Here is a 56,394-nt window from a genome sequence, read left to right as displayed (position 1 = left end):
AGGGCGGCCCGTCGACGAAGAAGTAGTCCTCGCCGTCGGCCCGGTGGGCCTTCGTCTGCTCGTAGGCGTCGACATCGTCCCAGTACTCGAAGACGCCGTCCTCGACGGCGTCGGGGTCGTACTGGTCGTCGACAGCGGCGAAACGTTCCATACCCGTTCCATCCGCCGCCGGCAATAAAGGACAATCGATTGTGTGCCTATCGTTCAGACGGAACAGCCGGCAACGCCGTGGCGGTGGTCAGCGCTCGCGCTGGAGCAACAACCCCGCGGTCTGTCCGCTGTTTTCCGTGATCGGTGCGACGACTTCCCAGCCGTCCGCGCCGAGGTCGTTCAGTTCGTCGGTGGGAACGCTGCTGCTACCGAACATGCCGGTGTCGACATCGAGCGTCTTGTATTCGTAGGAGGGTATACACGCGCTGTGGTGGCGACCAGCGGCAAACGTCTTGTGGTGTACGGCGGGACGCTGACCGCCACGGCTTTGCCGCTCACAGCCGTGCCCCCGCGTGTGCCCGAGTTCCCCGACGCCGAGCAGCGCAACGCCCTCACCGCGGATTGTCGACGTTGTTCCGATCTCGCCGACAGCCGGACCTGCATCTCGTGGGGCAACGGCCCGCTGGATGCCGACCTCGTGGTGGTCGGCGAAGCGCCAGCCGAGGGCGACCCCGAGGCCAAGCAGTGGCGGGGCGGCAATCTGACCGGCATGGCCTACACCTCGCAACGTTCCGGCCGGAAAATCAGGCAGGTGCTCGCCGACGCCGGGTTCGGCCACGAGGACTGCTACTACACCAACGCCGTGAAGTGCCACCCGCCGGGGAACCGCGACCCGACCGACGCCGAACTGGCGAACTGTCGACCGTACCTCGTCGAAGAGGTCAAAACAGTGGAGCCGACGGTGGTGCTGACTACCGGCAAGCACGCAACGAAGACGGTGCTGGCGCTGGACGATACCGGCCTCGACGGCTTCCTCGACAACGTACTCGAACCACGGTGGAGCGAGGCCCTGAACCTGCCCGTGATTCCGTTGCTTCACCCGTCGTATCAGGAGGTCTGGCTCTCCCGGTTAGGGTACGCCTACGACGAGTACGTGGCGGCCATCGCCGAGACGGTGGCCAGCGTCGGCGACACCTAGAACCTTCTTGTGACCGCCGGACCCACACCCGGCTATGAGCGAGGACTGCATCTTCTGTCAGATCGTCGCGGGTGATATCCCCAGTCGAACCGTCTACGAGGACGACACCGTGCTGGCGTTTCTGGACGCCAACCCCCTCTCGCCGGGCCACACGCTCGTCATCCCGAAGACCCACCACGAGCGACTGAACGACACGCCCGCCGACGTGGCCGGTGAGGTGCTGTCGACGCTGCACGAACTCGTCCCGGCCGTCGAGGCGGCCGTCGACGCCCCCGCCAGCACGGTGGCGTTCAACAACGGTGAAGAAGCCGGGCAGGAAGTCCCGCACGTCCACGGTCACATCATCCCGCGGTTCGAGGACGACGGCGGCCGTCCGATCCACGCGCTCGTCACCGACAGCCCTGACCTGAGCGACGGCGAACTGGACGCCATCGAAGCGGATATTGCGGCCGGGCTGGAGTAAAATTCCGTATCTTTTTACCGAAAGATACCCGAATAGCGACTGTATGGGGGTTTCGACGCTCGCGTTCGTGGGGTGTACCGGTGGGGCCGGAACGACCAGGCTGACAGTCGAGACGGCGACGACGCTGGCCCGGAGTGGGCGGTCCGTCGCCGTCGTCGACGCAGCCTTTGGCACGCAGGGGCTGGCGACCTACGTCGGGGGGCAACTCGACACCGACGTGACCGCGGTGGCCGTCGGTGACGCGCCGGTCGACGATGCGCTGTTCGAGTGGGACATCGACGCCGAGGGACGGGTGGCACTCTGTCCGGCCCACGCCCCCTTCGAGCGTCTGGCCCGTGCGAAGACAGCCGACAGCGCACAGACGCTGGAACGGGCCATCGAGGAGGTGGCCGGACGGTTCGACCACGTCCTGCTCGACGTGCCGCCGGTCGCGGCGAACCAGGCCGTCGCCGCCGCCACGACCGCACAGCGGCGAGCACTCGTGATTCCGGCCAGCCAGCGCGGCAGCGACCTGCTCCCGAGACAGCAGGGGCGGCTGCGGGACATCGGCGCGCCGGCCTCGGCCGTCGTCGCTGCGCGTGTCCACGGCGAGGACGGCCAGTCTATCGAAGATGCCGCGCACACGGTTCCCCACATCGGAGCGGGCGCGCCCAGGCCGCTCGCGACGGACCCCGACACCGATGTCGCACCGACGGTCGCCGCGATGGCCGAGGACCTGCTCGGCGTCGACCTGGGCCTGACCTTCGAGGACGACGGCCTGTTCTCCCGCTAAGGAAGCGGCACGACGACGACAGGACTGTCGACGCGGGTCAGCAGTTCCCGGGCCATCGACCCGACGCCGTCGCTGTCGTCGGTCCCGCGGTGTGGCCCGATGATGAGTTCGTCCGGGTCGTGTTCGTCGACGGCGGCCAGTATCGCTTCGACGGGGTCGCCGTCTTTCGTTTCCGTTGCGGGCATGAACCCGGCGAGGCGCGAGCGGGCGACGTTGACGGCATCGCCCGCGTCGCGCGACGGGGCATCGGGGTCGCGGACGGCGACCACGACGATATCGTCGTCACCCGCCGGGTCAAGTCGGTTCTGGAGGTAGTCAGCGCCGGCCGCGGTGACGTGGACGGAACTGGTGGCGAGCAGAAACGTCGTCATGGGCGACTGTGTGGGGTCGCCCGGCTTCGGGTTTTCGCTCGATTACGGAGCACCACAGCGAACGGACAGCTATACAGATAGCAACGGAATCGCGGGTGTCGCATATACCTAGCGGCTGACTACTCACATATGGGGCACCTTGCACAGCCATGTCTCTATCTGAAACTCCGGACTCGACACGGTTCGTCTGTCCGTTCTGCGAACGGACGTTCGACCAGCCCCGCTCAGTGTGTGACAACTGCGAGAGCACAGTCGTCGTGCCGCTGGAGAGCCAGTCAGTGTACGACAGCATCCTTCCGATGAGTGGGCGTTAGACCGGTGGGACGTGACCCACCGGCCGCCTGTCACGGGCACCGACGGGCTTACATACAGCCCAACCTGTACCCGAGAGCGTGCGCGTCGAGAACAGTTTCATCGGTACCGACGGCGTCGGGGAGAAGACCGAGCGGTCCATCTGGGAACAGGGAGTCACCCACTGGGACGAGTTCGAACCGTCCGTCGTCGGCGGACAGCGCGGCGACCGCATCCAGCAGTTCATCCACGAGGGGCGCGAGCGGGTCGCCGAGACGGACGTGTCCTACTTCGACCATGCGTTCCCGAACAGCGAGCGCTGGCGATTGTACGAGACCTTCCGCGAGCGGGCCTGCTTTTTCGACATCGAGACGACGGGGCTTGACCAGGACCGCAACCAGGTGACGACGGTGAGCCTTCATCAGGACGGGGAGACACAGACGCTCGTCGCCGGCGACGACCTGACCGCCGAGAACCTCCGGGCCGCCTTCGACGGCGCGGACCTGCTGGTGACGTTCAACGGCAAGCGCTTCGACGTACCCTTCCTCGAAGCGAACTTCGACATCGACCTCGACCGCCCGCACCTCGACCTGATGTACACCTGCAAGAAGATCGGCCTCTCCGGGGGCCTCAAACAGGTCGAGCAGGATATCGGCATCGAGCGGGACCGGCCGGACATCTCGGGTCGGGACGCGGTACGGCTCTGGCGGGAACACGAGCAGGGACGTGACGGTGCACTCGAAACGCTGGTGTCGTACAACCGCGAGGACACGGTGAACCTCAAGATTTTGGCCGATACCGCGACAGAGCGGCTCGATGATCGGGTTTTCGTCGGCTGATAGCTCGAACGACAACCGCCATCACACCCCCTTTGTTTCGAGTGGAGTGCGGAAGTGTGACAGACTCTCGTGGAGACTCAACAAGAACGGGAGTGTCGGGCTATCGACTCCAGAAGGGCGTGTGTCCGTGACCGAGAACGATGGACGCGACGTGCCAGACAACAAGTTCGACAAACAGCGCCGTATCCTGTCCCGTTCCGAACCCGTAAAGCGACGGAATATACAAGAGCGGCAGTAACACAGCCCCCCAAAACGCGAACGGTCGAACACCGGCGAGTGTCACGGTCCAGAGCCCGCGGGCTGCGAACGCGACAATGTCAAGATATTGTCTGGTGTTCGTCGGTCGCAGCCTGTCGGCGTCGCCCCGGTGGGGTAGCGGGGGGCTATCGCCGCTCGATGACCCCACCGTCTCTCACCCTGTCTGGTCTCGGTATCATTGCTCGAAACAACAGTATACCGCACCTAATCGGTAGTTGCTACACATATAGGCGGTCGCGCCGCCGGCTCTATGTGTATTCACCCCTCCGATATCAGTCATGTCTGTCCGTGGGGTATCACACCGGATTCACGGCGTCCGAACAGTCCGGACACTCGGCGAGCATCCGCGGCCAGTCGCCGTCCCTGTCGTACGCGACGACGAGATTCGCCGCCGGAATCGTCACGTCACAGGTCGGACACTTCCCGAGCGGTGGGTCGGCCGTTTCTATGTCACTGTCCCACATACACTGAGCTACGCAGTCAATGCATATTGTTACCAAGCTCCTACGAGGAGTGCGGGTGGCCTTACGTGTCGTCGTCGCCGTCCCTCGGTGGCCCGAACCCGCCACAGCCGGTGAGTACCAGCAGCGCCGCGACGACCAGAGACTCGACGCAGCGACTCCGTTCCATCCCATCAGCCTACGCAGTCAAGTCATTTGGTAGCACTTATTGACTACGTGCCACCGGAAGAAGTGGGACAGCGAGACGGCCCCGATCAGTAGTTCGCCGCCTCTGACAGCTGCGACGAGTTCGTCGGCCGCAGCAGGTGGACCCGCCCGGCAAGGAACCCCAGCAAAAGGCCGGTGAAGTGTGCGATGAGTGCAACGCCGGGGTTCGCGGTCACGAGCGTGATCGCGGCGGCGACGAGGCCGGCCAGCGCCAACTGGACGCGCGGAGCGAGTTCGAACCCGCCGATGACGGTGTCGGTCAGACGGTTGGCGGCGAGCAGATAGCCAAAGAGGGCGAACACCGCACCGCTGGCCCCGAGGACGGAGACGTGACTGACCATCCCGGGGACGAGCGGCCCGACAAGACTGGTTATCGAGACCTGCGAGACGCCGGCGAGTGCGCCGGTCGAGACGAAGAAGGCGTGGAACCGGAGCGGCGTCGTCCGGCGTTCGAGAACGACGCCAGCGAGGGCTAACCCGGCGGCGTTTGCGAGGAGATGTGACAGGCCAGCGTGCGCGTACACGCTGGTGACGAGCGTCCACGGGCGGGCGAGCAGCGGGGGCGAGAGGGCAAACAGGCTCCCCGGAGCGGTCACCACGCCAGCGGCCTGCTGGGCGAGGAACACGCCGACGATGACGGCCAGCGTGGCAACGGTGGGGCTGTTACGCAGCGGCTTCATTGGGCCGTTATTGTCGCCCGCGATACAAGAAACGCTCGGCTGCCCACGTCGTTTCAGAACGCATACGTGGCGTCGTTACGTCCACTCGTGTATGTCCGAACTGAGCGAGACGCTCGCCGCGGCGTTCGCCGACGAGACCGACGACGATATCGCACAGACAGCCGCCGAAAACATCGCCGCCTTCGCCGAGGAGTACGACGAGGACCTGACGAGCGACCGCGTCACCGACCTGCTCGCCGACGCGCCCTACGACGGGTTCGACCGCCGGTTCAACTGGGTCGTCGGCGAACTCGCCGCCGAAAACGAGGACTGCACCGACTCCCGGGAGTTCCGAATCGACGGGTTCGGCGATCTCGCGGCCGACCCCGACATCGGGACCTGAGCGGGCGGATGGCAGGCGGCACCTACACACTGGTGCTGGAACGAGACGACAGCGGGCCGATTGCGGTCGGCGCGCTGGGCGAAATCGAGTTCCCGGCGGGCTGGTACGCCTACACCGGGAGCGCGCTGGGCAGCGGCGGCTTCGGCCGCATCGACCGCCACCGCGCTGTCGCCGCCGGCGACAACGACACCCGGCACTGGCACATCGACTACCTGCTGGGCGACGCGGCGACGACCGTCGACCGGGTCGTCACGACCGAGGCCGACATCGAATGTGCCGTCGCCCAGCGGCTCGACGGGCCGACGGGAGCGGGATTCGACCGCGTCGATTCCTTCGGTTGCTCTGACTGTGACTGTCGCTCGCACCTGATACACCACGGGCAGCGGACCCGCTTGGTTGGGGCGGTGACCGACGCACACGAGGCCGAAGCGGAAGATTCCGCCGCCGCGACCGAGTAGTCAGGAGATGTGAATCGCGGGCTTGTTCGGCCGGGCTTTGGCCGCGAGGTCGTCGTCCGGTGTGGCCCGCCGGACGACCACGTCGCAGTCGAACTCGTCTTCGAACAGCCACGCGGCCTGCTGGAGCGTATCGAGTTCGCGCTCCCCGTCGATTATCGGTTCCAGGCCCGCCCCGCGGTCGGCCAGTCGGTCGGCGAACTCGGCGGCCGCGTCACCATGCTGTTTGATGTCCTCGTCAGCCATGATTTCGCCGACAATGGCGTCGTCGGGGTCAGACTCGCGGGCGATGTCGTAGGCCCGGTACTTCCAGTCGGCGGCGACGACGAGTTCGATCTCGTTCGGGGCCTCGATGTCGACGACCTCCGTGATTTCGCGCACGTCGTCAAGCGTCCGGCGGACGACCTGGCGCTCGATACGGTAGTCGTCCACCTCCCGAAGCGGTTCGGGCCAGCGGCTCTCGGCGACGAGGCCGTCCTCGTCGAGTAGCTGCCACATCTCCTCGGCGAGGAACGGCGCGATAGGCGCGACCAGCGCGGCGAGCACCCGCAGGCCGCGGCCGTAGGCGAACTGGTAGGGGTCGTCGTAGCTGGCGTAGCGCCCCAACAGGCGGGCAAAGCGCTGGAGTTCGCTGACGACGCGGTGGAAACGGAACCGGTCGTACTCCGCGGTGACCGCGGCGATAGTTCGGTCGATTTCCCGCTCCAGATAGGCGTCGTGGTCGGCGCTTTCGCTCCGGCCCTCGATATCGGATGCGTACTCGGCGACCAGCCGGTACAGCGTCTGCTGGAAGTCATACGCCGTCGAGACATCCTTGACAGTCCACTCGAAGTCCTGGGAGGGATGGGCCGCCGAGAGGACGAACAGCCGCGTCGTCTCGGCCCCGTACTCGTGGGGCGCGATGTCGTTGCCCTTCGACTTGGACATCTTCTCGCCGCTGTGGAGCACTGTCCCCTGATTGATGAGCCGCTCGACCGGTTCCTCGCGGTCCAGCAGGCCGATATCCGACAGAGCACGAGTAAAGAAGCGAATATAGAGCAGATGGAGCACCGCGTGTTCCTCGCCGCCGACGTACACGTCGACCGGGAGCCACTCGTCGGTGGTTGCCTGGTCGAAGGGGGCGTCCTCGAAGTGTGGCGACAGATAGCGCAGGAAGTACCACGATGAGTCGACAAACGTGTCCATCGTGTCCGTCTCCCGCACCGCGTCGGCCCCACAGTCCGGACACGTCGTCTGTTTCCAGTCCTCGGCCGCATCGAGGGGATTCCCAGTTGTCTGGACGTAGTCGGGCAGTTCCACCGGTAGGTCTTCGTCGGGAACCGGGACGTGGCCGCAGTCGTCGCAGTGGACGATAGGAATCGGCGTCCCCCAGTAGCGCTGCCGGGAGATGAGCCAGTCTCGGAGGCGGTAGGTCACCGCGGACTCCGCGGCCTCGTGCTCTCGCAGGCGCTCGCGGGCGGCGGAACTGGCGAGGCCGTCGTACTCGCCGCTGTCCGTGAGCATCCCGTCGTCGGAGTAGGGCGCGTGTGGCAGGTCCGTCCCGCTGCCGTCGACCGGTTCGACGGCCTGCTCGACGGGCAGGTCCTGTGCCGCGGCGAAGGCGTGGTCCCGCTCGTTGTGGGCCGGCACGCCCATGACCGCACCCGTCCCCACGTCATCTAACACGTACGCGGCGACGTACACCGGTAGCGCCTCACCGGTGTAGGGATGGGTCGCGGTCAGGTCCGTCTCGACGCCGCTCATCCCGGCGTCATCCGTGCTCGCCACTGACTCCACGTATTCGGCGACGGTGTCGTCTTCGTCGGCCAGCGCTCGCGCGAGGTCGTGGCCCGGCGACAGCGCCAGATACGTCGCGCCGTACACCGTGTCGAGGCGGGTGGTGAAGGCATCAACCGACGGCTGCTCGTCGTGGTCAACCTCGAAGGTGACGCGCGCGCCCTCCTGCCGGCCGATCCAGTTGCGCTGGCTGTCCCGCACACCGTCGGGCCACCCCTCCAGGTCGTCCAGCCCGTGGTACAGTTCCTCAGCGTAGTCGGTAATGGCGAAAAACCACTGGTCGAGGTCCCGTTGCTCGACGCCGGTCCCACAGCGCCAGCAGACACCGCCGCCGTGGGTGTGGCTGTGGTTGGCGTCTGTGGTCGTCTCGCCCTCGTCCGCTTTCGGCGGCGTCTCGACCTGCGCGTCAGCCAGCACCGTCTCACAATCCGGACACCAGTTCACCGTCGCCGCGCCGTAGTCGACTAGTCCCTCGTCGTAGAACTGGGTGAACAGCCACTGGTTCCACTGGTAGTACTCGGGGTCGCAAGTGGTGATTTCCCGGGACCAGTCGTAGCCAAAGCCCATCTCCCGGAGGTCGTCTCGCATCTGGTCGATACACGTTCGCGTCCAGGACTCGGGGTCGGTGTCCCGCTCGTAGGCCGCGTTCTCCGCCGGGAGGCCGAAGGCGTCCCAGCCCATCGGGTGGAGCACGTCGTCGCCAGCCATCCGCCGGTACCGGGCGTACGCGTCGGTGATGGCGTAGTTCCGGATGTGTCCCATGTGCAACGAGCCGGAGGTGTAGGGGAACATCCCCAGCACGTACGTCGGGTCGTCGGCGTCGGTCGGGCACTCGAAGACGCCCTCCCGCTCCCAGACCTGCTGCCAGTACTCCTGGACCCGTGCGTGGTCGTATCGACGCGACATTTGCTACCTCGACGTGTGCCTGCCGCGCACATGAGTGTTCGGCTAGGAACGGTGTTTGGTCGTACTGCTTTCGTGGACAGCCAGAAAGCCCCCGCACTCTCAACTCCCGCGGCTCGCTGTGCGCTTCACTCACTCCGTTCGCTCCAGTGCTTGCGTCGCCGGGGTTCGTTGAGAGTGCGGCCCCTTTCAGTCCCGCCCAACATGGATTGGCCAACCGGCTATGGGCGGGGCTTTCTGGCAGTTCGTGATATCGATAGAGACGTATGCACCTCGACCGCCAACAATTTCTAGCTCATTCCTCACCCGATTCGTAGTGGTCGCCAGCAGCTTCGGGCAGGCGGGTCTTGCCCACCAGCGCGAGGACGACGATGACGGCGATGAACGGGATCGTCTGGACCAGCGAGTTCGGAATCGCTAGGATATCGCCCGACTGGAACCGGATCTGGATGGCTTCGAGCCCGGCAAACAGCGTGGTCGACAGCAAGGCACCGACGGGGTTGTAGTTACCAAAGAGGTAGGCGACGATAGCGATGAACCCCTTGCCGTTGACCATCGTCGGGCCGTTGCCGGAGAACTGACCGATGTTGATGGCCAGCGCGGCCCCGCCCATTCCCGAGAGGACGCCAGAGAGGAGCACGGCGACATAACGGACGCGGGACACGTCGACACCGGCGGTGTCCAGTGCCTTCGGGTTCTCGCCGGCGGCCCGGACCCAGCGGCCGAAGGTCGTGCGGTTCAGCACGTACCACGACGCCGCCACAGCGGCGAACATGATGTACACCGCGGGCGAGGCGTCGAACAGTGCGCCGAAGAAGGGGATGTCGGCCAGTGCCGGGACCGTTATCGTGTCGAAGGTGCCGACGCTGCTGGTGTTGGGACCGCCGTAGAACACCTGCGAGGCGAAGGGCGCGAGGCCGAGCGCGATGAGCCAGACGGCCAGGCCGGCGATAATCTGGTCAGCGCGGAACTCGATGCAGACGATGGCGAACACCCCCGCGAGCAGCGTCGACGCGACGATGCCGACGAGGAAGCCGAGCCACAGCGAACCGGTCACGTCGGCACCGAAGATGGCCGCAAAGGCCGAGATGATGAGCAGGCCTTCGAGCCCGATGTTGATGACGCCGCTCTTCTCGGCGAAGATACCCCCCAGCGCGGCCAGCACAATCGGGACCGAGAGCCGCAGCGTCGAGGACAGTGTCGACTTCGAGGCCAGCACCCAGAATATCTGTCCGGGCGTCGACGCCGGCGCAAAGAGGCCGAATCCGGCGAGCACGACCAGTGTGAGGAACGCGACGGCGGCGATGAACAGTCGGCCCGACGCCGATTGGAGGCGGTCGATGGCGCTGTCGTTAGTCATCGGCACCACCTCCCGCGGTCACGGTGGCCTGTCTGTCGCCCTGCCGCGTTGCGAGCCGGCGGCCGATGATGCGGAAGAACTCCGGCATCGCGACGAACAGGATGATGAGTCCCCGCAGGACGCCCACGAGCTGTGGCGGCACGTCCGTCGCGAAGGCCACCACGTTCGAGCCGGACTTGAGGACGCCAAAGAGGAGCGCGGCGAAGACGGCCCCGATAGGGTTGTTGCCGGCGAGGATGGAGACGGTGATCCCGTCGAAGCCGTAGCTCGGGATGCCGGTCTGGAACTTTCCGAGCGTCATCATCACGAACACGGCCCCGCCGACGCCGGCGAGTGCGCCCGACAGCGTCAGCGAGGTCAGGATGGTACGGGCGGAGTCGACGCCGCCGTACTCCGCGGCGGCGGGCTGGATGCCGGCGGTCCGCAGGTCGTAGCCGAAGGCGGTGTGTTCGAGCAGGTAGTAGACGCCGCCGACGAACGCGAGGGCAAGCAGGAGCGCGAGCAAAGAGAAGTCCGTCCGCGGGTCGAACAGAATCGACGGGAACTGCCCCTCGATTGGCAGCGTCCGGGTCTGTGTCGCCTGGCTCGTCGGGTCGGCGAAGTGGTTCCGGACGAGATACAGCGTCACCCGGACGGCGACGAAGTTGAGCATGATCGTGGTAATGACCTCGTTGGCGTCGGCATAGGCTTTCAACGCGCCGGGAATCGCGCCGTAGAAGCCACCTCCGACCGCGCCGGCGAGCAGCCCAATCGGAATCAGCAGGAGCAGCGCGAGCGTGCCCGAGACCAGCGAACCGGCCCACAGCACCGTCAGTGCGGCCGCCAGCGCGCCGACGATGAGCTGGCCCTGCGTCCCGATGTTGAAGATGCCCGCACGGAACGCTAAGGCCACCGAGAGCCCGGTGAACACCAGTATCGTCGTCTCCCGGAGCGTCGCCGCGAACTGCGCGTTCAGCGGCGACCAACCGCCGGCGAAGGGGTCCCCCAGCGCGCCGAGGAACAGCCGATTGAACACGTAGAACGGGTCGTAACACAGCGTCGTGGAGCCAAAGGTAAGCACCGGGGACCGACAGGTCGCCATCAGCCCCGCGACGGTGACGAGAACCGTCCCGACGACGATAGAGAGCAACAGCGCCGAGAGAGCAATGAGAATCCGCTCGCCGACCGAGGTCTGGCCCAGTCTGATGAGTCGCTGTCGGTACTGTGACCACCGGTCGTCCGGGTCCGGTGTGGGCGGGTCGTCGCTGTTTTGCGACGGGTTGTCGTCGCCGTTCTGCGACGGGTCGTCGTTACTCATTGCTGACCCTCCCCGTCGGCCGCGATAGTGGGCACCGCGTCGGGTTGCTGGCCGGCCATCAACAGGCCGAGCTGCTCCTCGGTCACGCGCTCGGGGTCGACGATGTCGATTATCTCGCCCTCGTAGATGACGGCGAGGCGGTCCGAGAGCGACTGGACCTCATCGAGGTTCGAGGAGATGAGCAACACGGCCCGGCCCGCCTCACGGAGCGCGTTAATCCGGTCGTGGATGAACTCCATCGACCCCACGTCGACGCCGCGGGTGGGGTGGGAGGCGACGACGAGGCGCGGGTCCCGCGCGAACTCCCGGCCGACGACGAACTTCTGTTGATTCCCCCCGGACAGCGATTTCGCGTGGGCATCGGCGTTCGGAGGCCGAACGTCGTACTCCTCGATTATCTCCTCCGCGTGGTCGCGCGTGTAGTCCCAGTCGATCCGGCCATTCGAGGTGTAGTCGGCCGCGTGCTGGCTCCCGAGCAGGCCGTTCTCGACGAGGTCGAAGTCCATCACCAGCCCTCGCTCCTGGCGGTCCTCGGGGATGTAGGCCATTCCGGCCTCGATGCGTTCCCGGCGGCTGTCGGTGGTCCGGTCGACGCCGTCGTACGTGATGGTTCCCTCGTCGGGCAACTGGAGTCCGGTGATCGCCTCGACCAGCTCCGACTGCCCATTGCCGTCAACGCCAGCGATCCCGAGCACTTCCCCGGCCCGGACTTCCAGGGAGATACCATCGACTGCACGAACGCCCCGGTCGTCCTCCACAACGAGGTCCTCGACATCGAGGACGGGTCGGCCCGGCTCGGCGGGCTCGCGGTCGAGATCCAGCAGGACTTCGCGGCCGACCATCATCTCGGCCAGTTCCTCGCGGGTGATGTCGTCGGCCGGGACCGTCCCGACGTTTTTGCCCTCACGGAGGACGGTGATCTCGTCGGCCGCTTCCATCGCCTCGCCGAGTTTGTGCGTGATGAAGATAATCGTCTTCCCCTGGTCGGTCAGCTCTTCGAGGACGCGAAAGAGGTCCTGGACCTCCTGTGGGGTCAGCACTGCCGTCGGTTCGTCCAGAATCAGCACGTCTGCGCCACGGTAGAGGGCTTTGAGGATCTCGACGCGCTGCTGGACGCCGACGCCGACATCTTCAATGCGGGCGTCGGGGTCAACGTCGAACCCGTACCGTTCGGACAGTTCACGGACTTGCTGTCGAGACTGCTCGCGGTCGACAGTGAGTCCGAGCCACTTTCGGGGCTCGTTGCCGAGCGTGATGTTCTCGGTGACGGTCATCGGATCGACCAGCATGAAGTGCTGGTGGATCATGCCGACGCCCTCGTCGATGGCGTCGCGCGGCGAGTGGAACTGCTTTTCATCGCCGTGGACGGTGACCGTCCCCTCAGTGGGCTGATAGAGCCCGTAGAGGACGTTCATCAGGGTGGTCTTTCCCGCACCGTTCTCGCCGAGCAGTGCGTGGACCGTCCCTTTCTCGACCGCCAGGTCGACATCGTCGTTCGCGACGACCCCCGGGAACCGCTTCGTGATACCATCGAGGTGGACGGCCTGTTCCATACTCAGAGCGGTTACCCGCCCGTAGTTTTAACTTCACGGTTCCACAGGTCTGGCAAAAATATGCGACGGGTCCGCGCGGTGGACGCACCGGCTCAGACGTTGCCGGGGTCGGTCGGCACGCTGATATCGCCGTCGATGATGCTCTGGCGGACTTCAGACACCTCGTCTTTGACCGCCTGTGGGATTTCAGAGCCGAGCTGCTGGCCGTACACCGCTTCGACGCCGTTCTGTTCGAGGCCGAGTGTGTTCACAGTGCCGCCCTCGAAGTTGTCGTTGATGACTGACTCAATCGAGGTGTAGACGGCGTTGTCGACGCGCTTGACCATGCTCGCGAGGATAATATCGCTGAAGTTCTCCTTCGTGACCGACTGGTCGCGGTCGACGCCGATGGCGAAGCGACCCGCCTCCTGGGCCGCCCGGAACACGCCGGTCCCGGTGTTGCCGGCCGCGTGGTAGACGATGTCCGCGCCAGAGTTGTACATTGAGAGCGCCGCCTCCTGGCCGCCGGAGGGGTCGTTGAAATCGCCCACGTACGCCGTCTGGATGTCGATGTCCTCGTTCGCGTGCTTGACACCGGCCTTGTAGCCGGCTTCGAAGCGACCGATGAGGTCGCCCTCGACGCCACCGACGAAGCCGACGTTCGTGGAGTCGCTCTGCGTAGATCCGGCACCGGCCGAGAAGTCCTGGCTGGACAGTCGAGCGGCCATCAGACCGACCAGGAACGAGCCCTGATGCTCGCCGAAGACGTACGAGCCGACGTTGTCCGCGTCGACAGTGGAATCGACGATCATGAAGTTCTGTTCGGGGTACTGGCTGGCGTTCTCCGTGAGGGCGTCTGCCTGCAGGAAGCCGATACAACAGACCAAGTCGTAGTTCGGGTTCGAGGACTGGGCGTACTGCTGTTGCAGGCTTGCGAAGTCCTGGACCGCCTCGGGCTGGGACTCGTCGTATGCGATGTTTAGCTCCTCTTCCGCCCGGATAACGCCGGTCTGGGCCTGGTCGTTGAACGACCCGTCGCCAAGTCCGCCCGTCGCGTACACCATGCCGATACGGGCGGCCGGGCCGCTGTCGCCATCGCCACCGTCACTCCCATTGCCATCGGTGTCTCCGCCGTCACCGCTGCTGCCGTCACCGCCACCGAGGCACCCGGCTACCCCGATTGCGGTTGCGGTACCGACACTACTGAGGAACGTGCGTCTCCGTTGTGACATGTCCCACCAGCGGTGTGGATAGGCGTTAAAGACTTCGGTGTCGCAAATCAGCCACACCGGTGACAAAGAGTGGCAAGAGAGGGGCACACAGTCCGACACCGACGCCGCGGGCATTTTATATACTGGGTGTGAACAGTCACCAATGGCAGCCCGGTCGCGTTCACACAGTAGCAACTGGCAGGCCCCGGAGGGATTCAGCACGCGGTGACTACCGTCGTCTTCTGGGCGCTGGTCGCCCTCGCAACTATCACGAGCCTGGTGACGGCCTGGACGCTCGGGGCGAACAGCAACTCGCCACCCTTCGCCCCGGCCATCGGCGCGAACGCCATCTCGACGATGCGCGCCGCCTTCCTGATCGGGATTCTCGCCGCGCTCGGCGCACTGACCCAGGGCGGGAGTATCTCCGAAACGGTCGGTGCTGGCCTTATCGATGGCGTCCAAATCACATCGCTTGCGGCTATCGCCGGCCTGCTGACCGCGACTGGGTTCATGGCGTTTGGTATCTACTCGGGCTACCCCGTTCCGGCGGCGTTTGCGACGACGGGCGCGATGGTCGGCGTCGGCCTCTCGCTGGGCGGCCAGCCCGTCTTCGACACCTATCGCCGCATCGCCGTCTTCTGGCTGCTGGTCCCCCCTGTCTCCGGCGGCCTGGCCTACCTCACCGCGACGGTCCTCCGCCGGGACGACATCCCCGAAACCGTCGGCGTGCCGCTGCTCGCCGGCGTCGTCGGTGGCATCGTCGCCAACGTCCAACTCGGCGTCATCCCGTCACCGCCCGGCACGGACCAGGGCTCGCTGGCCGGCTTCGCCGCGATGACTGCGGGCACGGACATCGCCGCCGTCGCCGCGACGCTGCTGGTCGCCGCCGGGAGCTTCTACTACATCCGCCGCAAGACCCAGGCCTCCGTCGACAAGGGCATCAAGACATTCCTCGTCGTGCTGGGCAGCGTCGTCGCCTTCTCCAGTGGCGGGAGTCAGGTCGGTCTGGCGACCGGCCCGCTGGAGAACCTCTACCGCGTCGAACTCGGCCTGCCCGGCATCGTGTTGCTGGCACTCGGTGCGGTGGGTATCCTCGGCGGTGCGTGGATGGGCGCACCCCGCCTGCTGCAGGCGACCTCCCGCGAGTACGCGCAACTGGGCGTCCGCCGGTCCATCGCGGCGCTGGTCCCCGGCTTCATCATCGCCCAGGCCGCCATCGCGCTTGGCATCCCCATCTCGTTCAACAACATCATCATCTCCGGGGTGATCGGCGGCGGCCTGGCCGGTGGCTCCGCCGGCGTCTCCCGCCGAAAAATCGGTGTTACCGTCGGTTTCTGGCTCATCACGCTCGCGGGCAGTATCGGTATCGGCTTCGGCGTCTACCGCGTGCTCGCGGCAGTACTCGGCGGCCAGGCCTGACCTGCTACCGGACGACCGTCACCGTCACCGGCGCTTCGCTGACGACCGCCGTCGCAACGGTCCCCAGCAACCGCCGGGCGATCTCGTTTTTCCGCCCGCCGTGACCGCCCATCACCACCTGATCCACGTCGTTCTCCTCGACGTAGTCCAGAATTGTCTCGGCCGGATCGCCGGTCTTGACGGTTGTTTCGACCTCACGGCCGACCTCGTCGGCCTGCCATGCTGCCCGGTCGACGAGATTCGTGGCTCGCTCGTCGGCCGCCGCCCTCCGGTCCGCGCCCGCTTCGAGTAAGCCGCCCTCACTCATCCCAGTATCGAGCGGCGCGACGACGTTCAGTACCGTAATCCGGCAGTCGAACGTCTCCAGCGCGAAGGTCAGTGCCTCGTCGGCCAGCGGCGACCCATCCAGCGGGACGAGCACGTGCCCGGTTGCCATACCAGATCTCTGGGCCGGGGCTACAAGTATGGGAGGGGCGGTGTCGGTGACTTCCGTGGCTCCGAATCAAAAGAGGTGGTTGCTTCGCACGACTAGAGAGAGAGTACGACGCTGTCGCTCGCAGTTAGTTTACGACAGAGTAGTCCATCCTGGATTCGAACCAGGGTCGAAGCCCCCAGAAGGCTTCAGGATTGGCCTCTACCCCAATGGACTGATATATTCGCCACCGTTCGCATGTGGTGACGCGTACTTTTCTATAATTCTGCAGCCGTATTTCAGTGTTGCGGAGTCAGGTGGCTGTGTCACTCGCCGGCATCCGGCGCGTCGGTCGCGGGGAGGCTAACTGTCTCCGGCACCTGATAATGTTCCTTTCGGTGGCAGTTGGCACAGAGGATGTCACACTTCGACATCTCTTCGGTGAGTTTAGGCTTCGAATAGCCGTAGGTAATCATTTGAGAGATGGTCATTTCCTTTTCTTCGTCGTCTCGATGGTGGAAATCCAGACAGGCAGGGTCGGTCTCATCACAGCGTTGACAACCGTTGCTGTCGCGCTTCTGTTCGTAGACCCAGCCGCGATGTCTCGCCCGTCGGTCGAGGGTCCGTTGTCCGTTCTCTTCGACGTTTTTGTAGTGCCAGCGCTGATCCTGTGAGAGGTCGGACCAGGAACATCCCTCAGGGAGCGAAACATCCACAGGCCTCTCAGCGACACGAGAACCACGGGAATGGTTCGTCTCCAGTCCAGCCGCGCTCTTCGCGGTGTTCCAACTACCCATTATACGCTGAATCGTGCCCGAGGCGGGCGTGAGTCCGAGGTCCTCGTACTGGGCTTTGGTCGGTGATTCACCGAGCGTTTCTGCTGCGGCACGAAGCGCTTCGAGACAGTCAACTTCACTCGTCATGGGACCGAATTGCGTTTCGTTCGTATTTCAAATCACGTCAGACAGCTCACAAATTCTTCTCGTAGAACACCAGCGTCATGTCCGCTGGCTCGATGTACTCCTCGCCGACACATTCGTAGCCGTGCTGTTCGTAGAACGCCATCGCGGCCGTCTGTGCCGTGCCGGTGTCGAGTTCGGCGCGGTCGAAGCCGCGTTTCCGGGCACGGGCCTCCAGTTCGTTCAGGACGCGCGTGCCATAGCCCCGGCGCTGGTGGGCCGGGTCGACGCGCATGCGACGGACGACAATGGCGTCGGAGTCGTCCTCGTGGGGCTGGAACGCACCCATGGCAACGAGCGCGCCGTCGCAGTGGCCGACGAGGAACTCGCCGCCGGCGTCGAGATACTCGCGCTGGATGGTCCGGAGGTCGGCGTCGCGGTGGGCGAAGGCTTCATCGTAGCCGCCGGCGTCGCGGAGGGCGCGTTCGTGGAGGTCCCAGACGGCATCGGCGTCGGCCGGGCAGTAGCGCCGGAGGGTCAGGTCGGCCATAGCGAGCCGTTCGACAGGGCGTCACTTCAACTATACTCCGACAGCGGGGCAGGAAAACATCGACAGCGCTTTTTCGCGGTGCCGTGCACACTCGCGTATGTACGTCGGACGATTCGTCGTCGTCAGTCCCGAGGTCGGCGCGTACCGCGTCTCCTCGCGCTCGTTCCCCAACCGCCAGGCAGTACAGCGCGACGGCACGGTGACCGTCGAGCCGACGCCGGACGCCCCGGAGACGGACAACCCATACATCTCCTACAACGGCGTGCGCGTCACCGAGCGCGGCGCGGTCGTCGGCAACGGCTCCCACGTCGACCCCATCGCCGAAAAGCTCGAACTCGGCTATCCGGCACGGGACGCGCTCGCGGAGCCGCTCCTGTCGCTGGATTTCGAGAAGGACGACTACGACACGCCGCGGGTTGCCGGCATCGTCGGCGTCGACGCGGCGGACCCGACGACGAACGCCGATGGGCCGGGTGCAGTCATCGGCACCGTCCGCCGGGACGCGCTGCTTGTCAAAGAGGTCACCGAGCCGACGCTGGTGGCGACCTACGAGGAGAACAGTCCGACGGCGTTCGATCTGACTGCGACCGAGGCCAGCGAGGTAGCCCGCGAGGTGTACGACCACGAGTACGAACACGCCGTCTGTTCGGCCGGCGTCGCGGGGTCGGCTGGCGAGTTCGACGTGGCAGTGTACAACGGGGAGTGAGCGGATGGCCGCGAACGTACAGCGGACACAAATACTGAGCCAGTACCGACACTCAAGGCCCCACAGGGGGTAGACAATAGCAATGAAACTCGGCATCCTCTCCGATATCCACGGCAACCGGGTGGCATTAGCGGCGGTGCTAGCGGACATGCCGCCCGTCGACGGGCTGGCCTGTGCGGGCGATGTGGTCGGGTACAACCCCTGGCACGCCGACTGTGTCGACGCGATGCGTGGACACATCGAGGCGCTCCCGGATGACGTTCCCTGGCCGACCGAAGAAGTCCCGACGGTGATGGGCAACCACGACCGGGCCGTCGCAAGCGAGACGCCGTTCGCGTTCAACGGAATGGCCCAAGCCGGCGTCGAACACGCCACCGAGCAGCTGTCCGACGAGCAGATCGAGTGGCTGGCAGCGCTGCCCGACGAGCGCCGCGTCTGTGACGGCCGGGTGAAGCTCGTCCACGGCCACCCGGACGATCCGGACCACTACACGTTCCCCGAGGAGTTCGGCCCGGACCTGCTTGGCGACGAGGACGTGCTGGTGATGGGCCACACCCACCAGCAGCACCACGAGGTGTACGACGCCGGGATCGTAATGAACCCCGGAAGCGTGGGCCAGCCCCGGGACAGGAACCACCGGGCGGCCTACGCGGTACTCGACCTCGACGACCTGAGCGTGGAGGAACACCGGGTGGCCTACGACACGAGCGCGGTCATCGACGCGGTGGAGGACGCCGGCCTCCCGCGGGAGATCGGCTTCCGGCTGACGCAGGGCCGCTAGCACAAGAATCCGCGCGTTGCCCGGCTGGCAGCCTGCAGATACTGCAGCGGGACGAGAGAATTTATGTCCGTGACCGCTACGGTGTGGTGTGGAGTCCCCATTCGATGTCCTCGGAATTTCGCCCGACGCCGACGACGGGGAGATCGTCGACGCGTACCGCGAGCGGGTGAAGGAGGCCCACCCCGACCAGGGCGGGTCGACGGCCGAGTTCCAAGCGGTGAAAACGGCCTACGAGCGACTGCAGAACGGCTATGAACCCGGGGACCCGCTACCCGAGGAGTCGCCTGCGGCCGACCCCGAACCCGAGGAGGCCCCGCCGGAACCGGACGACCCGCTGGTCGAATTTCTCAACTTCGAAGTACTGGAGGACCACGGCTGGTCGCTCGACGACGAAGACCTGTTCGAGAAAGCCGCCGACGCGAACCTTCGGTCGCCCGACTTCGGACAGTTCTACGTCGACCCGAACGACACGCTGCTTGAGGCGGCCGAAAAGAACGGCTTCGCGTGGCCTTTCGCCTGCCGGGGCGGCGCGTGTACGAACTGCGCGGTCGCAGTCGTCGAGGGCGAGATGCCGTCGCCGGCGAGTCACATCCTCCCGCCCGACCTCACCGAGAAGGGGATCCGACTGTCGTGTATCGCCGCCCCGATTTCTGACGACGCGAAGATCGTCTACAACCTGAAACACCTCCCCGAGGTCAGCGAGCTGCTGTTGCCCGCGAGCCGGTTCGAGCAGGCCTCCTCGACCGATTAAAAACTTAGAACACGTCCTGGACGAGTGAGAGGGCCTGTTCGCGGTCCTCCCAGGGGACGAACACGGAGACCGATGTCGCGGACGTGATCACGTCGTAGAGGTGGATGTGGGCGTCGGCCAGCGGTTCGACGACCTGGTGGGCCAGCGCCGACTGGCTCGGGTCGCCGCCGGTGACGCGGATGACGGCGATCTCGTCTTCGACGGTGACCGACGAGAGCGTCTCGTCGTCGACGATGCGGGCGTGCAGCAGTGCCTCGGCCTCTTCGGCGTCGTTCTCGTCGACGTAGAACGTCAGCGAGTCCATCCCCGAGGAGTTGGCCTCGATGTTGATGTCCTCGTCCGCGATGGCGCTTGCGAGGTCCGCGAGGATACCCGGGCTGTTCCGGATGGCGCGGCCGGCGACGGTCACGCAGGCGATGGGCTGTTCCTGCAGGTCGATGAGGTTCTGGAACTCGCCCTCGATGGACGTGCCGCCCGAGAGCAGGTCGCCGTGCTGGTAGTGGACGACGCGAACCCCGAGGTCTTCGGTCTTGTACGACAGTGCCGACGGCGCGACCACTTCGGCCCCGCGGAACGACAGCGAGCGGAGTTCGTCGACGGAGATTTTGCCGACGTTCCGAGCGCCTTCGACGACGCGCGGGTCCCCGGTCATGACACCTTCAACGTCAGTGACGATGACGACCTCGTCGGCGTCCATGTAATCGCCCATCATCACAGCGCTCGTGTCGGAGCCGCCGCGGCCGAGGGTCGTCACGTTGCCTTGGTGATCCTCTGCCAGGAACCCGGTGATGACCGGCACCACGTCCTTGAGCTGGCCGGCCAGCGCGTGGGCACGCTTCTGGGTCTCCTCGACATCGACCTCGCCGTACTCGTCGGTGATGATCGGCCAGTCCTCGCTCCCGGGTTCAAGGAAGACGGCCTCGATACCGCGGGCGGCGAGTGCGCCCTTGAGCATCCGGACGGAGGTCCGTTCGCCCATCGAGACGATTTCCGCGCGGTCCGCGGAGTCTGCGTCGTAGTTGATCTCGTCGAGCAGTTCGTCGGTCGTGTTGCCCATCGCCGAGGCGACGACCGCGACCTCGTGGCCCTGCTGGACGGCCGCGGCAATCGAGTCCGCGGCCCGGTTGATGCGGTCGCCGCTGCCGAGGCTCGTCCCGCCGAACTTGGCGACTACGCGCATGCTACCACCGCGTCTGTGTGTGTGTAACTCATTGGCCTCGGGTTGTCCGTCGCTCGGGATAACTGTGTTCATCTGTTTCCGCACCGCGCTGTCGACGGTATCCGAGAAATTCCGTCGTGTGAAGCGCTGCTGGAGTCGAAGCGGTCACAACTCAGAGTGTCCAACTGCCGCCGACACACCGTTTATCTGCGTGGGGGTCCCACACATAGGCATGGATATCCGCGACGCTGTCGAGGACGACGCCGAGCGACTGGCCGCCCTCGCCGACGGGCCGCCGGACGTGATGCGGAACCTCGTCCACGACCGTACCGTCCGCGTGGCCGAGGGGGACGACGACATTGTGGGGTTCGTGAGCTTCGACGCCGAGCGTGGGACCGTCCACGTGACCCAACTGGCCGGGACCGGCGACGCCTGCGAGGAACTGCTTGCCGACCCCATCGAGTTCGCCCGCCGCGAGCACATGTCGGTCGAGCTACTGCTGCCGGAAGACGAATCAGAAGTCCGGGCCGCTGTCGAGGCGGTCGGGTTCACCTCCAGCGGGAACGGCCCCCGGTTCGACGGGCAGGAGACGACGCGGTACCGGTTAGAGCCGGAGCGAGCGGAGCACTGACTGGCGTCACGGGATCGAGAGCCGCCACCCGAGCATCGCACACAGTCCGAACCCGAAGGCGTTGAGCGAGCCGTGGAGCGCGACCATCGCCGAGATCGTCAGCCCCAGCGAGCGACCGGTGAACGTCGACAGCCCGTAGCCCAGCGCGAGCGCCATTGAGACCGGGAGTGCCACGGCCGCGATTCCGAGCGAGAGCCCCTGTAGCCGGGGACAGGTGGGGAGGACACGGTACAGGACGACGACACCGAAGGCCGCGACGGCGACGGTGAAGAGACTCACTGCGACGACCTCGACGAGCGGCGAGAAGGCGATACCGACCGCGATGAGCGCCGGCCCGACGAGGATGACACCGACGACGGCACGGAATCCCCGGGAGTGGACACCGAGATGGCGGCCGGTCAGTCCCGCAGCGACCGGGAGGACGAACCCGGCGTAGTGGAAATGGACCGCCGTCAACCGGATGATGACGCGGTCGAACCAGAACGTCAGGTCGAAGTGGGCCAGCAGGAGCGCGACCGCGCCGACCGAGACGTAGGCGAAACCGGCATCGATGGCCGTCTCCGAGAGCGTCAGGCCATCTCGCGTGCGGGTCCGTGCGAACGCGGCGAGTCCGAGGAGGCCGGTGACGGCCAGCCACGGCACGGCGAACCCGGCAGCCAGCGGTGAGGGAGACGGGGCGACCAGCGATACCGCGAGCAGGAGCGCACCGATCGGCTGGAGCCAGATGGCTGTGGTCGTGAGCCGCCTGGCAGGCCCCTGAAACGCCCCGGCCACCGCCGTTCGGAGCGCGAGCGGGACCAGCACGAGCGGCGCGAGTGCAAGCGCCCGTTCGATGGCGGCCAGTTCGCCAGCGACCGCCAGCGCCAGCCAGACCACCGCACCCAGCGCCGCGCTCAAGTCCGCCACGGCGACGCCCCCGATGGTCGGCTGGGCGACGCTACTGGGTGCTGACTTCCGAGACCCACCGACACGGTCGCTCATCGCGGCGGGAGCGCGTCGAGCCCGCGGACGATTCGCAGGTCGTCGGGGGTCCCGTCGCCGTCGGTCTGCTCCTGCGTGAACGTCCCGCGATAGCCGAGCATGTGTCCCACGAGGTCGTTCTTGACGGTGGCAGTGACGTGGTACCGCTCGTCGGTCTCGTCGTAACGGTCCCGGACCTCCACGTCGGCAGCCAGCGGCCCCGGCAGCGGGACGTAGCGGTTTCCGAGGCGAGCCCACTGCCGGCCGCCAGCGACCACGAGCCCCCCGTCCTCGACCCGCGGGTGGAGTTCGCTGGCGACCCGGCCGTGGGTGCCCAGGAAATCCAGCAGCCGCTCGGTCTCGGCGTCCCAGACGGTCAGCGAGTCGAACAGGCGGGTGGTGTCGCCGAAGTCGAACGCGCGGCGGGTCGTCATGGCCTCGTGGCCCCCCTCCGTCGTGTAGGCCACCGTCGTCACGGAGAAGGGCACGCTTTCGCCGGACTCGGGAAACAGCATGTGCTGGGTCGTCATCGCGTACAGCGCCGGCAGGACCAGCGTCCCGCGGGTGATGTCCATCTCGCCCCGGCCGACACAGACCGTCCCGTCGTCCGCCCCGAGGCTGTACCGGTCGCGGACCTTCGGATGGAGGTCGGCGGCGGCTTCGCCCAGCGCCCGCTCGTAGACGCCCGTCACAGCGCCACCCGAGCAGGTGACATCCCCAGTACAAGCGGCGTCTCGACGGCAGTGGTCCGGTACGGCGCTCCCGTCGCACCCCGGGTGCGTTCGTCCATTGGCTCGCTATTCCCGGGGCAGATGGATATCTCTACTGGGTAGGAAACGGAAACTACCGAACAGAGCGCCGGGGGAGTGAATTGTCGACCAGATTCGCCAGCACAGCCACGGAGCGGTTTGCGGCCGCGCTCGCTGCCCTTACTCCTTCGAGCGGAGTTTCCGATACAGATACGCCAGGCCGAGACCGCCGGCGACCAGCCCCGGGAGCAGTGGCGAGTCGGCGGCCTTCGACGCCTGTCGCCGAACCGTCTCGGTGACCGACGACCGTTCTTCGATGAGTTCCAGCACGGCCTCGGTGCTGTTTTCGACCGGTTCCGGCTCGTTGCCGGCCTCGGCGGCCGCCTCGGGATCTTTGAGCAGGTGGCCCGTCGTCAGGCAGACGACCGACTCGTCGGTGTCGATGACGCCCTCGTTACGGAGTTTTCGGAGGCCGGCGACGGAGGCCGCGGAGGCCGGTTCGACGCCGACGCCTTCTCCGGCGATGTCGCGCTGCGCTTCGGTGATTTCCTCGTCGGAGACGGCGACGGCGGTGCCGCCCGTGGCGCGGATGCCTGGCAGCGCCTTCGGTGCGTTGACCGGATTGCCGATGCGGATGGCGGTCGCGCGGGTCTCGACATCTTCCCAGCGGCGGGTATCCTCGTCCCCGTTCTCGATAGCCTCGACCATCGGCGCAGCGCCTTCAGCCTGCACACCGGTGAGTTTGGGCACCTGGTCTTCGGTGATAGCGCCGGCCTTGACGAGTTCGCGGAAGCACTTGTACAGCGCGGCGGTGTTGCCGGCATTGCCGACCGGGAGGACGATGCGGTCCGGGTACTCGCCGTGGTCGGCGTAGAACTCCTCCATGATCTCCAGCCCGATGGTCTTCTGACCCTCCAGGCGGAAGGGGTTCAGCGAGTTCAGCAGGTAGGCCTCGCCGCGGGCCGCCAGGTCCTGCACGATGTCGAGACACTCGTCGAAGTTGCCGTCGACTTCGAGGATTCGCGCACGGTGGAGACTTGCCTGGGCGATCTTGCCGGCGGCGACCTTGCCGGCGGGGAGGAGTACGAGGGTCTCCATGCCGCCGCGAGCGCCGTAGGCCGCCAGTGCGGCAGAGGTGTTGCCCGTCGAGGCACAGGCCAGTCGGTCGACGCCGACCTCCTGGGCGACTCGGACACCGACGGTCATGCCGCGGTCCTTGAACGAACCGGTGGGGTTCATCCCCTCGTGTTTCACGCGGAGCGCGTCGACGCCGATGTCCTCTTTCAGACGGGGCATCTCGTGTAGCGGCGTGTCGCCCTCGGGGAGCGTGACGCCCTCCTCGAAGGGCAGGGCGGCGTTGTACCGCCAGACGCCCGAGCCCTCGAACTCGTCGAAGGTCGGCAGGTCATCGTAGCGGACCTCTAGCAGGCCGTCGCAGTCGTCGCACGTGTAGCGGATCGCGTCGAAGGGAGCGAACGTCTCACCACACTCGATACAGGCCAGCCAAACGCCGTCGTCGGCAGCGGGCGGCACGTCGTCGGTGAGTTCCAAGTCAGCCATTGTCGGGACCACGCCCCCACCGGGCAAAAGTCGGACGGTTGCCGGACGCAACGTCCGCGCTCACGACGGGCGTGCCGTCACTCGTCGGGGCTGGCGTCGAACTCGTCGATACGGTGGTGGACTGCGGCGGTCCACTCGTCCAGCGTCTCGTGCATCAGTTCGCGGGCCTCCGACAGCGGTGTCGCGGTGTACTGGTAGACGTGGCCGCCGCCGTCAAGCAGGCACCGTTTTCGCGTCGCCAGCCCCTTCTCGCGGAGCGTCGACAGCGACCGATTGACGTTCGAACGGTCCCGCCCGAGTTCGTCGGCGAGTTCCTCGACGGTGCTTGCAGGCGTCTCCAGCAGCGCCTGGTACGTCCGTACCTCGTGTGCCTGCACGCCGAAGACGCAGGCCATCACGTCCGAGAGAGCAGGTTCGTCGTCGACCATCAGTTCGTGGAACTGGTCCGGAGACGGGTTGACAGACATATCCATTCGTACCGCTCCGACCCGGATAAACGGGGTCGTTACCTCAACCTCACCGCGACGGGGCCGTGTCTGTGTGCTCTCTGACATCTCTGTCGGTACTCGGCAGTCCGGGAGACTACCTTGCGAACAGTTGACAAATATACCGAAAAGGGCACTGTTTCAACTGGAACTACCGAGTATCAGGGCCACAACGGCAGCCGGTACTGTGTTAAAAACCCTCAAACGTATCGAAAAGGGTGCTGTTTCGGGTGGAGAACGGTCGATCAGGGGACGCAAGCGGCTATGACCGGACTATCACTGCCAGTGAAATGTCGTTAGTGTTTATAGATCAAAAGCATTAATACTCATCCCATTATGTCATATGAAAAAGAAGTGAGCGCATTTCACCTCGTAGTGTTTGATCTACGGCGGAGATGCTAATACTTCCCACTCCCCAGAAAACCAATGAACTACAGGAGTTTTGCCCACCTTAGTGCCGATACGCAGGAATGGATCGTTGACCTTCCAGATGACCTGGACCTGATCGTCGGAATACCGAGAAGTGGGATGCTAGTGTCGAATCTGTTATCACTGTATCTCAATCTTCCGATGACTGATATCGACGGCCTCCGGGAGGGCAGACTTCTCCAGACCGGGAAGCGGTACAACGGTGAGTTCGATATCTCGAAGTTCTCGAAGATACTCGTCGTCGACGATACCGTCTACACCGGCGGCTCGATGACTGATGCGCAATCGACGATCGACGACCTGAACCTGTCCGCTGACGTGTACTACGGGGCTGTGTACGTCGATGAGGGGTCCGAGCGGTTCGTCGATACGTACGCCCAGACCCTGGCGTTCCCACGGGTGTTCGAGTGGAACATGATGCACCACGACTTCCTCACGCAGTCCTGCGTCGACCTGGACGGCATTCTCTGTCGTGACCCCACGCCCGAGGAGAACGACGACGGGGAACGGTACCGGGAGTTCATTCGAACTGTCGACCCGATCTGTGTCCCCTCGGTGAAGATCGGACAAATCGTCACCTGCCGACTGGAGAAGTACCGCAGCGAGACCGCCGCCTGGCTCGACGAACACGGGATCGAGTACGACGAACTGGTGATGATGCAGTACCCGGACAAGGAAGCACGAATGGCCGCGGGCAGACACGGCGAGTACAAGGCCGAGGTGTACCAGTCCTCGGATGCGAAGCTGTTCATCGAGAGTTCCCACTCACAGTCCCGAACGATAGCCATGCAGACGAGCAAGCCCGTCTACAGCAAGGAGCAAAACCGAATGCTCCAGCAAGGGTATCTGAACCGCGTCGCCAGAAACGGACGAATGTCCATTGAGGCCGTCAAATCAAATCCGCTCAGATACGTCGACCAGTTCCGGTCCGACCCCGTGGACTTCGTCAAGCGGGCCTCGTCAGTTTTTCTCTAGACTACCTTTTTCAGCGTCGGGTCGCTCGCACTCGTTATGACTGCTCAGACAGCCACACCAGCAATCCTTTCTGGGCGTGCAGCCGGTTCTCCGCCTGGTCCCAGACGACGGCGTTATCCGACTCGATAGCGTCGTCGGTGACCTCCTCGCCGCGGTGAGCGGGCAGGCAGTGCATGAACGGTCTATCTTCGAGCAGGTCCGTCGTGATCTGGAACCCCTCGAAGTCCGCCAGTTTCTGCTCGCGCTTGTCCTCCTGGCCCATGCTGACCCACACGTCGGAGTACACCACGTCGGCGTCAGTCACGGCGGCCTCAGGGTCGTGGGTGGTCTCGGGCGCGTTGCCGAAGGCGGCGGCGCGGTCGGCCACGTCCTCGGAGATGCCGTACCCCTCCGGCGTGGCGACAGTGAGGTCAAGGCCAACCATCGCCGCGCCGATGACGAACGACTGGCAGACGTTGTTGCCGTCGCCGACCCACGCCACGGACACGTCCTCGAAGTCGCCGAACTGCTCGCGGATGGTCAGCAGGTCGGCCAGCGTCTGGCAGGGATGGGCGTCGTCGGTCAGGCCGTTGATGACCGGGACTTCGGCGTACTCGGCCAGTTCCTCGGCGTCCGCGTGGTCGAACACGCGCGCCATGATGAAATCGACGTAGCGCCCGAGTGCGCGGGCGGTGTCCTTGACCGGTTCGCCGTGGCCCAGGTGGATGTCGTCGGGGCCGAGGAAGACGGCGTGACCGCCCAGTTGCGTCATTCCCGTCTCGAAGGAGACCCGGGTTCGCGTCGACGGCTTCTCGAAGATCATCCCCAGTGTCTGCTGGTCCAGCAGGTCGCTCGGACTCCCCTCGCCGTGGTCGGCTTTGATGGTCGCAGCGCGGTCGAGGACAGTCGTCAGTTCGTCGGTCGTGAGGTCGTCGACATCGAGTATGTCCATGTCAGTCCTCCAGCAGGCGCTCGGTGGCGGTTTCAAGCACTGCGACGGCGCGGTCGTATTCGTCGAGCGGGAGGTGCTCGTTCGGTGCGTGGTCGAGGTCGGAGTCGCCGGGACCGTAGGTCACCATCGGACAGTCCCACGCTTTCGCGTAGACGTTCATGTCGCTGGTGCCGGTCTTGCGAAGCAGCGTGGGATCGCCGCCCGCCTGCCGAATCGCGGCCCGGAACGCCCGGGCAGCGCTGGTCCGAGGACTCTGCATCACCGGTTCGACCTTGTCGTCCCAGTTGACGGTTCCGTTCTCCAGGAACCCGTCAGCGATTTCCCTAATCTCGTCAGTGCTGTACTCCGGTGGGACCCGCAGTTGGACGTTCATCGTCGCCTCGACCGAGAGGCCGTCGGTCGACGTGCCGCCCTTGAAGTCGACGGGCTTGCAGGTGACGCGTTCGAAGACAGGATGCCACTCGTCCGTGGCGAACTCGTCGTCGACCGCCGTCCACCAGTCGATAGCGTCCTGAATCGCGTTGTTCTCCGGGCGCGAGGAGTGCCCGGACTCGCTGGTCGCGACGTAGGTACCCGCGAGTAGACCGCGGTAGCCCAGCGTGATACCCTCCCAGCCGGAGGGCTCGCCGTTGATGACGGCGTCGGGTGCGGTGTCGCGGTCCTCGACCAAATAGCGGGCACCCTTCGAGTCGACTTCCTCGCCGACGACGCCGACGAACGAGGCCCCAGTGCGGACCGCGGCGACGGCCATCGCACACAGCGGCCCCTTCGCGTCGACGCTGCCGCGGCCCCACAGCACGTCGCCCTCGTCTGTCTCCTCGACACGGACCGGGATGTCCCCCGGAACGGTGTCGATGTGGGAGGTGAGCAAGACACCGTCGTCCGCGGGCGCGCGGACGTTACCCACCTCGTCGAGCCACGCCTCGCGGTCGTGGGCCTCGAAGAACTCGACCAGCCGCTCGGCCGCCTCGCCCTCGTTGCGCGAGACCGACGGGATGCGGACGACCGCTTCCAGCAGGTCCCGTGCCTCGGTGTCGGCTTCCCGGCTCGCGGCTTCGCTCATTCCACCACCTCCGCCAGCGCATCGACGACGGCGTCGGCGTGGCCCTCGTCGATGGTCAGCGGCGGGAGCAGACGGACGACGGTTCGGCCGGCCGGCAGCGCGAGTATCTGGTGATTCAACGCGAGTTCCTTCAGCGCCGCGTTCGCGCCGCGGCCGACCTCGACGCCGATCATCAGGCCCTCGCCGCGGATGTCCCGCACGTCGTCGCCAATGGCCGCTTCCAGTTCGGTCTGGAGGTAGTCGCCCATCGCGGCGGCGTTTTCGGGAACGTCGTCCTCGACGACGGTCGAGACAGTCGCGCCGGCGGCCGCTGAGATGACCGGCCCGCCGGAGAACGTCGAGGCGTGGGAGCCGTAGTTCTCGGCGATCCAGTCGCGACACAGCGTCGCGCCGACGGGGAGGCCGTTGCCCAGCCCCTTCGCCGCGGTTATCATGTCGGGCGCGACATCGGCCCGCTGGGAGTTCCACAGTGCACCGGTCCGACCCATCCCGGTCTGGACCTCGTCGAATATGAGCGCTGCGCCAGTGTCCTCGGTAATTTCCCGTGCGGCTTCGAGGTAGCCGTCCGAAGCCGGGTTGATGCCGCCCTCGCCCTGGACCGGCTCGACGATGAACGCGGCGGTGTCCTCGTCGACAGCCTCCTCGAGCGCCTCGCTGTCGTCGTAGGGGACGAACTCCACGTCGCCGATGAGCGGCTCGTAGGGCTTCTTGTACTTGTTCTTCCAGGTCGTCGCCAGCGCGCCCATCGTCCGGCCGTGGAAGCCCTGCATCGTCGCGACGATTTTCGAGTTCCCCGTGGCCGAGCGGGCGAACTTCAGCGCCGCCTCGTTGGCCTCGGTTCCGGAGTTACAGAGCCAGGTCTTGTCGATTGGGTCCGGGGCAGTGTCAGCGAGCAGTTCGTACAGGGCCGTCCGCTCGGCGTTGGGGTACGACGCCTGGACGTACGTGATTTTCGCTAACTGGTCGCTGACGGCGCTCTGGACCGCCGGGTGGCCGTGTCCCAGCGGGACACAGGCGTAGGACGCGCCCATATCTAAGTACTCTGTGCCGCCGTCGTCGTAGACGTAGGCACCGTCGCCACGTTCGATCTGGATGGGTTTCTCGTTGAAGACGAATCCGCTCATTGTTCCTCCGTCGCTGTCTGGTCTGTGTCCTGTTCGAGTGCGCTCGCGTACACGTGGGTCCCGCCCCCCTCAAGCGCCGACAGAATCGGCGACTCGGCGTTGGCGTCGGCCACCACGACCTCGGGTGCGCCGCCGTCGAGCGCCTCCTCGGCGGCCATGATTTTCCGGCCCATGAATCCCTCGGCGGCGTCTTCGAGCGCGTCCCAGTCGGCCGCCGTCTCAACCGATTCGATGAGCGTCGACGGGTCGTCAGGGTCCGCGTAGACGCCCTCGACATCGGTCAAGAGTACTAGCTGCGCGTCGAGTTCGCCGGCGATGGCCGCCGCCGAACGGTCGGCGTCGGTGTTGACCGGGATGATTTCGCCGTCATCGTCCCCTGCCATCGGCGGCGCGGCGACGGGTGTATAGCCATCGTCGAGCAGCGATTCGAGCAGGTCGCCGTTGACCTGCTTGATAGTGCCCGAATGGTCGCCACGGCGAATTTTCTTCTTCCCGTCCTCGACGACCCGCACTGCGGACTTGCGTGGTCCGTAGAGCAGTTTGCCGTCGACGCCGTTGAGCCCGACCGCATCGACGCCCTCGCTCTGGAGGCCGGCGACGAGCTGGGTGTTGAGGTGGCCGAAGGCCATCTCGAACACCTCCATCGTGGTCTCGTCCGTGAACCGGCCGACGACGCCCGATGGTGTCTCGACGTATTCGGGCTCGACGCCGAGCCGTTCGAGCGTCTCGTCGACTTTGGTGGAGCCGCCGTGAACCACGACGACCTGTTCACCGTCGGCCACGAGCGATGCCACGTCCGCAAGCGCCCCCGCGGGGTCGACCGCGCGAGCGCCACCGACTTTGATAACTACTGTCATGAAAAAGCCTCTCCAGAGGTTACGGTGCGCCGACGGGGTGGAGCCCCTGGAACTCCAGGCCCGCCGTCTCTTCGATGCCCAGTGCGACGTTGGCCGCGTGGACCGCCTGGCCCGCCGACCCCTTCATCATGTTGTCGATGGCCGAGAACACGACCAGGCGCTTGTTGCCGGGGTCGAGTTCGAAGCCGACCTCGGCGCGGTTCGTCCCCGCGACCGACTTGGGTTCGGGGTAGCGGTAGACGCCACCGCCGCCGGCGACGAGTTCGACGAACGGTTCGTCCTCGTACTCGCCGCGGTACGCGCCCCAGAGGTCGCCCTTCGAGACCGGCCCCTCCGGGAAGACGTGACAGGTCGCGCTCGCGCCGCGGATCATGTCCACCGCGTGGACGGTGAAGGACACGTCGATGCCGAGGAACTGCTGAATCTCGGCTTCGTGGCGGTGGCCCGTCGGCGCGTACGGGCGGACGACGCCCGAGCGCTCGGGATGGCTCGATGCCTCGCCGCCGCCGGCCCCGCCCTCGCTGGAGCCGACCTTCACGTCGACGACGACCTGCTCGTCGCCGCTCAGGATATCGGCCTCGAACAGCGGGAGCAGGCCAAGGATGGTCGCCGTGGCGTTACAGCCGCCCGACGCGATGAGGTCCGCGCCCGCGAGGTTCTCGCGGTTCAGTTCCGGCAGCGCGTACTCGCTTTGTTCGAGCAATTCGGGCCGCGAGTGGCCGTCGTACCACTCGTCGTACTGGGCCTCCGAATCGAGCCGAAAGTCCGCCGAGAGGTCGACGACCGTGCCGGCAGCCTCCTGAAACGCGTCGATCTGTTCCATCGAGACGCCGTGGGGCGTCGCGGCGAACAGCACGTCCACCGATTCCAGCTCTTCGGGCGAGGAAAAGCGCAGGTCCGAGTGCCGGAGATTCGGGTGCGAGTGCCCGATGGTCTTGTTCTCCTTCGAGCGGCTGGTGGCCTGGGTCAGTTCGAACTCGGGGTGGCCGTCGAGGATGCGAAGCAGTTCACCGCCGGTGAAGCCGGAGCCGCCGACGACGCTTGCCGTGTAGGTCATGCTGTCACCTCGGCGTCGGCTTCCGTCGCCGCCTTCTGTTCGAGCCAGTCGACGACCTTCGCGGGCACGTCGACATCGGTGACCTCGTTCAACGCCTTGAACTCGACGGTGTGGTTGACCTCGTGGACGGTGTAGTCATCGAACTCACCGCTTTCCTCGTCGATACCGACCTCCATTAAGTCGATACCGAGCAGTCCGCCGCCGACCGCGTCGGAGGCCTTCTCGACCAGTTCCAGCGCGCGGTCGTCCAGTTCGAACTCGTCGGTTTCGGCACCCTTGGCAGCGTTCGTGAGCCAGTGGTCCGAGGAGCGGACCATCGCCGCAATCGGCTCGCCGTCGACGGCCAGCACGCGCATGTCGCGGCCGGGCTTGTCGACGAACTCCTGAACGTAGAAGATCTTGTGCTCGTAGTGGCCGAGGGTCTCCTTGTGTTCGAGGATGGCCTCGGCGGCCGAGCGGGAGTCGATCTTCGCCATCAGGCGACCCCATGAGCCGACGACCGGCTTGAGGACACAGGGGTAGCCGAACTTCTCGATGGATTCGAGCGCCGCGTCTTTCGTGAACGCCACGTCGGTGTTCGGTGTCGGCACGCCTGCGGCCTCAAGCGCGAGGCTGTTGTTGACTTTGTCCGCGCAGGTGTCGGCGACCTCGGGTCCGTTGACCACAGGGACGCCGTAGGCCTTCGCGAACTTCGTCGCGTACACGCTTCGGCTGGTCGCCAGACAGCGGTCGACGACGATGTCCAAGTCCTCGAAGGCCTCCGGGGCCTCGTGGATGTTGAACTGCTGCTTGCGAACGTCTATCTTCTCGATCTCGTGGTCGCGCTCGCGCAGTTCCGACAGCAGGAGCTTCTCGTCCCGGCGGATGCGCGAGTAGAGGAGTCCGACTTTCATACTGAGTCCTCCGTGCGTTCGCGGCTCGCGGCGTCACACGCCACGGGCATCACGTACGGCGCAGGGCGCCGCGCCACCGCGAACACCTCACTCACCCCAGTCCTCTTCGAGCTCGGGTGCGCTGTCGAGCTCGACGGGGTCGGCGCCGACGACTTCCAGTTCGGCACCGCAGGTGGTACAGTCAACGATCTCTCCGACTTCCAGGTTGTCGTGCAGGGACACGTCCGCCCCGCACTCGATGCATTCTGCCATTGTAGTTCATCTTGTGATGGGGATCCACTTAAACCCTTCGAACATATAAGAATAAATTCATTACACAAACAGCACTCTAATGGTGTAAAAGGCCCGAATCCGCGACGTTTCTGAATCGTATATCAGAATTATGGTATAATTGTCCCACGAGGGGACGGTGGTCGGTCAGACATATCGGTCCACCTCCGTCCGGCGGCGGTCAGCCGCCTGTGAAACCGCTTGCCGGCGGTCGTCCAGTGCCCCGCTATCGGCCACGAGCACGTCCTCAGCTGTCGCCACCTGCTCGGCGACGGCGTCGGGGGCCGGGCCACCGCGAGAGTCCCGCATTGCGACACTTTCGGTCGGGTCGAGTGCGGCCTCCAGAGCCTCGCGGTCGACGTACGCTGACAGCGGCTTGCCCAGCACGTCCTCGGCGACGGCCGACAGCGTCTCGTAGTCGGGTGCGTCTTCCTCGGGACCCAGGCCCGCGGCGGCCTCCGCCACGACCTCGTGGGCCGTCCGGAACGGCACGCCGGCCATCGCCAGCAGGTCGGCCACGCCGGTCGCCGTTGCGAAGCCGTCAGTAGCTGCGGCTTCGAGCGTCTCGGCGGGCCAGTCGGCGGTCGCAACCGCACCGGCGGCCACGGCCACGCTCTCGGTGATGCTGTCGATGGCGTCCCAGGCGTGCCGTCCCGCGCGCTGGAGGTCGCGGTTGTACGCCCGGGGCTGGCCCTTGAGGTTGGTCAGCAGGCCGTTCAGCCCGCCGACAGCGTCGCCCGTGCGCCCGCGGACCAGTTCCAGCGTGTCGGGATTCTTCTTCTGGGGCATGATCGACGATGTCGAGGCGTAGTCGTCGTCGAGGTCGACGTGACCCTTGCTCGCCATCACGACCACGTCCTCGGCCAGCCCCGACAGGGTCGTCGCCAGCGTGGCAACGGCGCTGGTCGTCTCAGCGAGAAAATCCCGCGTGGCCGAGGCGTCCATCGAGTTCTCGGCGACGCCCGCAAATCCAAGCAGTTCGGCCGTACGCTCGCGGTCCACGTCAAAGGGCGTGCCCGCAAACGCGGCCGACCCCAGGGGGTTCTGATTGACGCGCTCGTAGGCATCAAGCAGGCGTGCCGTGTCGCGCTGGAGCGCCTGCTCGTAGGACAGCACCCAGTGGGCGACCGTCGTCGGCTGGGCGGGCTGGAGATGCGTGTAGCCGGGCATCACTGTCTCGCGTTCGGCGCGAGCCACCTCGATGAGTTGCTCGCGGGCACCGACGACGGTTTCGACGAGGTCCAGAATATCCGCGCGCAGGCGGTAGCGGATGCAGGCCGCCACTTCGTCATTACGCGAGCGGGCGGTGTGCATCTTCCCGCCGTCAGGCCCGACGCGCTCGATGACGGCACTCTCGATGGCTTCGTGTACGTCTTCACCGTCGGGCAGCGCCCCGTGGCCCGCGTCCTCCACGTCCGCCAGTGCGGCCAGCACCTCACCGGCCGTTTCGCGGTCGATTATCTCCTGTTCGGCCAGCATCACGACGTGGGCGCGGTCGACGGCCAGGTCGGCCGCGAAGATGCGCTCGTCGTCGGACAGCGAGGAGAGGAACGACCGGGCCGGCCCGCCCGCAAAGCGGTCACGGCGGACAACGGTCTCGTCGCCGCGGTCGGCGTCACCCGCTGTGGCCGCGTGGTCCGCGTCCGCCGTCTCGTGGTCCTCGCCGTCGCTCATTTGCTTACTCCTCCGTGGCCTCGCTCGCGGCGCTGCCGTTCGAGTTGGCCGAGCCCTCGCCGCTGCCGTCCGTGACAGCAGTGCCCTTCTTCACGTCGTCGAGGATCTTGTTCGCAAGTCGGGACTGGAAACCGTGGTACTTTGCGACGCCGGTGGCGTCCTGCTGGGTGATCCCACCGGAAACGTCCTCCTCGTTGAACGAGGCCGCCGACTCGCTGTAGACGGCGTAATCGGACTCACGCGAGACCGGGCGGCAGTGGCCGCCTTCGAGTTTGACCGTGACAGTCCCGGTGACGCGTTCGTTGGTGTCGTCGATGAACGCTTCGAGTGCGCCCGTCAGCGGCGCGTCGACAAGACCCTGGTAGGCCTTCTGGGACCACTCCTGGTCGACTTGGGCCTTGAACTGGCGCTCCTCCTGTGTGAGGACGAGCCCTTCGAGTGCTTCGTGGGCCGTCAGCAGGACGGTGGCCGCGGGGTGTTCGTAGTTCTCACGGACCTTCAGACCGAGCATACGGTCTTCCATCATGTCCGTGCGGCCGATACCGTGAGAGCCCGCCTGCTCGTTGAGTTGCTCGATGAGTTCGACCCCGCCGAGTGCTTCGCCGTCGACGGCAACCGGAACCCCGTCCTCGAACTCGACTTCGACGAGTTCGGCGTCTTTATCCGAGGGGTTGTCGGTCCACTTGTAGATGTCGTCAGAGGGGATCATGCTCGGGTCTTCGAGTTCGGAGCCCTCGATGGAGCGGCTCCAGAGGTTCGTGTCGATGGAGTAGCGGCCGCCGTCGCCGCCCTCGACGGGCAGGCCCTTCTCCGCGGCGTACTCGTTTTCCCACTCGCGGGTCAGCCCGAGTTCACGCACCGGTGCGATCACGTCGAGATCGGAGTCGCGCCAGACAGCCTCGAAGCGCAGTTGGTCGTTACCCTTGCCGGTACAGCCGTGGGCGACGGCCGAACAGCCCTCTTCCTCAGCGACCGAGAGGATGGCCTTGGCGATGACCGGGCGCGCGAGGGCGGTCCCGAGCGGGTAGCCCTGGTAGTCGGCGTTTGCCTTGACGGCCTCCATACAGAGGTCCGCGAACTCCGCCTTGGCGTCGACGACGTGTTGTTCGACGCCCAGCGCCTCGGCGGTCTCCTGGGCCTCCTCGAACTCGTAGTCGGGCTGGCCGACATCGACGGTCACGCCGATGACCTCGTCGTAGCCGTACTCCTCTTTCAGCAGCGATACGCAGACTGTCGTGTCGAGCCCGCCCGAAAAGGCGAGCGCGACGGTTCCGTTTCCTTCTGGCATGGATGTGTTCTGGGTTGGTTCCGTGGTGTGCCTGTCGGTTTCCGGTCAATAGCAACCGAATGCCCGTCGAACCGACGACGACGGCGTCTGGCGACGAATCGAACCTGTCGAATGAAGAGTGAGTAGTAGTGGGCCTAGAAACGGCCCGGTCGTCGTCGTCGTGGGGAGAAACGGTCGGACCCCTCGCTGTCCGCAGCGAGCGTCGTGACGAGAGGGGTCCGCGTCATGTACTTGCTGCTGTGTGAGTCGAGTACTAATAGTTTCCGTGTTCGAAGTGTCGTGTGTATGGTCCACAGACGCAAACGCCTGGCAGTCATCGCGTCACCTGTTGCAGTACACAGAATCGCGTGAGACGGGCCTTCGAACGGTGTCTTCGCTGACTTGCGTTATCGGTTAGCGTCGGCAGTATCGGACCCGGACCCGCTGCCGCCGGTCGGTGGTTCGGTTTCCCTACCGTCGGTAGCCGTCTCGTTGGTCGGCGTGGCGTCGATCTCGTCGGTCCGCTCACCCGCCGGGGTCCGTTCCGGCCCGGCCCCTGGGCGGTCGTCCGTCTCGGTCCGGTTCGCTGTGTCGCCGCCGCGGTTACGCGCGTCATCAGGTCGAGCCTGCTGACCGACGTTCGGGCCGGCAATACCCTTGGCGATAGCCGCGACCTCCGGGCCGCTCAGCTCGCTCGCCCGCTGTGAGAGGGTCTTGATGGCCGTCGCGTCAACGCCCCGCTTCTCCAAGGCTTCGGCGGGGAGCTGGCTGGCTGTCTCGTTCGTCTCGTTCGCTAACCGCTGGACGTTCTTCGTCTCAGCGTGGAGCTGTGCCATCTTCGCTCGGTATTCGCCCTCGCTCATCGACCCGTTCTCGTGAGCCTCGTTTAGCGCCTGCTTGCGCTGCTGGAGGTCCGCGAGCCGTGCCTCGGAGTCGTTTAGCTGGTCGGCGACGACGGCGGCCTTGGCGTCGTCGGTGTTCGCCTGTGCGACGCGGACGCCGAACGTCCGTGACTGGACTTCACCATCCAGTTCGGCCTCCTGTACGCTGACGACGCCCGCCAGTTGTGCGCCGGGGGCAGTCGCGTTCATGTCGGCCTGTTCGGTCACCGTTTCGGTCTCCTGTGCCATCGTCGGGGCGGGTACTGCGGCAAGCGTGCTCACCACGAGCAACAGTGCCAGCAACACCGGAGTGGCTCGTCGCATCATATCAATTACTTGACCAGCGAACACCGTATAAATAGGAGTCCGTGATGCCGGGTTAGCGCCGATTAAGCCGGATTAAAACCGCAATACTGCGGTGGTTTCGGTCCACGAGTCCCTGTGAAGCGTCGATAGCTTTATGACTGTGTTTTGTCGCCGCTGTCGGCCCCGTCGCCTTCGTCACCACTCCTGCCGGTCACGTCGGTATCCGGAAGCGTCACCACGTTTTCCCGGCCGATACGGAACGTCTCTACCTTCTCCTCTTCGCGCAGGCCGCCGATGACCTGGCTCGTCTTAGCGTCGGTCCAGTCGAGTTCGCCGGCCACCTGCTGCTGTTTGAGTCGCCCGCCGTTCGATTCGAGCAGTTGCAGGACCTGCTCCTCGTTGCTAAGCAGTTCCGCCGGCGGTGCGCCAGCGTCGGCGTCCGTGCCGGCTACGGGCTGGTCCGACGGCGGGTCATCTGATTCGACCATCGTCGCCGGCGGCTCGGCCGGCTCACCGCCGCCGAGTACGCCGTACCGCTGGAGCGCGTACGCTGCCGCAGCGATACCGAGTAGTGCGAGGAAACCGACAATGAAGGGGCCGTTACCTCCGTCCCCACCGGTGGCCTGCGGACTGACAACGACGCGTGGCTCGTTTTCACCGAACTCCTGTTGGCCGCGCCAGGTGACAGAAGCGTTCCCCCGTTCGTCAGCCTGTGGCGCGACCGAATCGGCCTGGTAGCCCGCCGGCCACTGCACTGTCAGCGAAGTCTCGCTGTCGAGAAACAGCCCCGACAGCGCGTCGCCGATCTCCATTCGGTCATCAGAGACGGCGGCGAAGTTCGTCCACCGGAACCGGTAGGAGATGACGCCATAGGTCTGGCCGAACGTCTCCTCGCGCGTGCTCACGGTGACGTTCTCGATAGCCATCTCGCGGCCAGTTGCGTTTTCCGCGGCTCCGGCAGTTCCTTGCATCCGACTCTCGAAGCGGTCCGTGTACGCCGACGGGTTGGCCTGAATATCCGCCTGCAGGTCGTCAAACGCCTGCGTGGCGTTGTCGTCGTCCAGTCGGATGCGATACGCGACTGTCCAGGCTGCGTCACCGCCAGCCTCTACGTCGGCGGTCATCACGACTACGTCCGGGTCGACCGACTGCTGTTCGAGACCGCCGAAGCCGGCCCCGGTCGCTGTCGGTACAAGCAGGGCTGTCGCGACGAGCATAACTACCAGCGTTCCAACGGTCCGGCCCATCCTACCGCGGCTATCCCCTCGGGAGGTATATCGTTTATTGCCGATTGTGTGAACTGATAGTCAGCGGCCTTACATCCCAGGCCAGTCGCCGAAGAGCCATCAATCGCCAGACATCACGGCCACAAGGGGTTTGCCACGCGAGGGAGTGCTTTCGAGCATGGATAGAGCCAAACTCGACGTGGACACCCTGTTAAAGGTCGTCCTCGTCCTCATTGTGATCTGGTTAGGGCTCGAAGTGCTCGAAACGGCAGTCGGGCTGTTGGGGTGGCTCCTCGGACCACTCCAGCCGATACTCGGCGTGGTGTTGGTCGTTCTCATCGTGCTGTGGCTGCTCGACCGGCTGTAGGACCGCGCTCTTTTTGCCGACAGCGGGCGACCCGCCCACTGTGTACAGCATCAACGTCCCGCTCCCGTCGGCAGTCACGTCGCTTGCGGCCGACCTCGCGGCAGACCTGCCGCTCGCACAGCGGCGGGGACGGGGCGAGCACACGCTGGTCGCCAAGCGGTTGGGCGACGGCGACCACGCGACCTACGCGCAACTGGAAGCAAAGGGGCGCGAGGTGCTTCGCGGCCAGCCGGCATTCGAAGCCCGTATTTCGGGTATCGAGCAGTTTGAGGCGGCCGTGACCGGCCCATCACCGGTGGTGTATCTCACCGTCGAGAGTCCCGGACTGGTCGCCCTGCATGAGCGGCTCTGCGAGCGCTTTGACCCTGTCGACAACATGGAGGGCGACGAGTACGTCCCACACGTGACCGTCGCCCGCGGCGGGGACCGCGACGCGGCCGCACGGCTAGTCGAGCGGGACATCGAGCCAATCAGATGGACCATCGACGAACTCTCCTTCTACGACGCCGACCGGAACCAGCCGGTCAGTCGGGTGTCGCTGCCGGCATAGCGGTGCTCTCTGGCGGAGGGCCCCCGGATGAATGGCGAACAGGCGGCACGGTCGCCCCGACGCGGTGTGCCGCACAATCGCTGGGCGCGCCGGGCCATGGCTACGTCACAGCGGCGGTGGTCCCGGCTTCGGATATAAACGGTCGGACCGAAAGCAACGCTTTTGGAGCGGCCTGTCGTCCAGTACAGATATGGATTACCGAGAAGTCGACAGTACGTCAGAGTTCGTCTGCCGACTGGAGCACGGTGCGGACTGGCGCGCCGAAATCGAGGCCTTCGCGGACGAACAGGGCATCGACGCCGGCTTCTTCTACGGGCTTGGGGCGGTCCAGGACGCGGAACTCATGTTCTACGACCAGGACCGAACCGAGTACGACTCGCTGACCTTCGACGAACCGCTTGAGGTCGCCGCCTGCATGGGCAACATCTCGCATCTGGACGGGGAGCGATTCGCCCACACCCACGCCGTCCTCTCGCGGCCCGACGGCGAGGCGGTCGCCGGCCACCTGAACGCCGGCACCGTCTGGGCGGGCGAACTGTACGTCCGCGGGTTCGACACGACACTGGAGCGAGAACACGACGAGCCGACCGATCTGGACCTCTGGAACATCTAAGATGCGGGAGGCCGACGAACAGTACTTCGAAACGCTCGAAACCCAGCTCGAAGCCGCCTTCGATGTCGCAGAACGGGCCAAACAGCGCGGCGGCGATCCGAAGCCGGAAGTCGAAATCCCGACCGCGCGCGACATGGCCGACCGGGTCGAGAACATCCTCGGTATCGACGGCGTCGCCGAGCGGGTGCGAGAACTGGAGGGCGAGATGTCCCGCGAAGAGGCCGCGCTGGAACTGGTCGACGACTTCGTCGAAGGGACTGTCGGCGACTACGACAGCCGTGAAGGGAAAGTCGAAGGCGCGGTCCGGACCGCCGTCGCCCTGCTGACCGAGGGTGTCGTCGCCGCCCCCATCGAGGGAATCGACCGCGTCGAGCTGCTGGAAAACGACGACGGCACGGAGTTCATCAACGTCTACTACGCCGGCCCGATCCGCTCGGCCGGCGGAACAGCACAGGCACTCTCGGTGCTGGTCGCTGACTACGCCCGGGCACTGCTTGGCATCGACCAGTACAAGGCCCGCGACGACGAGATCGGCCGCTACGCCGAGGAAATCGACCTCTACGACAAGGACACCGGCCTCCAGTACTCCCCGAAGGAGAAGGAGACGAAGTTCATCGCCGAGCACATGCCGATCATGCTGGACGGCGAGGCAACCGGCGACGAGGAGGTGTCGGGTTACCGCGACCTCGAACGCGTCGACTCGAACTCGCCGCGTGGCGGGATGTGTCTGGTGCTGGCCGAGGGAATCGCGCTGAAAGCGCCGAAAATCCAGCGCTACACCCGAAACCTCGATGAGGTCGACTGGCCGTGGCTGCAGGACCTCATCGACGGGACCATCGGCAAGGACGAGGACGACCAGGAGGACGGCGCAGAAGACGAGAACGGCGACGACGCGAGCGGGGGAGCCGACGACGACAGCGAGGACGACGCCGAGCAGGCTGGCCCGCCGCGCGTCGACCCTGCCGACAAATACCTCCGGGACCTCATCGCCGGCCGCCCGGTGTTTTCCCACCCGTCGAAGGCGGGCGGCTTCCGACTCCGGTACGGGCGCGCGCGAAACCACGGGTTCGCCACTGCGGGCGTTCACCCGGCGACGATGCATCTGGTCGACGATTTCCTCGCGACCGGCACGCAAATCAAGACCGAACGACCGGGGAAAGCCGCCGGCGTCGTGCCGGTCGACACCATCGAGGGGCCGACAGTTCGCCTCGCCAACGGCGACGTGCGACGCATCGACGACGCCGAGGAGGCGCTGGAAGTCCGCAACGGCGTCGAGAAGATACTCGACCTGGGCGAATACCTGGTCAACTACGGGGAGTTCGTCGAGAACAACCACCCGCTCGCACCGGCCTCCTACACCGTCGAGTGGTGGGAGCAGGACCTCGACGCCGCGGGCGCGGACGTACAGGCGATGCGGGACTCGCCACATATCGACCTCGCCGACCCCAGCGCCGAGGAAGCCATCGAGTGGGCCACCGAGTACGACGCCCCGCTGCACCCGAAATACACCTACCTCTGGCACGACGTGAGCGTCGACCAGATGTGTGCGCTCGCCGACGCCGTCGCGGACGGCCGAGTCGCACAGGCCGACGGCGCGTACGCCGATCCGGACGCTGAGAACGCAGCGGGCGGTGGTGCCGGCAACGACGGCCCGGCCAGCGACGACGGCGCGCTTGTCCTGCCCCGCACCGACGCCGTGCAGGAGACGCTCGAACACCTGCTCGTCGAACACACGCAGGACGACGACACCGTCGCGGTCACCGACTGGGTCCCGCTGGTCCGAACGCTTGGGTTCTCCCGGTCGCTGGAGCGCGACTGGACGCCGTCGGACCTCTCCGAGCGCGCCGGAACCTACGGTGACAGCGAGTCCCTCGATGCCATCGGCGTCGCCGAGGACGCCGAGCGCGAAGACGGCCAGAACGCCATCAAGGCGATCAACGAAATCGCGCCGTTCCAGGTCCGAGAGCGCGCCCCGACTCGCATCGGTAACCGGATGGGACGCCCCGAGAAATCCGAGCGCCGGGACCTCTCGCCGGCCGTCCACACGCTCAGCCCCATCGGCGAGGCCGGCGGCGCACAGCGGGACGTGGCCAAGGCGACGAAACACGCCGACGGGATGAGCGACACACCCGGCCGCGTCGAGGTGGAAATCGCCCGCCGGCGCTGTCCCGACTGCGGGACCGAGACACACGAGGCGAACTGTTCGGAGTGCGGCGGGACCACCGAACCGGTGTACGTCTGTCCCGACTGCGAAGCCGAGGTCGAACCGGACGAGTCCGGCCGCGCGGAGTGTTCGCGGTGTGAGACGCTCGCCTCGCCGACCCAGTACAAGACCCTGGACCTGCAAGAGGCCTACCGCGACGCGCTGCAACACGTCGGCGAGCGCGAGACGGCCTTCGACCAACTGAAAGCCGTCAAAGGACTTACCTCCGAGGAGAAGGTCCCCGAACCGATGGAGAAGGGTATCCTCCGGGCGAAACACGACGTGTCGGCGTTCAAGGACGGAACGGTCCGCTACGACATGACGGACCTCCCGGTGACGGCGGTTCGTGCCTCGGAACTGGACGTGTCTGCCGAGCGGCTTCGCGGCCTGGGCTACGAGGAAGACATCCACGGCGATCCGCTCACCCACGACGACCAGTTGGTCGAACTGAAAGTGCAGGACATCGTCCTCTCGGACGGCGCGGCCGAACACATGCTCCAGACCGCTCGCTTCGTCGACGACCTCTTAGAGCAGTACTACGGGCTGGAGCGCTTCTACGAGTTCGACGACCGCGAGGACCTCGTCGGCGAACTCGTGTTCGGGATGGCCCCCCACACCAGCGCGGCGACGGTCGGCCGCGTCGTCGGCTTCACTTCGGCGGCCGTCGGCTACGCGCATCCCTACTTCCACGCTGCTAAGCGTCGGAACTGCTTCCACCCGGAGACGAAACTCTGGTACGAAGACGAGAGCGGCGAGTGGCGCTACGACGATATCGCGACACTCGTCGAAGAGTACCTGGACAACCCGACCGAAGACGACTTCGGAACGCTCGTCGAGGAACTTGACGGCGAGGTCCGGGTCCCTTCGTTAGACGACGACGGAAACGTTGTTCGAAAGCCGGTCGAAGCGGTGTCAAAGCACCCGTCGCCGGACCACCTCATCACCGTCGAAACGCGGAGCGGTCGAGAGGTGACGGTCACGCCAGACCACGAGATGCACATTTTCGACGGCGACGGGCTGGCGAGCAAACGAGCGAGCGAACTGACGACGAGTGATTCGTTAGTGAAACCGTCACAGGTAGCTGTGCAAGGCTCCGCACCTCGGTACGACCTCCTCAAGGAGTTCATCGACTGCGACGAGATACCCGACGAATCGCTTATCGTGAAAGGCGTCGCCAAGGAGACACTCTACGACCTGTTTACAGATGCGCTCGAAGCAGACTGGGAAGGGACGTTCTATCCGCTAAAGAGCACCGCGGAGTTCCTCGGTCTCAGCAAGAAGGCGCTGAGTAACTACCTCTACCGAGAGAGTTTGCCCGTCTCCCTACTTATCGATCTACTCGGATCAGCGGATGCCGTCGTCGAACAGATCCCCGACGATATCAGGCTCGGCATGAAACGGGATTCCGTCGAGATCGACCGGTTCGTCGATTTAGACGAGGACCTCGCAACACTGCTTGGCTACTACACGGCAGAGGGGTTTGCTCGCGAACAGTCGACGGCGAAAGGGACGATTCACCAAACGACGGTGTCGGGTGACGAAACAGAGGCACGCGACTTCTTCGTCGAGACGTTCGAAGACGCGCTCGGCGTCGACGCCTACCGGGAGAACGACGTGAAAGTCACCGTTTCGGGGCGACTCCCGCGCGTGTTCTTCGAGACGGTGCTCGACTGTGGGACGAGTGCAAGAGACAAGCGGGTCCCGTCGTGCATCTTCGACGCCCCCGATGATCTCGTTGCCGCGTATCTCAGCGGCTATTTCAGTGGCGATGGGACGGTTGCGAAAAGCGCCTTAGAGGTATCAGCGACGACAGTCAGCCGGGAACTGAAAGAGGATCTGCTCGCATTACTCACGCGGCTTGGTATCACAGCGCGAGTTACTACCACTGACCCGGTTCCGCTCGTCGAGAAATTCCCGGATTTCTACGATATAGACGACAATTCGATGTCCGCACGGTCGTACATCCTGCACATCACGTCGACCGATGCCATTCGTTTCGCTGAGACGGTCGACCTGCACCTCTCGCGAAAACGAACGCGACTGGTGGAACACGTAAATGAGACGACGCCGACTGGGCGACGGGTTTTCGACGGCGGGAGTGGAGAGTATCTGGTCGACGAGATTACCGAGATCTCGCCAATCCGATCCGACGTTGACCACACGTACTGTCTCACTGTTGCTGACACACACTCGTTGATTGCGAACGATACCTCGCAAAAGCAGTGTGACGGCGACGAAGATTGCGTCATGCTCCTGATGGACGGCCTGTTGAACTTCTCGAAGTCCTACCTCCCGAACCAGCGGGGCGGGCAGATGGACGCACCGCTGGTGATGTCCTCGCGCATCGATCCAAGTGAGATCGACGACGAGGCCCACAACATGGACATCATGGACTCGTATCCGCGCGAGTTCTACGAGGCCACCCGCGAGATGCGGGACCCAACGGAAGTCGAGGACGTGATGAAGATCGCCGAGGAGACGCTGGGGACCGACCGCGAGTACACCGAGTTCCGCCACACCCACGACACGGCGAACATCGCCGCCGGGCCGGACCTCTCGGCGTACAAGACGCTCGGCTCGATGGAGGACAAGATGGACGCCCAGCTGGAGATTTCCCGGAAGCTCCGGGCCGTCGTCGAGAGCGACGTGGCCGAGCGCATCATCGAGTACCACTTCCTGCCGGACCTCATCGGGAACCTCCGGGCTTTCTCCAGACAGGAGGTCCGGTGTCTGGACTGTGGCGAGTCGTTCCGCCGCGCGCCCCTGACCGGCGACTGCCGGGAGTGTGGCGGTCGCGTCAACCTCACCGTCCACGAGGGGTCGGTCAACAAGTACATCGACACGGCCATCCGCGTCGCCGACGAGTTCGGTGCGCGGGACTACACGAAACAGCGGCTCAAGATCCTCGAACGGAAGATCGAATCTGTGTTCGAGAACGACCACAACAAGCAGTCAGGCATCGCGGACTTCATGTAAACGACAGCGTCACCCGGACCTCTCAGGGCGACTGACGGGCGCGTGACGACCGTCCGACGGGTGTTTTTGGCCGTGGCGGCCCTGGCACGGGTATGGCCTCGTCCCGCGATTCAGCGCCGCTGTTTGACTCCGGGGACCGGTCGGGACCCCCGTTACCGTCGACCCGACAGACGCCCAGCACGATCTATCAGATACAGATCGCGCTACTGCGCTCGCAGGTGGCAACACTCGAAACCGCGCTCGAACAGGAGCGCGAGCAGCGGCAGGCCGTCGTCGACCGCTACGAGCGCGTCATCGACGGACGGTAAGCCGCAACTGGCTTTCAAAAGAGTTCTACTGCGATTACTCGTCGCCGAGTTCGACGTAGGTCGTCTCGATGATGCGGTCGTCGGCGTTCAGGCGCTCGATGAGATCGTTCGGAGGCTGTTCATCGAGGTTGTAGACGGACAGGGCCTCCCCGCCGATGGTCTCGCGGCCGTTGAACATCCCGGCGATGTTGATGTCAGCCTTCCCCAGCTCGGAGCCGATGAAGCCGATAGTACCGGGTTCGTCCTTGTTGCGGACGACCAGCATGTGGCCGTGGGGGACGGCCTCGATGCGGTGGTCGTCGATGCGGACGATACGGGGTTCCTCGCCCCCGAACTGGGTCCCACAGACTGACACCGACTTCTCGCCGTCGGAGACGGTGACGGTGATGAGGCTCTGGTAGTCCTCGGAAGAGCGGGTCTTGGACTCAGTCACGTCGATGCCGCGGTCTTCGGCGATCTGGGGCGCGTTGACAGCGTTGACCTGGAGGTCGGAGGGCGCGAACACGCCTTTCAGCGCGCTGGCAGTGACGTACTCCACGTCCTGCTCGGCGATGTCGCCCGCGTAGGAGACCTCGACTTCGGACATGTGGCCGTCGAACAGCTGGACGGCGATACGGCCAGCGGTGTCGGCAAGGTCGAGATACGGCCCGACCTGCTTGAACGTCGCCTCGTCCAGGGACGGCGCGTTCAGGGCGTTAGCGACGGGCTGGCCGTTGGCCGCGGCGATGATCTGGTCGGCCGTGGAGGTGGCGACGTTCTCCTGTGCGGCCTCCGTCGACGCGCCCAGATGGGGCGTGAGGATGATGTCCTCAACGTCGAGCAGCGGGCTGTCCTCGGGCAGTGGTTCCTCGCCGAACACGTCCAGTGCCGCGCCTTTCAGGACGCCGTCCTCGACGGCCTCAGCCAGGGCCGGCTCGTCGATGATGCCGCCGCGGGCGCAGTTGACGACGTAGCCGCCTTCGAGTTCGGCGAGTTCCTCCTCGCCGATCATGTTCTCGGTCTCGGGGGTCAGCGGCGTGTGGATCGTGATGAAATCGGACTTGGCGAGACAGTCATCGAGGTCGTCGACCAGCTCCGCGCCGAACTGGTCGGCGCGCTCCTGGCTGATGTAGGGATCGAACGTGACGATGTCCATACCCAGGCTGCCGAGCCGCTTTGCGACCTGCTGGCCGACGCGGCCGAAGCCGACGACGCCCAGCGTCTTGTTGTTGACTTCCGTGCCGAGGAACTCGCCTTTGGCCCACTCGCCGGCTTTCAGGCGGTCGTGGGCCTGCGGGATGGAGCGTGCGGTCGCAAACGCCATTGCGACGGAGTGTTCGGCGGCAGCGCGGACGTTGCCCTCCGGGGCGTTGGCGACGATGACGCCGTGGTCCGTGGCGGCGTCGATGTCGATGTTGTCCACGCCGATGCCCGCCCGGCCGACGATGATGAGGTCCGGGGCAGCCTCGAAGACCTCCTCAGTAACCTCGGTGCCCGAGCGGACGATGAGCGCGTTCGCGTCGGCCACCGCATCGAGGAGCGCGTCACCCTCGACCTCGTAGGCTGTTTCGACATCGTGACCCGCTTCACGGAGTCGTGTGAGACCGGCATCAGCGATAGGATCCGTAACGAGTACCTTCATATCGAGTCGAACTTACCGGGGCGGCATAACGCTTGTTTTCTCCGCCCGGGCGAGCGCACGCGGTGGCCGGGAGCGACGCGCTGCCGAAAGAGTGGTCTACCGGATGACTCGTTGGGAAGAAGGATCTGCAGTCAGCAGCCGGTGGCGACCTATCGCCAGGCCGGCAGCGAAGCAGCGTCCGCGAGCGGGGTTGTGAGATAGGCGTCGTCTCGGGTCACATCGGCGACGATGAGCTGGTCCGTTGGACCCTCTTCGACGGACGCCATGATTTCTCCGTCCGCGGCCATCTCAATCGGAGCGACAGTATCCGACTCCATGCATGATAATATGTAACAACCCTATAAAAATTTAGCGAAACCCGTAGAGGGGAGAGGTTCACGCCTTCGGCAGGAGTCTGACAATAGTACGAATCCTGTCAATATAGGCATGGTCCGGTTCATGGGCTAACATAGTTAAATCCTTATAATTCAACGTTCAGTAGGTGAGGAGCCGATTCTGATCATGCGAAGATACGGATATCAAATATACCAGAAGACGAAGTTGTTCGGCCCACCAGGTTCGGGAACCGTCAGTACGACCAATGACACTGGTCGGCAATCGCTCGCTCATCGAGGGGTGGAGCAGGCCGCGGCGGATCAGTCGGGTCCGGAAAACGGACGGATGTTAAGGACTTAGTAGATGCGGGGAGGAAGTTCTGGCAGTATGAACGTCGCAGACGCTATGACGCCACGCTCGGAGGTCGTCACGGTCACCATTCCCGGTACCCGTGACGACGCACTGGAGTACCTCCAAGAGCAGGCCTTCTCGTCGGTCCCAGTCATCAAAGAGACCGACGACGGTGAGGAGTTCAGAGGGATTATTTCGCGCGATGCACTCATCGAGAGTCCCGACGAAGACCAGCTAGCTCTACTTGTCGAGGAAGTCCCGACGATTAGCGGGGACACGTCTATCGAAGCCGCCGCACAGGTAATGGTCGAGGACGGCGAGCGCCGCCTCCCTATCGTCGACGGCCGTCTGGAAGGGATCATCACAGTCACTGACGTGATTCGGTCCATCGCCAACGGCGATGTCGGAGGCGACACGGTTGTCGGTGACCTCGCCAACCGAGACATCAACTGCGTGTACGAGGGCTCCCCGCTGACTGTCGCCGAGCGGGAACTCTCCCACGCGAACGTCCCCTACGGGGTGGTACTGGGCGACGACGGCGACATGTCGGGGATGCTCACCGAAGTCGACATCATTGCCGTCGCTCGCGTCGTCGAGGGCGAGGACGACACCGGCGACTCCATCGCCAACCAGGACGACGACTGGGCCTGGGAGGGGATCAAAGCCGTCGGCGGGCGGTACATGCCTACCCGCAACGTCGAACTCCCGGTCGAACCCGTCCGCGAGTTCATGACCGCCGATGTCGTGACGGTGAACAAGCGCCGCACCGCCGAGGAGGCGGCCCAGCTGATGATCGAACACGACATCGAACAGATCCCGCTGCTGTCGGGTGACGAACTCACCGGTATCGTGCGGGACATCGACCTGCTGCGAGGCCTATGAGCGAAGGCGAGCGTCTCACCGAGCTGGCGAAGCGTCGCGGCTTCTATTTCCCCTCTTCGAGCGCCTATGGCGGCGCGGCGGGCTTCTGGACCTACGGCCCACAAGGCGCTGCGCTGAAATCGAACATCGAGGACGCCTGGCGGGACCGCTACGTCGTCAAGGAAGGTCACCAGGAAATCTCCGCCCCCGACGTGATGCCCGAGCCCGTCTTCGAGGCCTCGGGCCATCTCGACGGCTTCGACGACATGATCGTCGAATGCGGCGAGTGCGGTGCGACTCACCGCGCCGACCATCTCGTCGAGGACAACACGGACATCGAGGAGGCTGAATCACTCCCCAACGAGGCGGTGATGGACCTCATCGCCGAACACGGCATCGAGTGTCCCTCCTGTCACACGTCCCTGGCCGACCAGCCGGTCGACAACTTCAACCTGATGTTCGAGACGAACATCGGGCCGGGGTCGTCGTCGCCGGGCTATCTCCGCCCGGAGACCGCACAGGGCATCTTCGTGGAGTTCCCGCAACTCTCGGAGTACGCCCGCAATCAGCTCCCCTTTGGCGTCGCCCAGATCGGCAAGGCCTACCGGAACGAGATCTCCCCGCGGAAGTCGCTGGTCCGCGTCCGGGAGTTCACCCAGGCCGAACTCGAACACTTCATCGACCCCGAGGAAGACGAACCGCCGCTGGACGAGGTCGAAGACGTGACGCTGCCGCTGTACTCCGCCGCGGCACAGGAGTCCGAAGACGGCGGCGAACGCGAACTCACGGTTCGTGCGGCCGTCGACGAGGGCGTCGTCGAGAGCGAGTGGGTCGCTTACTACCTCGGCGTCTCGAAGGAGTGGTACGAGCGCATCGGCGTGGATATGGACCGCTTCCGCTATCGGCAGCATCTCGCGGGTGAGCGCGCCCACTACGCCTCCGATTGCTGGGACGCCGAGAGCGAGGTCGACGGCGACTGGATCGAGATTACCGGCTTTGCCTACCGGGGCGACTACGACCTCTCGAAACACGCCGAACACTCCGGCGAGGACTACACGGTGTTCAAGCAGTACGACGATCCGATCACCGTCGAACGGGCGACTGTCGACCCCGACATGAGCTACCTCGGGCCAGAGTTCGGCAGCGATGCCGGCGCAGTCGCCGACGCGCTCGAAGCGCTGGCCGAGCGCGACCCCGATGCCTTCGACGGCGATGAGGTCACCGTCGAGATTGACGGCGAGTCCCACACCGTCCCTGTCGAGGAGACGAACTTCAGCGTCGACGAGGTCACCGAAAACGGCGAACACATCCGGCCACACGTCATCGAACCCTCCTTCGGCGTGGGACGGATCATCTACACCGTCCTCGCACACGCCTACGAGACCGACGAGGTCGACGGCGAGGAACGGACCTACCTCGACCTTCCGCCGGAGCAGGCTCCGACGACGGTCGGCGTCTTCCCGCTGATGGATAAGGACGGGATGGCCGACCTCGCGACTGACATCGCCGAGGACCTCCGGGCCGCAGGGCTTTCGGTCACCTACGACGACTCCGGAGCCATCGGCCGGCGCTACCGCCGGCAGGACGAGGTCGGGACGCCCTACTGCGTCACTGTGGACTACGAAAGTCTCGAAGACAGCGAGGCGCAACGCGCCTCGGACAGCGCGAGCGGCGATGAGCCGCGAGCGGGAACAGTCACAGTACGTGAGCGGGACACAACCGAGCAGAAGCGCCTCTCCATCGACGGCCTCGCCGACCGGCTCGAACAGCTCGCAACCGGCGACCTCACCTTCGACGACCTGTAGATGGCCGACGAGGTATCCCGTCGACTCGTCCACGTCACCGGCGCGACGGTGCCGGTTGCGCATCTGCTCCGGCCGGATCTGATTACGTGGCGCGTCGTCCAGGGGTTCCTAGCTGTGGCGCTGGTCGTCGTCGTCGTTCTCGAAGCCGTGCGGCTGACGACCGGGCTGGACTGGGTGGTGTACGACCGGCTCACTCGCGAATATGAGCAGGACAACCCCGCCGGCTACGCGCTGTACATCGTCGGGATGGCCATCGTCGCCTTCGCCGTGGGACTACCGGGCGTGACCACCGACATCGCCGTCCCGGCGATGCTGATGCTCGCTATCGGCGACCCGATCAGCGGCCTGCTGGGTTCCAGCGACGCCAGCAACGTCAAACAGGCCTGGGTGCTGCTGGTGATGTTCGGCGTCTGCACGCTGCTCGCGTCGCCGTTCGTCTCAACCGCTGCGGCAGTCCTCGGCGGCGCGGCAGCAACGTTCGCCGACGGCGTCAAGCCGCGTATCGCCGGCTACGTCATCGACGACAACTTCTCGATTCCGGTGCTGGGCGCGCTGGCGATGTGGGTCGGCGTCCAGTATCTGCCAGGGCTCGGCCTCTGAAGCCGCTCATTCACTTTCACCGCGGTATCTGAACCCTTAACCACCGCGGGGCCGAACGCGTGAGTAATGGCGACCACCGACGCCGGTGGCGAGTACGTCGAGCGCCCGCTGGTGACGCCGGAGTTTCTGGAGAACCGTCGGTATCAGACCGAACTGGCGGCGACAGCGAGCGCCGGCCACACGCTCGTCTGTCTCCCGACCGGCCTTGGCAAGACGACCGTCTCGCTGCTGGTGACTGCCGAGCGGCTGAACGCCGTCGGCGGGAAAGCGCTGATGCTGGCCCCGACGAAGCCGCTAGTCCAGCAACACGCCGAGTTCTACCGCGAAGCGCTGGAAATCGACGACGATGATGTCGTCGTGTTCACCGGCGAAGTCCGGCCCGACGACCGCGCCGCGCTGTGGGAGGACGCCCGAATCGTCATCGCGACGCCACAGGTCGTCGAGAACGACCTCGTCGGCAACCGCATCTCCCTTGCCGACGTGACCCACTGCACCTTCGACGAGTGCCACCGGGCGACCGGCGATTACGCCTACAACTACATCGCCGACCGCTACCACGCCGACGCCGAAAACCCGCTTGTGACGGGGATGAGCGCCTCCCCCGGCGACGACGAGGAGGCGATACTCGAAGTGTGTGAGAACCTCGGGCTGAGCGAGGTTGCCGTGATGACCGAGGATGACGCCGACGTGGCCGAGTTCACCCACGACACCAGTGTCGACTGGAACCGCATCGAGTTACCTGAAGTCGTCGTCGAAATCCGCGACGCCATCAACGAGGTCATCAAAGACCGTCTCTCGCAGTTGAAGGAACTGGGCGTCACCAACAAGTCCTCGGCGGATATCTCCGAACGGGAGATTCAGCAGATTCAGGGCCAGTTGCGGGACCTGATGAACAACGACCAGAGCGAGGGCTACCAGGGGATGAGTCTCCTCGCGGAGATTCGCAAGCTCCGGACCGCCGTCACGTACGTCGAGACCCAGAGCGTCGAGTCCCTGCGGCGGTACTTCGAGCGGCTGAAGGAGGCCGCCCGCTCCTCGGGTGCGTCGAAGGCCGACCAGCGCCTCGTCAGCGAGCCGAAAGTACGGGAGGCGATGCGGAAGGCCGACAGCTATGATGACCTGCATCCGAAGTTCCGCCAGACCCGGATGTTGCTCGCCGAGACGCTGGGCATCGAGAACGGCGAGCGCGTCATCGTCTTCACGGAGTCACGGGACACCGCCGAGACGCTCGTCGACTTCCTCTCGGACCACTTCGAGACCGAGAAGTTCGTCGGCCAGAGCGACACCGACGGGAGCGAGGGGATGACACAGAGCCAGCAACAGGAGACGCTGGACCGGTTCCGCAACGGCGAGTTCGAGGTGCTCGTCTCCACCTCCGTCGCCGAGGAGGGCCTGGACGTGCCGGAGGTCGACCTGGTGCTGTTCTACGAGCCGGTCCCGACCGCGATTCGAGCCATCCAGCGCAAGGGCCGGACCGGCCGACAGGCCGAGGGCCGCGTCGTCGTCCTGCTGGCCGAGGACACCCGCGACGAGGCGTATTTCTGGAAAGCCCGCAACGACCAGAAGCGGATGAAACGCGAGCTGAACGAACTCAAAAGCGTCGCCGGCGAACTGGAGGCCCGCCTCGACCAGACCGGGCTCAATGAGTATGAGGAAGAGAGCGAGGACGGCGACGCGTCCGACATCGAGGGGACGGCTTCGAGTGGAACTAGCGACTCGGAAACCGCCAGACAGCAGTCTGATTCCACTGGAAACGCAAGGGGTAGCGCAGCTAACAAGTCAGCAGATGAGAACGACGACGGCGACGGCCAGGCCGGGCTGGACGCCTTCGCAGACGACCCGTCGGAAGCGGCCGATAGCGACGAGAGAGCAGGAGAGGAAGGTAGTAGCGAAACGCCGGACGATGCGACGGTCGCCACCGCCGGACGCGACGACGAGGACGACCCCGTCGAAATCGTCGCCGACCAGCGGGAACTCGACTCGAACATCGCCCGGGATCTCTCGACACGGGACGGCATCGAGACCCGACTCGAAACGCTGGCCGTCGGGGACTACGTCCTCTCGGATCGCGTCGTCGTCGAGCGCAAGACCGTCGCTGACTTCATGGACACGCTGACCGGGGGCGACCGGTCGATGTTCGAGCAGGTCGGGGACGCCACGCGCAACTACGCCCGTCCCGTCGTCGTCATCGAGGGCGAGGACCTCTTCGGTGCGCGCAACGTCCACCACAAGGCGATTCAGGGCGCGCTCGCGTCGCTGGCGGTCGATTTCGGCGCGAGCGTGCTGCGGACCAGCGACGAGGACGAGACCGCCGACCTGCTGGAAGTCATCGCCGAGCGGGAACAGGAGGTGGCCGACCGCGAGGTGAGCGTCCACGGCGAGAAACAGTCCAAGACCCTGCCGGAACAACAGGAGTACGTCGTTGCCGCCATCGCCGAAGTCGGCCCGGTGACCGCGCGCACGCTGCTAGAGGCCTTCGGCAGCGTCGAGGCGGTGATGACCGCCGAGAAGGAAGACCTGCTTGAGGTGTCCGGCATCGGCGACGTGACCGCCGACCGGATCCGGGAAGTCATCGCCAGCGACTACGAGCCGTAGCCGTTCAGAACCGCGCCGCTTCGAGCGCGTCCGCCGCTTCTCGGGCCGCCTGGAGATGTTCGCGAGCCTCGCGTGGGTTGTCGGTTGCTGCGGCGCGCTCGGCGAAGCGGTGGACGGTTTGGGCCAGTAGCCCCGTTGCGGCGTCGAGATCCGCCGCAACGTCGTCAGACCCGCTCCCGGACGCGGCAGTCTGTCGAGCCGAAACGGGGGGGACCTGTGTCGGTGTCTCAAACTGCGCCTCGTTCGCAGGCTGTCTGCCAGTCTCCGGTGAGTCGTCTGTTCGAGCGGTCTGTGGCCCTGGTTCCGGGTGGTCTGACTGCTGGGTTGGCTGATTGCCCCCCGCTTCGGGTGGAGCGGCCGGGTCGTTCGTCGACGGCGTGGCGTTGGCCCCGGTTTCAGGTGGTGACTGTGACGCTGGGTCAGATTGGGCGTTCACGGCCTCCTGCTGTTCGGGTTCATCCGTCGCGTCAGGTGCATTTTCGCCCGTCTCCTCGTCCGCCGCGCCGAACTGCACGCGGGCCTCGTTGCTTGGGTCGGCGACTTCGATCTGGTCGCTGTCGTCGGCCTGCTCGTCGGTGTCCGCCGAATCTGCGCCGTTTTTCTGGGCGTCACGGGCGACCGGTTTCTGACAGGTGGGGCAGAACTCCTGGCCGTCGTAGCGGAAGATGGGATCGCCACACTCGCTGCAGTGGGCGTTTGTCATCGTCGCGCCCTTCAACAGGAGTTCGCTCATCTGCTCGGTCGCCGCCCGATTGTCCTCCTCTTGTTCGAATTTCTCGCGGAGTTTCTCGCGTTCGGCTTCCTTGTCGAAGTCGCTCATACGTGTCACAACGCCGCGGGGCTGAAAACAGTTTACGGGTGCGAGATGCCGATACTGGCTGAACGACGACCGACGAAATCGGGGTTTCGACACGTTTAACGTTCGCGCCCGAGCGTTTGCGAATGGTATGACAAAGGTAAGCGTAGTCGGCGCAGCCGGAACGGTCGGCGCAGCCGCAGGGTACAACATCGCGCTTCGGGACATCGCTGACGAAGTCGTCTTCGTCGATATCCCGGACAAGGAAGACGACACGGTCGGGCAGGCCGCCGACACGAACCACGGCATCGCCTACGATTCGAACACGCGCGTCCGCCAGGGCGACTACGAGGACACCGCCGGCTCGGACGTGGTGGTCATCACAGCCGGGATTCCACGCCAGCCCGGCCAGACCCGTATCGACCTCGCCGGCGACAACGCGCCGATCATGGAGGACATCCAGTCCTCGCTGGACGAGCACAACGACGATTACATCTCGCTGACGACCTCGAACCCCGTCGACCTGCTCAACCGCCACCTCTACGAGGCCGGCGACCGCTCGCGCGAGCAGGTCATCGGCTTTGGCGGCCGCCTGGACTCCGCGCGGTTCCGCTACGTGCTGAGCGAGGAGTTCGACGCGCCGGTCCAGAACGTCGAAGGAACGATTCTCGGGGAACACGGCGACGCGCAGGTCCCCGTGTTCTCGAAGGTCCGCGTCGACGGCACCGACCCCGAGTTCAGCGACGACGAGAAAGAGCAGTTGCTGGGTGACCTGCAGGAATCGGCGATGGATGTCATCGAGCGCAAGGGCGCGACCGAGTGGGGGCCGGCCCGCGGCGTCGCACACATGGTCGAAGCCATCATCCGCGACACGGGCGAGGTGCTGCCGGCCTCGGTTAAGCTCGAAGGCGAGTTCGGCCACGAGGACACCGCCTTCGGCGTCCCGGTCCGCCTCGGAAGCAACGGCGTCGAGGAGATCGTCGAGTGGGACCTCGACGACTACGAGCAGGACCTGATGGCCGAGGCCGCAGAGAAGCTTTCGGACCAGTACGACAAGATCTCGTAACGGTCGCGACCGTCGGGTTTCGGGACAGCGTTCGTCCCGCTATTTTACCGTCTCTGTCGCTACTGGTGTGAAAGACAGAGCGATGACTGCGATTGGCGCGCCCTGACGAACCTGACCGTTATGCGGGGTCGTCCTGGTCGTCGAGCAAGTCGCTGTCGCGTCCGTCGTCGTCGATATCAGCACCGAGGAGTGAGGCCCACTCTTCGAGGTGTGAGTTTGCTGTCGAAAGGTCCCGGTGGCTCATGGCGTTATCGGAAGCATCCACGGCATATTATATAATGGTTGTGCCGGCGTTGATACGCAATGCTGGGTGCAGCGGTTCTACGGCGTAATCCGTGACTGGCGAAGCAGTTAAAACGGCAACACGACTGTGCCGGTCACTCGGACCGGATGGTTTCCGGGACCTGAATCGAGTAGTGCCCGTCTTCCTGTAGCGCGATGATGTACTCCTCGCGGTCGTACAGTTCCATCAGATTCAGTTCGTACTGACCGGGTTCCAGCACTTTGATCGACTCGAACTGGTCGTTGAGTTCCGCGCGCAGTTCTTCGAGGTCGGGGCGGTCCTCCCGGTCGGGGTCCTCCGGTGGGTCGGGGTCCGCTCCAACGGGACGGAACTGGTGTTCAGATTCGGACGCCGACGGCACGTCGGAGGGGAGTTCGTCGGGTTCGACGATGTCCCCGCGGGCACTGGCCTGTGCCGAATCCTCCGTGGTCGACGTGCGCTCGGGTTCGGTTGACGGCGAGTCAGGAGTGTGGGATGGGTCACTCGGCTGTGAGTCAGCCGACCGGTCGGTGTCGGGGTGGGACCGACCACCGGGGCGGTTCCCGTCGGTCCCAGAGCCACTGACGAAATCACGCACCGATGCGGCGGTCTTGCCAACGGTCCTGGCGACGGAGCTGTCGGGTCCCGGCGGTTCCGGTGGCTCCGCGTCCGGCGTCTCGGAGATGTCGGCTCCCTCTGGCTG

Annotated in this window: 56 protein-coding genes (2 of these 56 running past the window's edge); 22 read left to right on the top strand and 34 right to left on the bottom strand. The window is 65.3% G+C overall.

What is annotated here, in order from left to right:
• Positions 1-151, bottom strand: partial view of an isoleucine--tRNA ligase gene (gene ileS, locus Harman_RS08565; RefSeq protein ID WP_137683385.1) — the beginning only. The gene continues 3,107 nt to the left of window position 1, outside the view; only the first 151 of its 3,258 coding nucleotides appear in the window; its start codon is at positions 149-151; the stop codon falls past the left edge of the window.
• Between the two features lie 87 nt (positions 152-238).
• A complete protein-coding gene (locus tag Harman_RS08560; protein WP_235007177.1) occupies positions 239-367 on the bottom strand; it encodes a DUF4177 domain-containing protein in 129 nt (42 codons plus the stop codon).
• A gap of 138 nt (positions 368-505) precedes the next feature.
• Here Harman_RS08560 and Harman_RS08555 point away from each other — a divergent pair, with 138 nt between their 5' ends.
• Genes Harman_RS08555 through Harman_RS08545 form a run of 3 tightly spaced genes read left to right on the top strand, consistent with a single transcriptional unit; the run spans position 506 to position 2,364 of the window.
• Positions 506-1,129 (top strand): uracil-DNA glycosylase, encoded by a 624-nt coding sequence (locus Harman_RS08555; protein ID WP_137683384.1) that lies wholly within the window; start codon positions 506-508, stop codon positions 1,127-1,129.
• Between the two features lie 34 nt (positions 1,130-1,163).
• On the top strand, positions 1,164-1,592 hold the full coding sequence (locus Harman_RS08550; protein ID WP_137683383.1) for an HIT family protein: 429 nt from the start codon (positions 1,164-1,166) through the stop codon (positions 1,590-1,592).
• A 43-nt stretch (positions 1,593-1,635) separates the two neighbouring features.
• Positions 1,636-2,364 (top strand): ParA family protein, encoded by a 729-nt coding sequence (locus tag Harman_RS08545; RefSeq protein ID WP_137683382.1) that lies wholly within the window; start codon positions 1,636-1,638, stop codon positions 2,362-2,364.
• Here Harman_RS08545 and Harman_RS08540 read toward each other — a convergent pair.
• Positions 2,361-2,735, bottom strand: a complete 375-nt coding sequence (locus Harman_RS08540) for a universal stress protein (RefSeq protein ID WP_137683381.1) — start codon at positions 2,733-2,735, stop codon at positions 2,361-2,363. The two genes, Harman_RS08545 and Harman_RS08540, sit on opposite strands and share 4 nt — an antisense overlap.
• Before the next feature lie 392 nt (positions 2,736-3,127).
• Here Harman_RS08540 and Harman_RS08535 point away from each other — a divergent pair, with 392 nt between their 5' ends.
• Complete coding sequence (locus Harman_RS08535; protein ID WP_137683380.1) at positions 3,128-3,865, top strand: ribonuclease H-like domain-containing protein; 738 nt, start codon at positions 3,128-3,130, stop codon at positions 3,863-3,865.
• A gap of 554 nt (positions 3,866-4,419) precedes the next feature.
• On the opposite strand, the gene Harman_RS21490 is transcribed toward Harman_RS08535, so the two are convergent.
• Entirely contained in the window at positions 4,420-4,587 is a 168-nt protein-coding gene (locus tag Harman_RS21490) for a DUF7837 family putative zinc-binding protein (RefSeq protein ID WP_200830864.1), read from the bottom strand.
• Between the two features lie 251 nt (positions 4,588-4,838).
• Positions 4,839-5,471 (bottom strand): rhomboid family intramembrane serine protease, encoded by a 633-nt coding sequence (locus tag Harman_RS08525; RefSeq protein ID WP_137683378.1) that lies wholly within the window; start codon positions 5,469-5,471, stop codon positions 4,839-4,841.
• A gap of 91 nt (positions 5,472-5,562) precedes the next feature.
• On the opposite strand from Harman_RS08525, the gene Harman_RS08520 reads away from it, so the two are divergent.
• Together Harman_RS08520 and Harman_RS08515 are read left to right on the top strand one after the other, a co-directional pair.
• Positions 5,563-5,853 carry a hypothetical protein gene (locus tag Harman_RS08520; RefSeq protein ID WP_137683377.1) on the top strand — a complete coding sequence of 97 codons (291 nt, stop codon included), beginning with the start codon at positions 5,563-5,565 and terminating at the stop codon, positions 5,851-5,853.
• Between the two features lie 8 nt (positions 5,854-5,861).
• Positions 5,862-6,311: a GIY-YIG nuclease family protein gene (locus Harman_RS08515; protein ID WP_137683376.1), complete on the top strand. Its 450-nt coding sequence runs from the start codon at positions 5,862-5,864 to the stop codon at positions 6,309-6,311.
• On the opposite strand, the gene leuS is transcribed toward Harman_RS08515, so the two are convergent.
• The 5 genes from leuS to Harman_RS08490 all read right to left on the bottom strand — a co-directional run bounded on the left by leuS (position 6,312) and on the right by Harman_RS08490 (position 14,408).
• Positions 6,312-8,990, bottom strand: a complete 2,679-nt coding sequence (gene leuS / locus Harman_RS08510) for a leucine--tRNA ligase (RefSeq protein WP_137683375.1) — start codon at positions 8,988-8,990, stop codon at positions 6,312-6,314.
• Positions 8,991-9,282: 292 nt separating this feature from the next.
• Positions 9,283-10,329, bottom strand: coding sequence for an ABC transporter permease (locus tag Harman_RS08505; protein ID WP_137683757.1), 1,047 nt, complete (start codon positions 10,327-10,329; stop codon positions 9,283-9,285).
• 10 nt (positions 10,330-10,339) lie between these two features.
• Entirely contained in the window at positions 10,340-11,644 is a 1,305-nt protein-coding gene (locus Harman_RS08500) for an ABC transporter permease (protein WP_137683374.1), read from the bottom strand.
• The gene (locus tag Harman_RS08495; protein ID WP_137683373.1) at positions 11,641-13,197 is read right to left on the bottom strand and encodes an ABC transporter ATP-binding protein; all 1,557 of its coding nucleotides are present in this window, start codon (positions 13,195-13,197) and stop codon (positions 11,641-11,643) included. Before Harman_RS08495 ends, Harman_RS08500 begins: the two co-directional genes overlap by 4 nt.
• Positions 13,198-13,289: 92 nt before the next feature.
• Complete coding sequence (locus tag Harman_RS08490) at positions 13,290-14,408, bottom strand: BMP family lipoprotein (protein ID WP_200830863.1); 1,119 nt, start codon at positions 14,406-14,408, stop codon at positions 13,290-13,292.
• A gap of 204 nt (positions 14,409-14,612) precedes the next feature.
• Between Harman_RS08490 and Harman_RS08485 the strand changes: the two genes are divergently transcribed.
• Positions 14,613-15,806: an inorganic phosphate transporter gene (locus Harman_RS08485; RefSeq protein WP_137683372.1), complete on the top strand. Its 1,194-nt coding sequence runs from the start codon at positions 14,613-14,615 to the stop codon at positions 15,804-15,806.
• Positions 15,807-15,810: 4 nt separating this feature from the next.
• Here Harman_RS08485 and Harman_RS08480 read toward each other — a convergent pair whose 3' ends face one another.
• From Harman_RS08480 to Harman_RS08465, 3 genes are all read right to left on the bottom strand, one after another.
• Positions 15,811-16,242, bottom strand: a complete 432-nt coding sequence (locus Harman_RS08480; protein ID WP_137683371.1) for a universal stress protein — start codon at positions 16,240-16,242, stop codon at positions 15,811-15,813.
• A 302-nt stretch (positions 16,243-16,544) separates the two neighbouring features.
• A complete protein-coding gene (locus Harman_RS08470; RefSeq protein WP_137683370.1) occupies positions 16,545-17,141 on the bottom strand; it encodes a homing endonuclease associated repeat-containing protein in 597 nt (198 codons plus the stop codon).
• 46 nt (positions 17,142-17,187) lie between these two features.
• Positions 17,188-17,667: a GNAT family N-acetyltransferase gene (locus Harman_RS08465; protein WP_137683369.1), complete on the bottom strand. Its 480-nt coding sequence runs from the start codon at positions 17,665-17,667 to the stop codon at positions 17,188-17,190.
• 97 nt (positions 17,668-17,764) lie between these two features.
• Between Harman_RS08465 and Harman_RS08460 the strand changes: the two genes are divergently transcribed.
• From Harman_RS08460 to fer, 3 genes are all read left to right on the top strand, one after another.
• Positions 17,765-18,373, top strand: coding sequence for an IMP cyclohydrolase (locus tag Harman_RS08460; RefSeq protein ID WP_137683368.1), 609 nt, complete (start codon positions 17,765-17,767; stop codon positions 18,371-18,373).
• An 82-nt stretch (positions 18,374-18,455) separates the two neighbouring features.
• Positions 18,456-19,154, top strand: a complete 699-nt coding sequence (locus tag Harman_RS08455) for a metallophosphoesterase family protein (RefSeq protein ID WP_137683367.1) — start codon at positions 18,456-18,458, stop codon at positions 19,152-19,154.
• 88 nt (positions 19,155-19,242) lie between these two features.
• Positions 19,243-19,905, top strand: coding sequence for a ferredoxin Fer (fer, locus tag Harman_RS08450; RefSeq protein WP_137683366.1), 663 nt, complete (start codon positions 19,243-19,245; stop codon positions 19,903-19,905).
• Positions 19,906-19,909: 4 nt separating this feature from the next.
• On the opposite strand, the gene Harman_RS08445 is transcribed toward fer, so the two are convergent.
• Positions 19,910-21,085 carry an aspartate kinase gene (locus tag Harman_RS08445; RefSeq protein WP_137683365.1) on the bottom strand — a complete coding sequence of 392 codons (1,176 nt, stop codon included), beginning with the start codon at positions 21,083-21,085 and terminating at the stop codon, positions 19,910-19,912.
• Positions 21,086-21,296: 211 nt separating this feature from the next.
• On the opposite strand from Harman_RS08445, the gene Harman_RS08440 reads away from it, so the two are divergent.
• Positions 21,297-21,695: a hypothetical protein gene (locus tag Harman_RS08440; protein ID WP_137683364.1), complete on the top strand. Its 399-nt coding sequence runs from the start codon at positions 21,297-21,299 to the stop codon at positions 21,693-21,695.
• A 6-nt stretch (positions 21,696-21,701) separates the two neighbouring features.
• Here the strand turns inward: Harman_RS08440 and Harman_RS08435 are convergent, their stop codons facing one another.
• From Harman_RS08435 to Harman_RS08420, 4 genes are all read right to left on the bottom strand, one after another.
• Positions 21,702-22,676, bottom strand: coding sequence for a YndJ family protein (locus tag Harman_RS08435; protein WP_137683363.1), 975 nt, complete (start codon positions 22,674-22,676; stop codon positions 21,702-21,704).
• On the bottom strand, positions 22,673-23,347 hold the full coding sequence (locus tag Harman_RS08430) for a DUF4166 domain-containing protein (RefSeq protein ID WP_137683362.1): 675 nt from the start codon (positions 23,345-23,347) through the stop codon (positions 22,673-22,675). The genes Harman_RS08435 and Harman_RS08430 overlap by 4 nt, the downstream gene beginning before the upstream one ends.
• Before the next feature lie 237 nt (positions 23,348-23,584).
• On the bottom strand, positions 23,585-24,964 hold the full coding sequence (gene thrC, locus Harman_RS08425; RefSeq protein WP_137683361.1) for a threonine synthase: 1,380 nt from the start codon (positions 24,962-24,964) through the stop codon (positions 23,585-23,587).
• Positions 24,965-25,041: 77 nt separating this feature from the next.
• Entirely contained in the window at positions 25,042-25,431 is a 390-nt protein-coding gene (locus Harman_RS08420) for a helix-turn-helix domain-containing protein (protein ID WP_137683360.1), read from the bottom strand.
• Positions 25,432-25,875: 444 nt separating this feature from the next.
• Between Harman_RS08420 and Harman_RS08415 the strand changes: the two genes are divergently transcribed.
• Positions 25,876-26,853 carry a phosphoribosyltransferase family protein gene (locus tag Harman_RS08415; RefSeq protein ID WP_137683359.1) on the top strand — a complete coding sequence of 326 codons (978 nt, stop codon included), beginning with the start codon at positions 25,876-25,878 and terminating at the stop codon, positions 26,851-26,853.
• A 34-nt stretch (positions 26,854-26,887) separates the two neighbouring features.
• Here the strand turns inward: Harman_RS08415 and argF are convergent, their stop codons facing one another.
• The 11 genes from argF to Harman_RS08360 form a co-directional block, all read right to left on the bottom strand.
• Complete coding sequence (gene argF / locus Harman_RS08410) at positions 26,888-27,784, bottom strand: ornithine carbamoyltransferase (RefSeq protein WP_137683358.1); 897 nt, start codon at positions 27,782-27,784, stop codon at positions 26,888-26,890.
• 1 nt (position 27,785) lies between these two features.
• On the bottom strand, positions 27,786-28,847 hold the full coding sequence (locus Harman_RS08405; protein WP_137683357.1) for a [LysW]-lysine hydrolase: 1,062 nt from the start codon (positions 28,845-28,847) through the stop codon (positions 27,786-27,788).
• The gene (locus Harman_RS08400) at positions 28,844-29,971 is read right to left on the bottom strand and encodes an aspartate aminotransferase family protein (protein WP_137683356.1); all 1,128 of its coding nucleotides are present in this window, start codon (positions 29,969-29,971) and stop codon (positions 28,844-28,846) included. The genes Harman_RS08405 and Harman_RS08400 overlap by 4 nt, the downstream gene beginning before the upstream one ends.
• Complete coding sequence (locus Harman_RS08395; protein ID WP_137683355.1) at positions 29,968-30,828, bottom strand: acetylglutamate/acetylaminoadipate kinase; 861 nt, start codon at positions 30,826-30,828, stop codon at positions 29,968-29,970. Before Harman_RS08395 ends, Harman_RS08400 begins: the two co-directional genes overlap by 4 nt.
• Positions 30,829-30,847: 19 nt before the next feature.
• Positions 30,848-31,885, bottom strand: coding sequence for an N-acetyl-gamma-glutamyl-phosphate reductase (gene argC / locus Harman_RS08390; protein WP_137683354.1), 1,038 nt, complete (start codon positions 31,883-31,885; stop codon positions 30,848-30,850).
• The gene (gene lysX, locus Harman_RS08385) at positions 31,882-32,778 is read right to left on the bottom strand and encodes a lysine biosynthesis protein LysX (protein WP_137683353.1); all 897 of its coding nucleotides are present in this window, start codon (positions 32,776-32,778) and stop codon (positions 31,882-31,884) included. Before lysX ends, argC begins: the two co-directional genes overlap by 4 nt.
• An 87-nt stretch (positions 32,779-32,865) precedes the next feature.
• Positions 32,866-33,030 carry a lysine biosynthesis protein LysW gene (gene lysW / locus Harman_RS08380; RefSeq protein ID WP_004590364.1) on the bottom strand — a complete coding sequence of 55 codons (165 nt, stop codon included), beginning with the start codon at positions 33,028-33,030 and terminating at the stop codon, positions 32,866-32,868.
• Positions 33,031-33,195: 165 nt separating this feature from the next.
• Positions 33,196-34,722 (bottom strand): argininosuccinate lyase, encoded by a 1,527-nt coding sequence (argH, locus tag Harman_RS08375; RefSeq protein ID WP_137683352.1) that lies wholly within the window; start codon positions 34,720-34,722, stop codon positions 33,196-33,198.
• 4 nt (positions 34,723-34,726) lie between these two features.
• Positions 34,727-36,010, bottom strand: coding sequence for an argininosuccinate synthase (locus tag Harman_RS08370; RefSeq protein ID WP_137683351.1), 1,284 nt, complete (start codon positions 36,008-36,010; stop codon positions 34,727-34,729).
• A 386-nt stretch (positions 36,011-36,396) separates the two neighbouring features.
• Positions 36,397-37,194 (bottom strand): hypothetical protein, encoded by a 798-nt coding sequence (locus tag Harman_RS08365; RefSeq protein WP_200830877.1) that lies wholly within the window; start codon positions 37,192-37,194, stop codon positions 36,397-36,399.
• 134 nt (positions 37,195-37,328) lie between these two features.
• Positions 37,329-38,423: a helix-turn-helix transcriptional regulator gene (locus Harman_RS08360; protein ID WP_137683350.1), complete on the bottom strand. Its 1,095-nt coding sequence runs from the start codon at positions 38,421-38,423 to the stop codon at positions 37,329-37,331.
• Positions 38,424-38,580: 157 nt separating this feature from the next.
• Here Harman_RS08360 and Harman_RS08355 point away from each other — a divergent pair, with 157 nt between their 5' ends.
• From Harman_RS08355 to Harman_RS08335, 5 genes are all read left to right on the top strand, one after another.
• Positions 38,581-38,769 carry a DUF7554 family protein gene (locus Harman_RS08355; RefSeq protein ID WP_053966794.1) on the top strand — a complete coding sequence of 63 codons (189 nt, stop codon included), beginning with the start codon at positions 38,581-38,583 and terminating at the stop codon, positions 38,767-38,769.
• Between the two features lie 40 nt (positions 38,770-38,809).
• Positions 38,810-39,319: a 2'-5' RNA ligase family protein gene (locus tag Harman_RS08350; protein WP_137683349.1), complete on the top strand. Its 510-nt coding sequence runs from the start codon at positions 38,810-38,812 to the stop codon at positions 39,317-39,319.
• 190 nt (positions 39,320-39,509) lie between these two features.
• Complete coding sequence (locus tag Harman_RS08345; protein WP_137683348.1) at positions 39,510-39,932, top strand: PPC domain-containing DNA-binding protein; 423 nt, start codon at positions 39,510-39,512, stop codon at positions 39,930-39,932.
• Between the two features lies 1 nt (position 39,933).
• Positions 39,934-45,111 carry a DNA polymerase II large subunit gene (locus Harman_RS08340; RefSeq protein ID WP_137683347.1) on the top strand — a complete coding sequence of 1,726 codons (5,178 nt, stop codon included), beginning with the start codon at positions 39,934-39,936 and terminating at the stop codon, positions 45,109-45,111.
• Positions 45,112-45,203: 92 nt separating this feature from the next.
• Positions 45,204-45,419 carry a hypothetical protein gene (locus Harman_RS08335; RefSeq protein ID WP_137683346.1) on the top strand — a complete coding sequence of 72 codons (216 nt, stop codon included), beginning with the start codon at positions 45,204-45,206 and terminating at the stop codon, positions 45,417-45,419.
• Positions 45,420-45,453: 34 nt separating this feature from the next.
• Here the strand turns inward: Harman_RS08335 and serA are convergent, their stop codons facing one another.
• Both serA and Harman_RS21485 read right to left on the bottom strand, forming a co-directional pair.
• Entirely contained in the window at positions 45,454-47,040 is a 1,587-nt protein-coding gene (gene serA / locus Harman_RS08330; protein WP_137683345.1) for a phosphoglycerate dehydrogenase, read from the bottom strand.
• 149 nt (positions 47,041-47,189) lie between these two features.
• Positions 47,190-47,357, bottom strand: a complete 168-nt coding sequence (locus Harman_RS21485) for a DUF7556 family protein (protein WP_200830860.1) — start codon at positions 47,355-47,357, stop codon at positions 47,190-47,192.
• Positions 47,358-47,742: 385 nt separating this feature from the next.
• On the opposite strand from Harman_RS21485, the gene Harman_RS08325 reads away from it, so the two are divergent.
• The 4 genes from Harman_RS08325 to Harman_RS08310 all read left to right on the top strand — a co-directional run bounded on the left by Harman_RS08325 (position 47,743) and on the right by Harman_RS08310 (position 53,567).
• Positions 47,743-48,588: a CBS domain-containing protein gene (locus Harman_RS08325; RefSeq protein WP_137683344.1), complete on the top strand. Its 846-nt coding sequence runs from the start codon at positions 47,743-47,745 to the stop codon at positions 48,586-48,588.
• Entirely contained in the window at positions 48,585-50,372 is a 1,788-nt protein-coding gene (gene glyS, locus Harman_RS08320) for a glycine--tRNA ligase (RefSeq protein ID WP_137683343.1), read from the top strand. The genes Harman_RS08325 and glyS overlap by 4 nt, the downstream gene beginning before the upstream one ends.
• Positions 50,373-50,972 carry a dolichol kinase gene (locus tag Harman_RS08315; protein WP_137683342.1) on the top strand — a complete coding sequence of 200 codons (600 nt, stop codon included), beginning with the start codon at positions 50,373-50,375 and terminating at the stop codon, positions 50,970-50,972. It begins immediately after the preceding gene.
• Between the two features lie 66 nt (positions 50,973-51,038).
• Entirely contained in the window at positions 51,039-53,567 is a 2,529-nt protein-coding gene (locus Harman_RS08310) for a DEAD/DEAH box helicase (RefSeq protein WP_137683341.1), read from the top strand.
• A gap of 4 nt (positions 53,568-53,571) precedes the next feature.
• On the opposite strand, the gene Harman_RS08305 is transcribed toward Harman_RS08310, so the two are convergent.
• The gene (locus Harman_RS08305; RefSeq protein ID WP_137683340.1) at positions 53,572-54,387 is read right to left on the bottom strand and encodes an Sjogren's syndrome/scleroderma autoantigen 1 family protein; all 816 of its coding nucleotides are present in this window, start codon (positions 54,385-54,387) and stop codon (positions 53,572-53,574) included.
• 127 nt (positions 54,388-54,514) lie between these two features.
• Between Harman_RS08305 and mdh the strand changes: the two genes are divergently transcribed.
• Complete coding sequence (mdh, locus tag Harman_RS08300; protein WP_137683339.1) at positions 54,515-55,429, top strand: malate dehydrogenase; 915 nt, start codon at positions 54,515-54,517, stop codon at positions 55,427-55,429.
• A 118-nt stretch (positions 55,430-55,547) separates the two neighbouring features.
• Here mdh and Harman_RS21950 read toward each other — a convergent pair whose 3' ends face one another.
• Positions 55,548-55,673: a hypothetical protein gene (locus Harman_RS21950; protein ID WP_268812796.1), complete on the bottom strand. Its 126-nt coding sequence runs from the start codon at positions 55,671-55,673 to the stop codon at positions 55,548-55,550.
• A gap of 133 nt (positions 55,674-55,806) precedes the next feature.
• Positions 55,807-56,394: the 3' portion of an OapC/ArvC family zinc-ribbon domain-containing protein gene (locus Harman_RS08295; RefSeq protein ID WP_137683338.1), read on the bottom strand. The gene runs 99 nt beyond the window's last position; only the last 588 of its 687 coding nucleotides appear in the window; the start codon falls outside the window, past its right edge — the gene reads right to left on this strand; its stop codon occupies positions 55,807-55,809.

This window comes from Haloarcula mannanilytica (genome assembly GCF_005406125.1).
GTDB classification, from domain to species: domain Archaea; phylum Halobacteriota; class Halobacteria; order Halobacteriales; family Haloarculaceae; genus Haloarcula; species Haloarcula mannanilytica.
The sequence above is the reverse complement of the archived record's forward strand: the minus strand, read 5'-3'. Positions and strand labels throughout refer to the sequence as shown.

Bases quoted from the DNA above. Each gene is read 5' to 3' on its own strand.
- Harman_RS08365 (WP_200830877.1), bottom strand. From the start codon at position 37,194: ATGCGACGAGCCACTCCGGTGTTGCTGGCACTGTTGCTCGTGGTGAGC.
- glyS (WP_137683343.1), top strand. From the start codon at position 48,585: ATGAGCGAAGGCGAGCGTCTCACCGAGCTGGCGAAGCGTCGCGGCTTC.
- Harman_RS08445 (WP_137683365.1), bottom strand. From the start codon at position 21,085: ATGCGCGTAGTCGCCAAGTTCGGCGGGACGAGCCTCGGCAGCGGCGAC.
- argF (WP_137683358.1), bottom strand. From the start codon at position 27,784: ATGGACATACTCGATGTCGACGACCTCACGACCGACGAACTGACGACT.
- argH (WP_137683352.1), bottom strand. From the start codon at position 34,722: ATGAGCGACGGCGAGGACCACGAGACGGCGGACGCGGACCACGCGGCC.
- Harman_RS08520 (WP_137683377.1), top strand. From the start codon at position 5,563: ATGTCCGAACTGAGCGAGACGCTCGCCGCGGCGTTCGCCGACGAGACC.
- Harman_RS08415 (WP_137683359.1), top strand. From the start codon at position 25,876: ATGAACTACAGGAGTTTTGCCCACCTTAGTGCCGATACGCAGGAATGG.
- Harman_RS21485 (WP_200830860.1), bottom strand. From the start codon at position 47,357: ATGGAGTCGGATACTGTCGCTCCGATTGAGATGGCCGCGGACGGAGAA.
- Harman_RS08420 (WP_137683360.1), bottom strand. From the start codon at position 25,431: ATGTCTGTCAACCCGTCTCCGGACCAGTTCCACGAACTGATGGTCGAC.
- Harman_RS08345 (WP_137683348.1), top strand. From the start codon at position 39,510: ATGGATTACCGAGAAGTCGACAGTACGTCAGAGTTCGTCTGCCGACTG.
- Harman_RS08550 (WP_137683383.1), top strand. From the start codon at position 1,164: ATGAGCGAGGACTGCATCTTCTGTCAGATCGTCGCGGGTGATATCCCC.
- Harman_RS08465 (WP_137683369.1), bottom strand. From the start codon at position 17,667: ATGGCCGACCTGACCCTCCGGCGCTACTGCCCGGCCGACGCCGATGCC.
- Harman_RS08405 (WP_137683357.1), bottom strand. From the start codon at position 28,847: ATGAGCGAAGCCGCGAGCCGGGAAGCCGACACCGAGGCACGGGACCTG.
- Harman_RS08525 (WP_137683378.1), bottom strand. From the start codon at position 5,471: ATGAAGCCGCTGCGTAACAGCCCCACCGTTGCCACGCTGGCCGTCATC.
- Harman_RS08540 (WP_137683381.1), bottom strand. From the start codon at position 2,735: ATGACGACGTTTCTGCTCGCCACCAGTTCCGTCCACGTCACCGCGGCC.
- Harman_RS21950 (WP_268812796.1), bottom strand. From the start codon at position 55,673: ATGAGCCACCGGGACCTTTCGACAGCAAACTCACACCTCGAAGAGTGG.
- Harman_RS08515 (WP_137683376.1), top strand. From the start codon at position 5,862: ATGGCAGGCGGCACCTACACACTGGTGCTGGAACGAGACGACAGCGGG.
- Harman_RS21490 (WP_200830864.1), bottom strand. From the start codon at position 4,587: ATGTGGGACAGTGACATAGAAACGGCCGACCCACCGCTCGGGAAGTGT.
- thrC (WP_137683361.1), bottom strand. From the start codon at position 24,964: ATGGCTGACTTGGAACTCACCGACGACGTGCCGCCCGCTGCCGACGAC.
- Harman_RS08370 (WP_137683351.1), bottom strand. From the start codon at position 36,010: ATGCCAGAAGGAAACGGAACCGTCGCGCTCGCCTTTTCGGGCGGGCTC.
- Harman_RS08355 (WP_053966794.1), top strand. From the start codon at position 38,581: ATGGATAGAGCCAAACTCGACGTGGACACCCTGTTAAAGGTCGTCCTC.
- Harman_RS08335 (WP_137683346.1), top strand. From the start codon at position 45,204: ATGGCCTCGTCCCGCGATTCAGCGCCGCTGTTTGACTCCGGGGACCGG.
- Harman_RS08455 (WP_137683367.1), top strand. From the start codon at position 18,456: ATGAAACTCGGCATCCTCTCCGATATCCACGGCAACCGGGTGGCATTA.
- Harman_RS08315 (WP_137683342.1), top strand. From the start codon at position 50,373: ATGGCCGACGAGGTATCCCGTCGACTCGTCCACGTCACCGGCGCGACG.
- Harman_RS08545 (WP_137683382.1), top strand. From the start codon at position 1,636: ATGGGGGTTTCGACGCTCGCGTTCGTGGGGTGTACCGGTGGGGCCGGA.
- Harman_RS08560 (WP_235007177.1), bottom strand. From the start codon at position 367: ATGTTCGGTAGCAGCAGCGTTCCCACCGACGAACTGAACGACCTCGGC.
- argC (WP_137683354.1), bottom strand. From the start codon at position 31,885: ATGACCTACACGGCAAGCGTCGTCGGCGGCTCCGGCTTCACCGGCGGT.
- mdh (WP_137683339.1), top strand. From the start codon at position 54,515: ATGACAAAGGTAAGCGTAGTCGGCGCAGCCGGAACGGTCGGCGCAGCC.
- Harman_RS08310 (WP_137683341.1), top strand. From the start codon at position 51,039: ATGGCGACCACCGACGCCGGTGGCGAGTACGTCGAGCGCCCGCTGGTG.
- leuS (WP_137683375.1), bottom strand. From the start codon at position 8,990: ATGTCGCGTCGATACGACCACGCACGGGTCCAGGAGTACTGGCAGCAG.
- Harman_RS08395 (WP_137683355.1), bottom strand. From the start codon at position 30,828: ATGACAGTAGTTATCAAAGTCGGTGGCGCTCGCGCGGTCGACCCCGCG.
- Harman_RS08305 (WP_137683340.1), bottom strand. From the start codon at position 54,387: ATGAGCGACTTCGACAAGGAAGCCGAACGCGAGAAACTCCGCGAGAAA.
- Harman_RS08435 (WP_137683363.1), bottom strand. From the start codon at position 22,676: ATGAGCGACCGTGTCGGTGGGTCTCGGAAGTCAGCACCCAGTAGCGTC.
- Harman_RS08500 (WP_137683374.1), bottom strand. From the start codon at position 11,644: ATGAGTAACGACGACCCGTCGCAGAACGGCGACGACAACCCGTCGCAA.
- Harman_RS08460 (WP_137683368.1), top strand. From the start codon at position 17,765: ATGTACGTCGGACGATTCGTCGTCGTCAGTCCCGAGGTCGGCGCGTAC.
- Harman_RS08495 (WP_137683373.1), bottom strand. From the start codon at position 13,197: ATGGAACAGGCCGTCCACCTCGATGGTATCACGAAGCGGTTCCCGGGG.
- Harman_RS08480 (WP_137683371.1), bottom strand. From the start codon at position 16,242: ATGGCAACCGGGCACGTGCTCGTCCCGCTGGATGGGTCGCCGCTGGCC.
- lysW (WP_004590364.1), bottom strand. From the start codon at position 33,030: ATGGCAGAATGCATCGAGTGCGGGGCGGACGTGTCCCTGCACGACAAC.
- lysX (WP_137683353.1), bottom strand. From the start codon at position 32,778: ATGAAAGTCGGACTCCTCTACTCGCGCATCCGCCGGGACGAGAAGCTC.
- Harman_RS08400 (WP_137683356.1), bottom strand. From the start codon at position 29,971: ATGAGCGGATTCGTCTTCAACGAGAAACCCATCCAGATCGAACGTGGC.
- Harman_RS08340 (WP_137683347.1), top strand. From the start codon at position 39,934: ATGCGGGAGGCCGACGAACAGTACTTCGAAACGCTCGAAACCCAGCTC.
- Harman_RS08325 (WP_137683344.1), top strand. From the start codon at position 47,743: ATGAACGTCGCAGACGCTATGACGCCACGCTCGGAGGTCGTCACGGTC.
- serA (WP_137683345.1), bottom strand. From the start codon at position 47,040: ATGAAGGTACTCGTTACGGATCCTATCGCTGATGCCGGTCTCACACGA.
- Harman_RS08470 (WP_137683370.1), bottom strand. From the start codon at position 17,141: ATGACGAGTGAAGTTGACTGTCTCGAAGCGCTTCGTGCCGCAGCAGAA.
- Harman_RS08440 (WP_137683364.1), top strand. From the start codon at position 21,297: ATGGATATCCGCGACGCTGTCGAGGACGACGCCGAGCGACTGGCCGCC.
- Harman_RS08490 (WP_200830863.1), bottom strand. From the start codon at position 14,408: ATGTCACAACGGAGACGCACGTTCCTCAGTAGTGTCGGTACCGCAACC.
- Harman_RS08360 (WP_137683350.1), bottom strand. From the start codon at position 38,423: ATGGGCCGGACCGTTGGAACGCTGGTAGTTATGCTCGTCGCGACAGCC.